The organism is Sulfitobacter sp. 1A13496 (genome assembly GCF_043557225.1).
GTDB lineage: Bacteria > Pseudomonadota > Alphaproteobacteria > Rhodobacterales > Rhodobacteraceae > Sulfitobacter > Sulfitobacter faviae.
Genome location: NZ_JBIFFP010000001.1, coordinates 113,100 through 166,987 on the forward strand (window position 1 = coordinate 113,100; position 53,888 = coordinate 166,987).

At 63.8% G+C, this 53,888-nt stretch carries 57 protein-coding genes and 1 pseudogene (2 of these 58 cut by a window edge); 38 read left to right on the plus strand and 20 right to left on the minus strand.

Annotated elements, in window-relative coordinates; translation table 11 throughout:
• The 3 genes from ACGYLX_RS00550 to ACGYLX_RS00560 all read left to right on the plus strand — a co-directional run.
• On the plus strand, positions 1-640 hold the 3' portion of the coding sequence (locus ACGYLX_RS00550) for an ABC transporter substrate-binding protein (RefSeq protein ID WP_394446739.1). It extends 170 nt beyond the left edge of the window; 640 of the gene's 810 nt are visible here — the last part of the coding sequence; its start codon lies off the left edge, out of view; the stop codon is at positions 638-640.
• Positions 641-720: 80 nt separating this feature from the next.
• Complete coding sequence (locus ACGYLX_RS00555) at positions 721-1,392, plus strand: amino acid ABC transporter permease (protein WP_067265504.1); 672 nt, start codon at positions 721-723, stop codon at positions 1,390-1,392.
• 73 nt (positions 1,393-1,465) lie between these two features.
• Positions 1,466-2,605 carry an aminotransferase class V-fold PLP-dependent enzyme gene (locus ACGYLX_RS00560; protein ID WP_394446741.1) on the plus strand — a complete coding sequence of 380 codons (1,140 nt, stop codon included), beginning with the start codon at positions 1,466-1,468 and terminating at the stop codon, positions 2,603-2,605.
• A 25-nt stretch (positions 2,606-2,630) separates the two neighbouring features.
• On the opposite strand, the gene ACGYLX_RS00565 is transcribed toward ACGYLX_RS00560, so the two are convergent.
• Complete coding sequence (locus tag ACGYLX_RS00565; RefSeq protein WP_394446743.1) at positions 2,631-4,220, minus strand: ATP-binding protein; 1,590 nt, start codon at positions 4,218-4,220, stop codon at positions 2,631-2,633.
• Positions 4,221-4,469: 249 nt separating this feature from the next.
• On the opposite strand from ACGYLX_RS00565, the gene ACGYLX_RS00570 reads away from it, so the two are divergent.
• Positions 4,470-5,324: a fumarylacetoacetate hydrolase family protein gene (locus ACGYLX_RS00570; RefSeq protein ID WP_394446745.1), complete on the plus strand. Its 855-nt coding sequence runs from the start codon at positions 4,470-4,472 to the stop codon at positions 5,322-5,324.
• A gap of 31 nt (positions 5,325-5,355) precedes the next feature.
• On the opposite strand, the gene ACGYLX_RS00575 is transcribed toward ACGYLX_RS00570, so the two are convergent.
• From ACGYLX_RS00575 to ACGYLX_RS00585, 3 genes and pseudogenes are all read right to left on the minus strand, one after another.
• A complete protein-coding gene (locus ACGYLX_RS00575) occupies positions 5,356-6,567 on the minus strand; it encodes a PAS domain-containing sensor histidine kinase (protein WP_394448062.1) in 1,212 nt (403 codons plus the stop codon).
• Positions 6,568-6,792: 225 nt separating this feature from the next.
• Positions 6,793-7,428, minus strand: a pseudogene (locus ACGYLX_RS00580) (CHASE domain-containing protein); the annotation flags it as partial.
• Between the two features lie 162 nt (positions 7,429-7,590).
• On the minus strand, positions 7,591-8,454 hold the full coding sequence (locus tag ACGYLX_RS00585; protein ID WP_394446747.1) for an alpha/beta fold hydrolase: 864 nt from the start codon (positions 8,452-8,454) through the stop codon (positions 7,591-7,593).
• A gap of 233 nt (positions 8,455-8,687) precedes the next feature.
• On the opposite strand from ACGYLX_RS00585, the gene ACGYLX_RS00590 reads away from it, so the two are divergent.
• Positions 8,688-9,293, plus strand: a complete 606-nt coding sequence (locus ACGYLX_RS00590; RefSeq protein ID WP_394446749.1) for a LuxR C-terminal-related transcriptional regulator — start codon at positions 8,688-8,690, stop codon at positions 9,291-9,293.
• Positions 9,294-9,306: 13 nt separating this feature from the next.
• Here ACGYLX_RS00590 and ACGYLX_RS00595 read toward each other — a convergent pair whose 3' ends face one another.
• Entirely contained in the window at positions 9,307-9,531 is a 225-nt protein-coding gene (locus tag ACGYLX_RS00595; protein WP_394446751.1) for a hypothetical protein, read from the minus strand.
• A gap of 286 nt (positions 9,532-9,817) precedes the next feature.
• Between ACGYLX_RS00595 and ACGYLX_RS00600 the strand changes: the two genes are divergently transcribed.
• Together ACGYLX_RS00600 and ACGYLX_RS00605 are read left to right on the plus strand one after the other, a co-directional pair.
• A complete protein-coding gene (locus ACGYLX_RS00600) occupies positions 9,818-12,334 on the plus strand; it encodes a PAS domain-containing protein (protein WP_394446753.1) in 2,517 nt (838 codons plus the stop codon).
• A 1-nt stretch (position 12,335) separates the two neighbouring features.
• Complete coding sequence (locus ACGYLX_RS00605) at positions 12,336-12,974, plus strand: response regulator transcription factor (protein WP_067265519.1); 639 nt, start codon at positions 12,336-12,338, stop codon at positions 12,972-12,974.
• 105 nt (positions 12,975-13,079) lie between these two features.
• Here the strand turns inward: ACGYLX_RS00605 and ACGYLX_RS00610 are convergent, their stop codons facing one another.
• Entirely contained in the window at positions 13,080-14,201 is a 1,122-nt protein-coding gene (locus ACGYLX_RS00610; protein WP_067265521.1) for a Do family serine endopeptidase, read from the minus strand.
• Between the two features lie 162 nt (positions 14,202-14,363).
• Here ACGYLX_RS00610 and ACGYLX_RS00615 point away from each other — a divergent pair, with 162 nt between their 5' ends.
• The 6 genes from ACGYLX_RS00615 (at position 14,364) to ACGYLX_RS00640 (ending at position 20,117) form a co-directional block, all read left to right on the plus strand.
• A complete protein-coding gene (locus ACGYLX_RS00615) occupies positions 14,364-15,035 on the plus strand; it encodes a response regulator (protein WP_394432367.1) in 672 nt (223 codons plus the stop codon).
• Positions 15,032-16,381 carry a sensor histidine kinase gene (locus ACGYLX_RS00620; protein ID WP_394446755.1) on the plus strand — a complete coding sequence of 450 codons (1,350 nt, stop codon included), beginning with the start codon at positions 15,032-15,034 and terminating at the stop codon, positions 16,379-16,381. Before ACGYLX_RS00615 ends, ACGYLX_RS00620 begins: the two co-directional genes overlap by 4 nt.
• 90 nt (positions 16,382-16,471) lie before the next feature.
• Entirely contained in the window at positions 16,472-17,950 is a 1,479-nt protein-coding gene (locus tag ACGYLX_RS00625; protein WP_394446757.1) for a cytochrome ubiquinol oxidase subunit I, read from the plus strand.
• Between the two features lies 1 nt (position 17,951).
• Entirely contained in the window at positions 17,952-18,959 is a 1,008-nt protein-coding gene (cydB, locus tag ACGYLX_RS00630; RefSeq protein WP_209218325.1) for a cytochrome d ubiquinol oxidase subunit II, read from the plus strand.
• Positions 18,959-19,069: a DUF2474 family protein gene (locus ACGYLX_RS00635; RefSeq protein ID WP_136720396.1), complete on the plus strand. Its 111-nt coding sequence runs from the start codon at positions 18,959-18,961 to the stop codon at positions 19,067-19,069. The genes cydB and ACGYLX_RS00635 overlap by 1 nt, the downstream gene beginning before the upstream one ends.
• An 82-nt stretch (positions 19,070-19,151) precedes the next feature.
• Positions 19,152-20,117, plus strand: coding sequence for an NADPH:quinone oxidoreductase family protein (locus tag ACGYLX_RS00640; protein ID WP_394446759.1), 966 nt, complete (start codon positions 19,152-19,154; stop codon positions 20,115-20,117).
• Here the strand turns inward: ACGYLX_RS00640 and ACGYLX_RS00645 are convergent.
• On the minus strand, positions 20,114-21,094 hold the full coding sequence (locus ACGYLX_RS00645; protein ID WP_394446760.1) for a DMT family transporter: 981 nt from the start codon (positions 21,092-21,094) through the stop codon (positions 20,114-20,116). The genes ACGYLX_RS00640 and ACGYLX_RS00645 overlap by 4 nt on opposite strands.
• Positions 21,095-21,197: 103 nt before the next feature.
• Between ACGYLX_RS00645 and ACGYLX_RS00650 the strand changes: the two genes are divergently transcribed.
• The 10 genes from ACGYLX_RS00650 (at position 21,198) to ACGYLX_RS00695 (ending at position 29,843) form a co-directional block, all read left to right on the plus strand.
• Entirely contained in the window at positions 21,198-21,719 is a 522-nt protein-coding gene (locus ACGYLX_RS00650; RefSeq protein ID WP_394446761.1) for a CoxG family protein, read from the plus strand.
• A 63-nt stretch (positions 21,720-21,782) separates the two neighbouring features.
• Positions 21,783-22,712 (plus strand): ABC transporter ATP-binding protein, encoded by a 930-nt coding sequence (locus ACGYLX_RS00655; RefSeq protein WP_394446763.1) that lies wholly within the window; start codon positions 21,783-21,785, stop codon positions 22,710-22,712.
• On the plus strand, positions 22,709-23,470 hold the full coding sequence (locus ACGYLX_RS00660) for an ABC transporter permease (protein ID WP_067265544.1): 762 nt from the start codon (positions 22,709-22,711) through the stop codon (positions 23,468-23,470). The genes ACGYLX_RS00655 and ACGYLX_RS00660 overlap by 4 nt, the downstream gene beginning before the upstream one ends.
• Before the next feature lie 59 nt (positions 23,471-23,529).
• A complete protein-coding gene (locus ACGYLX_RS00665) occupies positions 23,530-24,327 on the plus strand; it encodes a S49 family peptidase (RefSeq protein WP_394446764.1) in 798 nt (265 codons plus the stop codon).
• Positions 24,328-24,494: 167 nt separating this feature from the next.
• Positions 24,495-25,454, plus strand: coding sequence for a calcium/sodium antiporter (locus tag ACGYLX_RS00670; protein WP_394446766.1), 960 nt, complete (start codon positions 24,495-24,497; stop codon positions 25,452-25,454).
• Between the two features lie 12 nt (positions 25,455-25,466).
• Complete coding sequence (locus ACGYLX_RS00675) at positions 25,467-26,246, plus strand: SDR family oxidoreductase (RefSeq protein ID WP_394446768.1); 780 nt, start codon at positions 25,467-25,469, stop codon at positions 26,244-26,246.
• A gap of 285 nt (positions 26,247-26,531) precedes the next feature.
• Positions 26,532-28,400, plus strand: a complete 1,869-nt coding sequence (uvrC, locus tag ACGYLX_RS00680) for an excinuclease ABC subunit UvrC (RefSeq protein ID WP_394446770.1) — start codon at positions 26,532-26,534, stop codon at positions 28,398-28,400.
• An 85-nt stretch (positions 28,401-28,485) separates the two neighbouring features.
• Positions 28,486-29,151 carry a CDP-diacylglycerol--glycerol-3-phosphate 3-phosphatidyltransferase gene (gene pgsA, locus ACGYLX_RS00685; RefSeq protein ID WP_067265553.1) on the plus strand — a complete coding sequence of 222 codons (666 nt, stop codon included), beginning with the start codon at positions 28,486-28,488 and terminating at the stop codon, positions 29,149-29,151.
• Positions 29,151-29,396 (plus strand): molybdopterin converting factor subunit 1, encoded by a 246-nt coding sequence (moaD, locus tag ACGYLX_RS00690; protein ID WP_394411590.1) that lies wholly within the window; start codon positions 29,151-29,153, stop codon positions 29,394-29,396. Before pgsA ends, moaD begins: the two co-directional genes overlap by 1 nt.
• Before the next feature lie 3 nt (positions 29,397-29,399).
• Positions 29,400-29,843, plus strand: a complete 444-nt coding sequence (locus ACGYLX_RS00695; protein WP_394446772.1) for a molybdenum cofactor biosynthesis protein MoaE — start codon at positions 29,400-29,402, stop codon at positions 29,841-29,843.
• Between the two features lie 9 nt (positions 29,844-29,852).
• On the opposite strand, the gene ACGYLX_RS00700 is transcribed toward ACGYLX_RS00695, so the two are convergent.
• From ACGYLX_RS00700 to ubiA, 4 genes are read right to left on the minus strand one after another with little or no spacing between them, the layout of a single operon-like run.
• On the minus strand, positions 29,853-30,248 hold the full coding sequence (locus ACGYLX_RS00700) for a VOC family protein (RefSeq protein WP_394446774.1): 396 nt from the start codon (positions 30,246-30,248) through the stop codon (positions 29,853-29,855).
• A 23-nt stretch (positions 30,249-30,271) separates the two neighbouring features.
• Positions 30,272-30,595 carry a hypothetical protein gene (locus tag ACGYLX_RS00705; protein ID WP_007118939.1) on the minus strand — a complete coding sequence of 108 codons (324 nt, stop codon included), beginning with the start codon at positions 30,593-30,595 and terminating at the stop codon, positions 30,272-30,274.
• Complete coding sequence (locus ACGYLX_RS00710; RefSeq protein ID WP_394446776.1) at positions 30,582-32,507, minus strand: OmpA family protein; 1,926 nt, start codon at positions 32,505-32,507, stop codon at positions 30,582-30,584. Before ACGYLX_RS00710 ends, ACGYLX_RS00705 begins: the two co-directional genes overlap by 14 nt.
• 59 nt (positions 32,508-32,566) lie before the next feature.
• Positions 32,567-33,541 carry a 4-hydroxybenzoate octaprenyltransferase gene (ubiA, locus tag ACGYLX_RS00715; RefSeq protein ID WP_394446778.1) on the minus strand — a complete coding sequence of 325 codons (975 nt, stop codon included), beginning with the start codon at positions 33,539-33,541 and terminating at the stop codon, positions 32,567-32,569.
• Between the two features lie 12 nt (positions 33,542-33,553).
• Here ubiA and ACGYLX_RS00720 point away from each other — a divergent pair, with 12 nt between their 5' ends.
• The 3 genes from ACGYLX_RS00720 (at position 33,554) to ACGYLX_RS00730 (ending at position 36,287) form a co-directional block, all read left to right on the plus strand.
• Positions 33,554-34,273 (plus strand): 16S rRNA (uracil(1498)-N(3))-methyltransferase, encoded by a 720-nt coding sequence (locus tag ACGYLX_RS00720; RefSeq protein ID WP_394446780.1) that lies wholly within the window; start codon positions 33,554-33,556, stop codon positions 34,271-34,273.
• A 16-nt stretch (positions 34,274-34,289) separates the two neighbouring features.
• On the plus strand, positions 34,290-34,820 hold the full coding sequence (locus ACGYLX_RS00725) for a hypothetical protein (RefSeq protein WP_067265571.1): 531 nt from the start codon (positions 34,290-34,292) through the stop codon (positions 34,818-34,820).
• A gap of 96 nt (positions 34,821-34,916) precedes the next feature.
• The gene (locus ACGYLX_RS00730) at positions 34,917-36,287 is read left to right on the plus strand and encodes a glutamate--cysteine ligase (protein ID WP_394446782.1); all 1,371 of its coding nucleotides are present in this window, start codon (positions 34,917-34,919) and stop codon (positions 36,285-36,287) included.
• 34 nt (positions 36,288-36,321) lie between these two features.
• On the opposite strand, the gene plsY is transcribed toward ACGYLX_RS00730, so the two are convergent.
• The 4 genes from plsY to ACGYLX_RS00750 form a co-directional block, all read right to left on the minus strand.
• Complete coding sequence (gene plsY / locus ACGYLX_RS00735; protein WP_394446784.1) at positions 36,322-36,930, minus strand: glycerol-3-phosphate 1-O-acyltransferase PlsY; 609 nt, start codon at positions 36,928-36,930, stop codon at positions 36,322-36,324.
• The gene (pyrC, locus tag ACGYLX_RS00740; RefSeq protein ID WP_394401898.1) at positions 36,930-38,210 is read right to left on the minus strand and encodes a dihydroorotase; all 1,281 of its coding nucleotides are present in this window, start codon (positions 38,208-38,210) and stop codon (positions 36,930-36,932) included. Before pyrC ends, plsY begins: the two co-directional genes overlap by 1 nt.
• A 252-nt stretch (positions 38,211-38,462) precedes the next feature.
• Positions 38,463-38,996: a hypothetical protein gene (locus tag ACGYLX_RS00745; protein ID WP_271688208.1), complete on the minus strand. Its 534-nt coding sequence runs from the start codon at positions 38,994-38,996 to the stop codon at positions 38,463-38,465.
• Positions 38,997-39,052: 56 nt separating this feature from the next.
• Entirely contained in the window at positions 39,053-40,000 is a 948-nt protein-coding gene (locus ACGYLX_RS00750; protein ID WP_394446786.1) for an aspartate carbamoyltransferase catalytic subunit, read from the minus strand.
• 109 nt (positions 40,001-40,109) lie between these two features.
• On the opposite strand from ACGYLX_RS00750, the gene ACGYLX_RS00755 reads away from it, so the two are divergent.
• Genes ACGYLX_RS00755 through moaB form a run of 3 tightly spaced genes read left to right on the plus strand, consistent with a single transcriptional unit; the run spans position 40,110 to position 42,020 of the window.
• Positions 40,110-40,874 (plus strand): uracil-DNA glycosylase family protein, encoded by a 765-nt coding sequence (locus ACGYLX_RS00755; protein ID WP_394446788.1) that lies wholly within the window; start codon positions 40,110-40,112, stop codon positions 40,872-40,874.
• The gene (locus ACGYLX_RS00760) at positions 40,867-41,481 is read left to right on the plus strand and encodes a LysE family translocator (RefSeq protein WP_394446789.1); all 615 of its coding nucleotides are present in this window, start codon (positions 40,867-40,869) and stop codon (positions 41,479-41,481) included. The genes ACGYLX_RS00755 and ACGYLX_RS00760 overlap by 8 nt, the downstream gene beginning before the upstream one ends.
• On the plus strand, positions 41,478-42,020 hold the full coding sequence (moaB, locus tag ACGYLX_RS00765; protein WP_120351758.1) for a molybdenum cofactor biosynthesis protein B: 543 nt from the start codon (positions 41,478-41,480) through the stop codon (positions 42,018-42,020). The genes ACGYLX_RS00760 and moaB overlap by 4 nt, the downstream gene beginning before the upstream one ends.
• 9 nt (positions 42,021-42,029) lie before the next feature.
• Here moaB and ACGYLX_RS00770 read toward each other — a convergent pair whose 3' ends face one another.
• Positions 42,030-42,842, minus strand: coding sequence for a protein-disulfide reductase DsbD domain-containing protein (locus tag ACGYLX_RS00770; RefSeq protein ID WP_394446791.1), 813 nt, complete (start codon positions 42,840-42,842; stop codon positions 42,030-42,032).
• Positions 42,843-43,006: 164 nt separating this feature from the next.
• Here ACGYLX_RS00770 and ACGYLX_RS00775 point away from each other — a divergent pair, with 164 nt between their 5' ends.
• Positions 43,007-43,561: a YqgE/AlgH family protein gene (locus tag ACGYLX_RS00775; RefSeq protein WP_394448063.1), complete on the plus strand. Its 555-nt coding sequence runs from the start codon at positions 43,007-43,009 to the stop codon at positions 43,559-43,561.
• Here ACGYLX_RS00775 and ACGYLX_RS00780 read toward each other — a convergent pair.
• Positions 43,558-44,499, minus strand: a complete 942-nt coding sequence (locus ACGYLX_RS00780; protein WP_394446793.1) for an L-threonylcarbamoyladenylate synthase — start codon at positions 44,497-44,499, stop codon at positions 43,558-43,560. The genes ACGYLX_RS00775 and ACGYLX_RS00780 overlap by 4 nt on opposite strands.
• Positions 44,500-44,657: 158 nt before the next feature.
• Between ACGYLX_RS00780 and ACGYLX_RS00785 the strand changes: the two genes are divergently transcribed.
• From ACGYLX_RS00785 to ACGYLX_RS00805, 5 genes are all read left to right on the plus strand, one after another.
• Positions 44,658-46,385 carry an acyl-CoA dehydrogenase gene (locus ACGYLX_RS00785; protein WP_394446795.1) on the plus strand — a complete coding sequence of 576 codons (1,728 nt, stop codon included), beginning with the start codon at positions 44,658-44,660 and terminating at the stop codon, positions 46,383-46,385.
• Positions 46,385-47,461 (plus strand): MBL fold metallo-hydrolase, encoded by a 1,077-nt coding sequence (locus tag ACGYLX_RS00790; RefSeq protein WP_394446797.1) that lies wholly within the window; start codon positions 46,385-46,387, stop codon positions 47,459-47,461. The genes ACGYLX_RS00785 and ACGYLX_RS00790 overlap by 1 nt, the downstream gene beginning before the upstream one ends.
• A 3-nt stretch (positions 47,462-47,464) precedes the next feature.
• Entirely contained in the window at positions 47,465-47,929 is a 465-nt protein-coding gene (locus ACGYLX_RS00795) for a DUF6173 family protein (protein WP_394446799.1), read from the plus strand.
• Between the two features lie 150 nt (positions 47,930-48,079).
• The gene (locus ACGYLX_RS00800) at positions 48,080-48,214 is read left to right on the plus strand and encodes an aa3-type cytochrome c oxidase subunit IV (protein ID WP_394416950.1); all 135 of its coding nucleotides are present in this window, start codon (positions 48,080-48,082) and stop codon (positions 48,212-48,214) included.
• Between the two features lie 33 nt (positions 48,215-48,247).
• Positions 48,248-48,856 carry a hypothetical protein gene (locus ACGYLX_RS00805; RefSeq protein WP_394446801.1) on the plus strand — a complete coding sequence of 203 codons (609 nt, stop codon included), beginning with the start codon at positions 48,248-48,250 and terminating at the stop codon, positions 48,854-48,856.
• A 9-nt stretch (positions 48,857-48,865) separates the two neighbouring features.
• Here ACGYLX_RS00805 and ACGYLX_RS00810 read toward each other — a convergent pair whose 3' ends face one another.
• Complete coding sequence (locus tag ACGYLX_RS00810) at positions 48,866-49,192, minus strand: AzlD domain-containing protein (RefSeq protein ID WP_394448064.1); 327 nt, start codon at positions 49,190-49,192, stop codon at positions 48,866-48,868.
• Positions 49,192-49,914, minus strand: a complete 723-nt coding sequence (locus ACGYLX_RS00815; protein ID WP_394446803.1) for an AzlC family ABC transporter permease — start codon at positions 49,912-49,914, stop codon at positions 49,192-49,194. The genes ACGYLX_RS00810 and ACGYLX_RS00815 overlap by 1 nt, the downstream gene beginning before the upstream one ends.
• Before the next feature lie 49 nt (positions 49,915-49,963).
• On the opposite strand from ACGYLX_RS00815, the gene ACGYLX_RS00820 reads away from it, so the two are divergent.
• The 3 genes from ACGYLX_RS00820 to ACGYLX_RS00830 are packed head-to-tail and all read left to right on the plus strand — an operon-like array spanning position 49,964 to position 53,221.
• Complete coding sequence (locus ACGYLX_RS00820) at positions 49,964-50,854, plus strand: formate dehydrogenase accessory sulfurtransferase FdhD (protein WP_394448065.1); 891 nt, start codon at positions 49,964-49,966, stop codon at positions 50,852-50,854.
• Between the two features lie 4 nt (positions 50,855-50,858).
• Entirely contained in the window at positions 50,859-51,461 is a 603-nt protein-coding gene (mobA, locus tag ACGYLX_RS00825) for a molybdenum cofactor guanylyltransferase MobA (RefSeq protein ID WP_394446805.1), read from the plus strand.
• On the plus strand, positions 51,458-53,221 hold the full coding sequence (locus ACGYLX_RS00830; RefSeq protein WP_394446807.1) for a bifunctional molybdopterin-guanine dinucleotide biosynthesis adaptor protein MobB/molybdopterin molybdotransferase MoeA: 1,764 nt from the start codon (positions 51,458-51,460) through the stop codon (positions 53,219-53,221). Before mobA ends, ACGYLX_RS00830 begins: the two co-directional genes overlap by 4 nt.
• Positions 53,222-53,230: 9 nt before the next feature.
• On the opposite strand, the gene ACGYLX_RS00835 is transcribed toward ACGYLX_RS00830, so the two are convergent.
• On the minus strand, positions 53,231-53,888 hold the 3' portion of the coding sequence (locus tag ACGYLX_RS00835) for a hypothetical protein (protein ID WP_394446809.1). 410 nt of this gene lie beyond the right edge of the window; the window shows 658 of its 1,068 coding nt (coding positions 411-1,068); the start codon falls outside the window, past its right edge; the stop codon is at positions 53,231-53,233.

Here is a 53,888-nt window from a genome sequence, read left to right on the forward strand (position 1 = left end):
CATCAATGAGGTCGCCGCCCGGCTTGGCAAGACGACCGAAATCAGCGGCTACGACTTCCGCGCGCTTTTCGTGGCCACTGCCTCGGGCCGGGTCGATGCGGTGATTTCCTCGCTCACCATCACCGATGAACGGCTTGAGGCGCAGTCTTTCACGCAGCCCTATTTTTCGGGCGCATTGGGGGTCGGGACCAAGACCGACGCCGGGATTGCCGATCTCGACGGGCTGGAGGGCAAACGCATCGGTTCCATAGCCACCTCTTTCCCAGAGAATTGGTTGAAAGAGCGGGAGGATGAGCTCGGCTATAAATCCTATTCCAGCTATGACACCACCGCCAATATGCTGACCGATCTGCGCAGTGGCCGGATTGATGCGGCGGTGAATGATATCGTCAGCCTGCGCTACGCCTTTGCCCAGCCGACGATGCAAGGCTTGCAGGTCGCGGTCGAGATTCCGACGGGCGATAAATTCGCGATCATGATGCCCAAGGGCTCTGAGCATCTGGAGGCGGTCAACGGTGCGATCTCTTCGATGAAAGAGGATGGCACCATGGCGGCCCTCTATGAAAAATGGCTCGGCGTGGCCCCTGCCGAGGGCAGCCTTGCGGTGACCCCGCTGCCGGTGCCCACCTCGGCTGACTGATACCTTTGGGCCGCAGGCGGGGCGCCGCTCCGCCCACGGCCCAAAGTTCGCCCCCTGCGATCAAACTGACGGACTGCGCAATGGAAATCATCGACATCTTCTTCAATCTCGACGTGATGCGCCGCGCTTTCCCGATCTTGATGCGCGGGCTGCTCAACACCATCCTGCTGGGCGCTTCGGCGATTTTCTTTGGTGGTATCCTTGGCGTGCTGGTCTGTCTGGTGCGGCTTTATGCGGCCAAGCCGTTCCGGCTGCTGGCGGTTCTGTATACGGATATTTTCCGCGCCATTCCGGTGCTGGTGGTGCTGATCCTTGTCTACTACGCGCTGCCCTTCGCTGGCATCGTCTTTTCCTCATTCGTGGGGGCGACCATTGCGCTGGCGCTGGTGCTGGCGGCCTATACGGCAGAGGTCGTGCGCGCCGGGATCGAAGCCGTGCCGCGCGGGCAGTTCGAGGCCTGCGATGCGCTTGGCCTGTCTTTCTTTACCACCATGCGCAAGGTAATCCTGCCGCAGGCGTTTCGGATGATGATCCCGCCGCTTGCCTCCTATGCGGTGGCGATCATGAAAGACACTTCGCTCGCTTCGGTCGTGGCGATGGATGATTTGCTGAAACAGGCCACCGACGCGCAGGCGCTTTTCGCCAACCCCACACCGCTGCTGCTGGCCGCGCTGATCTACATCGCGATCCTTTGGCCGATGGTCCGTTTCACCGGCTGGCTAGAGCAGCATTACAAGCGCGGCTACCGCTGAGCCGAAGCGGCCCCGTCCCCCACAAAATTACCGTCCCGCGCGCCTGCGCGGCCAACACCCTACGGAGATTACAATGTCCACAGAAACAGGAACGGGCGACGCCTATCTCCTCTATCACTCCATCGGCCAATACCCCGGCAAACATGCAGATATGCTGGCCGGGCTCACCGATTTCACCGATGCATGGGCCGCGCCCAACGGCGATCAATGGGCCGATGTCTTGCCCAAACGCCAGCAGTTCATTGACCTCTGGGCCGAGTTGATCGGCGCGCCGAAGGGCACCGTCACCACGACAGAGAGCGTCACCACCGGGCTGATGGCCGTCATCGGTGCGCTGCCCGAAGGCACCCTGCGCGGCAAGAAGGTCTTGGTGGCTGAGGATGGTTTCCCCTCTCTGCACTTCCTGCTCACCGGCCTGTCGAAGCGTTTTGGTTTCACGTTGAACACTGTGCCGATCCGGCAAGGGGGGCATTGGGTCGAGGCCGAAGACATCATCGCCCATTGGGATGAGGAGGTGGCGCTGGCCCTGCTCACTTGGGTCAGTTCGACGACCTCGCACCGGTTGGACATCCCACAATTGGTGGCGCATGGCCGCAAGATGGGGTCGCTCATCGGGGTGGATATGACGCAGGCCGTGGGGCTGCTGCCCTATGACGTGACCGCGCCGCGCGTCGATTTCGCCCTGTCGACCAGCCTCAAATGGATGTGCGGCACGCCGGGGGCGGGGATCGTCTATATGGATGCCGATTTGATCCCGCAGTGCCAGCCCGAGATGCGCGGCTGGTTCTCGCAAGGCAATCCGTTCTCATGGGATCTCGACGCTTTCGAATTCGCGCCCGACATTCGGCGGCTCGACAGTGGCACGCCTTCGACCGTTCCTGCGGTGGCGAGCTTGCCAGCGATGAAATGGCGCATGGGGCAAAACACCGAAGCACTGGCCGCGCATAACCGCAAGCTGACCGCGCGGCTACAGGCGGGGCTTGAGGAGATGGGCCTTACCCTTGCCAGCCCGGCGGACCCGGATCAGCGGGGCGGCAGTCTTATGGTGGTTCTGCCCGATCACATCGACGCGGCGGATGTGGTGGCGCAATTGGCGGCGCTGGAGATTTACGTCGACAACCGCAGCCAGACCCTGCGCATGTCGCCGGGGGTGCTGACCACCGCCGCCGGGATCGATCGCACGCTGCACGCGCTTCGGGCTTTTCTGACCTGACCCCCGCCGGGGCCGCGATGCGCCGTCAGGAGGCGGCCATCGCATCCGGCCGCCCTTCGAGCGGGGGGAAATCCACGAAAAATGTCGTGCCTTCGCCCTCGGCGGTTTCAAAGCGGATTTCCCCAAGGTGCTGGTCGACAATGGCTTTGACGATGCTCATTCCCAGCCCGTGCCCCTCTTTGACCCGGTAGCTGGAGCCGCGGGAAAACCGTTCGAAAAGAACCGGTTGCAGTTCCAAAGGCAGGCCGCTGCCGTGGTCTTTGACCCAGAACCCGGTGCCATCCTCTGAAAGACCAAGCTGAACCGTGCCGCCTTCGTCCGAGGCTTTGATCGCGTTGGACAGCAGGTTTGACAACAGCCGCGTGAGCCGGCCTTCGTGCAGCCGCAACAGCGGGGCAGGGGCCTCGGATGGAGGCATTTCCAAGCCAACGCCGCGCTCTTTCGCGTAGGAGGTCAAGGTTTCCGAGGCTTGGGCCAAGAGCGGTGCCAAGGGGCGTTCGGAAAATCCCGATTGATCCGGCCTGCGCAGGGTTTCGACATCCAGAATGTCCCCCACCATCTGATCGATGGCCCGCGCGTTGCGCAGCGCAAGTTGCAGCAGCTTGTGCTTTTGCGGGGGCAGGCCGTCAGGGTTCAACTCAAGCAAACGCAGCGCCCCGGTCAGCGCGGTCAGCGGGGTTTTCATCTCATGGCTGACGGTGGCGATAAGCTGGTCCTTGGCGCGTTCGAACTCGCGCTGCTCACTGACGTCGCGCACCACGCCGAGATAGCCCAGATGCTCACCGCGGTCGGTCTCGACCTTGGCGGTGGCGACTTGGCCTTCGAAGGTCGTGCCATCTGCGCGGCGACAGGCAACGGAAAATCCGCTTTCCTTGCTGGTGGTGCCGGCATTTGACAGCTCTTCGCCGACGCGCTCATAGCTGCCGAGGGTCTCGTAAAGAACCGCCGTTTGCCGCCCCAAAAGCGCGTCGGGGCTGTAGCCGAACAGTGTTTCGACCGCCGGGTTCACCATGGCCACGCGGCGGTTGGGATCGGCCATGATGATGGCCTCGGGCACGGCATCGACCATCGCCTTGAGCAGCCCGCGCTGTTCGCGCAGCGCGCGGCGCTCGGATTGCCGCGAGAGCTCGCTGCTCAGCCAGCGGGCGAGGAATTGAACGAATTGGATCTGCGCCTTGCTGAACGGGGCAGGGCGCGGGGCGGTACCGGAAAAGTTCAACGTCCCAAAGAGCGCATCGCCGATTTTCAGCGGTGCCCCAATGTAGCTTTCCAGCCCAAAGTTCTCATAGCAGGGATGGACCGAAATCTCTTGCTGGCCCGCGTGGTGAAAAGAGGTCACATCGTCGTTGCCAAGCGTATGCAGGCAATAGGTGCCATTGATGTCGAAGGTGCTGCCGGGGGCGGGCGCCCAATCGGGCCCATGGACGTAGACGCATTCATAGACCGGGTGATCCACGCGGGAGACGATGCCAAGTTCGAGGTCAAGCGCCTTTGTGCCCAGTTGCAAAAGCTTGGCGATCTTGTCTTCGACAGAGAGGTCAGGTTCGACAGCAAGCATATAGAGTTGCCGCAGCGGATCGTCGAAATCCGCCAGAGCGTTGTAAAAGTCGTTCATATTTGCCTCTGTCGTGGTCTTTGCATCTGTCTTGGCGAACAGGCAGATGTTTACCCAAGGTATCCCCCTCGGGCACCGCTGCCAATGCCGCAACGGCTAAATTGGGGCAAGAACAAGACTTTTCACCCCGGTAAGCAGACGGATGCCGATTGGCAGAGACAGCGTGCGCCACTTTGCAAAGCGGTGGTCATCGTAAATCGAGCAGCTATGGTACGGCCAACGAGGGTTGCGAAGAGGGGAGATTTGACCATGCGATTGATGCGATACGGGGCGCGGGACGGCGCGAAAACGCCGGTGGTGCTGGATGCGGCAGGGCAGGCGCGGGATGTCAGCGCCCTTGTGCCAGACTTCACGCCCGAGACGATCCCGACGTTGCGCGACGTGTTGGAGGGCGTCGATCTGGAAGGGCTGCCGCTGGCCCAGACCCAAGGCCAACGCATCGCCGCACCGGTCAGCCAGCCGCGCAACATCTGGGGCGTCGGGTTGAACTATTCCGACCATGCGGCGGAGTCGGGCATGGAGGTGCCGCGCGAGCCGATCCTGTTCAACAAGGCCAGCCGCACCTATTGTGGGCCGAACGATCCGCTTCTCTATTCTAAAGAGATGAGCAAACTTGATTGGGAGGTCGAGTTGGGCGTGGTGATCGGGCGCACCACCTTGAACGTCAGCCGCGATCGGGCGCTGGATTATGTGCTGGGCTATTGCGTCGTCAACGACGTGTCCGAGCGCGCGTGGCAGGCCGAGCGGGGCGGGCAATGGGTCAAGGGCAAGAGCTTTCCCAACTTTTGCCCCACAGGGCCAGTGCTCGTGACGGGGGATGAGTTGGGCGATCCGGGCAAGCTGTCGCTTTGGACCGAGGTCAATGGCGAGCGGCTGCAAGACGGCTCTACCGAAAAGATGATCTTCGATGTGGCGACGATTGTCTCCTACATGTCCGAATTCATCCAGTTGGAGCCGGGCGACCTGATCTGCACGGGCACCCCGCCGGGCGTGGGCATGGGGCTGAAACCGCAACGCTATCTCAACCCCGGCGACCGGGTTCGGCTGGGTGTGCAAGGGCTAGGTGAGCAGGAGCAAGTGGTGGAGCACCTGCCCGCGCGGTGAGCCGCGGTGTTGAAGAGCCGAGGTACGGCGCTCAGGCCACCTCGGCCTCCCGCGCTTCGGCGGCGGCGACGGCAATGGCAGGGCGCAGGGGCAGGGTCAGCAAAAAGCTACTGCCCTTGCCCATGATGCTGGTGGCGACAAGGCTGCCGCCATGGGCGGTGGCGATGTCGCGTGAAATCGCAAGGCCCAGCCCGGTGCCGCCAAAGCGCCGGGTGGCGGTGGAATCGACCTGATGGAAGGGTTCGAAAACGCGCTCCAGCTCATCTTCGGGGATGCCGATGCCGGAATCCGTCACGCGGAATTCCACCACCTCCCCCCGAATGCGGCAGGTCAGCGAAATGGTCCCTTCGTCGGAGAATTTCGTCGCATTGCTCAGCAGGTTGATCAACACCTGCTGAATGCGTTTGCCATCCGCCAGCATCACGCCGCTGGCCGATTTCACTTTTAACTCCAGCCCTTTGTCTTCGACCATCGGGCGCAGCTGATCTGCGGTCGGGGTGACGATATCGTCGATCTGCACCGGCTCCATCGCGATGGACAGGCTGCCCGCGTCGATCTTGGCAAAGTCGAGCACCTCGTTGATCAGGGTCAGCAGGTGATTGCCCGACCGCTCGACCGTTTGCATGATGTCGCCCAGTTTGGACATCGTCGCCGACAGCTTGGGGGAGAGCGTTTCGCGGGTCTGGGGATCAGCCTCGATGGCGGTGCATAGATCACGCGCCGCCGGGGTCCGGTCGAAATGCCGCGCAAGGCGGACATGGCCCAGAATGACGGTCAGCGGCGTGCGCAACTCATGGCTCAGCACGCCCATGAAATCGGTCTTGGCCTTGTTCGCGTCCTCGGCGGTCAAAAGCGCCTTCTTCAGGTCGGTCACGTCGATCCGCAGACCCACGACGCTGCCGTCTTCCATCCGCCGGTCCGACGTGCGGATGATGCGGCCATCGGGCATGCGCTGCTCGGTCTCGAAGGCGCCGTTTTCTCGCTTTTCCAGCCAGATGCGGATCCATTCTTCTTCCTTGCCGATGGCATCGGGGACCATGCCGCGGCGAATGCTGTCCCGCACGATCTGTTCATAGGTCGAGCCGGGCTTCACCACGTCGCTATAGCCATGAATCTCGCGGTATTTTTCGTTGCAAAGCACCAAGGTGCCCTTGGCGTCATACATGACGAAACCGTGGTCCAAGGCTTCGACACCGGTGCGCAGCCGTTCTTCGGCAAGTTTGCGGTTGTCGGCCAGACGCATGATGTACCACGCAAAAATCGTAACGCCGAGCGCGCCTTGCAGACGCAACAGCCAGTTCAGCCAGAAGTCCGGGCGGTGCTCTGGCCAGCCGCCTTTGACCGTGGCGGCCAGCTGCCAAGTGCCGAAGGCAAAGCTGAAGTCGAGCTTGATCGGGTCGACCAAGGTTAGTTCGGGGTCGCCGATGATGGTCTGTTCGACCTCTCCCTCTGGCGTCAACTCGCGGATGGCCAGATCGTATTTCTCGGTCAGTTCGGGGATTTGTAACCGGCGGACGAGGGCGTCGTAATCGACCACCATCGAGAGGATGCCCCAAGGCGTGTCCGGCGCGGCATTGGTGCCGGTTGAATCAAAGATCGGATGTCGCAGGATCAGCCCGCGCCCGCCCTGCACCAGATCGACCGGGCCGGTCACCAGCCCCTCACCGCTTTGCAAAGCCTGTTCGACTTTCGGCAATTGCGCCGCGTTCTGGCGGTAGTCCAGCCCCAGCACGCCGCGATTGGCCTCATAGGGGTGGACGATGGTGACAACGAGATCGGGGGCCACGGCGAGGTTGATGACATCCGGGTTCTCGGCCATGAACTCTGCCGCGCGGGCGCTGAATTCGGATTGGGTGATCGTCGGGTTCTCGCTGATGACGGTGGCCAATTCGCGCAGTTTCAGGATCTGCTCGAAGATATCCGCGCGGATCCGTTCGCGGACTTCGATCAGCTCCAAGGTGGTGTCGAGCTCCAGATCCTGCATGTAGGTCTGGTAGGACAGCGTCTCGATCCGATGGCCAAAGCCAAGGACAACGGCGCAGAGCGCGACCAGCACGACAATCCGTTTCGCACGCTGAGACAGCGCATTTCTGATCTTTTCCATGCCGGCTTTGCCCAAAGTGGTCCCTGTCCTCCACGCTCCGGCCTTCTGAGGGCCGGATACGCCCCGGAGGCATTAGACCGCACAGTTCTTTGTTGACGCAAGAAAAATACCCGGATGCATGCAAATGCCGGGGCAGTAGCGTCAATTTTGCATAAATCGCGCCTATGAGGGTGCGGATTGTCCCAGCAATTCAACCAGAACGCGACGCAGCAGGGCAATGTCTTGGGGGTTGGACATGCTGGGGGCATGGCCGCAGCCGGGGAATTCGGTCATTCCGGGCCGGGGGCCGCTTTGCGTCATGCGCTGTGCGGCCTTGGGTTGCAGCAGGTCCGACTGCGCGCCGCGCAGCAGATGGGTGGGCGTGCGGGTCCGTGACCAACGGTCCCATGTCGACAACTCATGCGCCGAGGCGGTGAATTGCACGGTGATGCGCGGATCATAATGCAGGGTCAGCCGTCCATCCCCACGGCGCCGCAGTGACGACCGCGCCATGCGCTGCCAATAGGCATCTGCCGCCGGGCCGAAGGGGGCGTAGGTCTGGCGCAGCCAGGCTTCTCCTTCGGCGAAACTGTCGAAGGCGGGCAGGCTGCCCACATAGGAAAGGATCCGCTGCACCGCCGCCTCGGGCAGTTCGGGGCTGATGTCATTCACCACCAAGGCGCTGACGCGCTGCGCCTCGGGGCTAGAGGCGACATGCATCCCGATCATGCCGCCCAAGGAGGTGCCGAACCACGCGGCGCGGTCGATCTGGAAGTGATCCAAAAGCCCCGTCGCGATCTGCGCGTAATGCTCGACGGAATACTCCACCTCAGGGTCTCGCGCCCAACTCGACCTTCCGCGCCCGATCATGTCGGGGCAGAGCACATGGAAATCCCGCGACAGGGTGGCGGCGGCCTCATCGAAATCGCGCCCGGTGCGGGCCAGACCGTGCAGCATTAGCACTGCAGGTTTCTGGCGATCACCCCATTCGGCGACATGCACCTCATGGCCCATCACGGGCACAAAGTGGAACTGGGGGGCGGTCATTGGCGCGTGCCTTTCCGGATCACCATGGGCATAGCGCGGGTGATGCCACCCGCGCCCTTGCCCCCTGCCAGCCGTACCCGCGCGACCGCGGCCCGCGCGATCATGGCGCGTCCGCCATGCGCTTGCGTGTTAGCATCGCGTCCTCCCTGCACGGGCCAGCGCCGTGTTGCGCCGCCTCCTCCCGTCGACTAGCTTGCGGTTTCAGCATCGGAAATAGAGTTAGACGGAGCAAGATGGTGGAAATACGTACCGACGATTGCTTTGCGCAGGGGCGCTTTGAAGAGCTTGCCTTTGTTCATGCGCCCGTCGGGCTTGTGGTGACCGAGAACCGCTGCATCCGTGATTGCAACAACGCCTTCGCGGCGATGTTCGGCTATGCGCGCGGCGATCTGCGCGACCAGCTTTTCGCCATTCTCTACCCCTCGGATGAAGAGTTCGTAAACATCCGCGACCGCGGCGTGGACCAGCTGCGCAAGACCAATACCTATTGGGACGAGCGCATCATGGCACGGCGCGACGGCAGCCTGTTCTGGTGCCGGGTGCGCGGCCATTCCTTCACCCCCGAACGCCCGCTCGACCGCGCGGTCTGGAGCTTTGCAGACCTCTCTGCCGAGCGGCCCTATCTGCCGCTGACCCGGCGCGAGCGCGAGATCCTGAGCCATCTGGCGGAGGGGTTGACCAGCAAGCAAATCGCGCTCAACCTCGATATCTCGCACCGGACGGTAAAGGTCTATCGTGCGAAATTGCTCAAGAAATTCGGGGTCAGCAATACGTCGGGACTGTTTCATTCGTTGGGCGGGATCGACAGTGACCATGTGGTGTCCAACAGTACGAAGTGAGCGGTCTCGGCGCTTAGCCCGCGTCATTTCGTTCGTCACCCTGTTCGGCGCTTTGTGGGGGCGGGGCCGCGGCAGGCTGCTCTTCACCGTCGGATTTGCCCGATTTCTCAGCGGCTTCGGCCATCGCGTCGGCCTGAGCGTAGAGGCTGTGGATCTCCATCAGATCGGCCTGCGTGGGCGTCTTGCTTTCTGCCTTTGCGTCAGAGGGCTTCGAGGGTGGGGTTTCACTATCTGTCACTGCAAAATCCGCGTTTTGACCATGTATCACACGGCCAATTCCGTGGGGTGAGCACAAGCTACCGGCCTGAAATTGCGCCGCCAATTGGGCAAAGCCCCAGCCGGGTCAGGGTTATCCCCTATAGTCGGGAATAAGCTGCTGAAATTGGGGCAGATATTTTCACGAATTTATGGCGCGCCGTCGTATACCCGTTTTGGGAGGCGGTTTAATCGGCCCTTGTCAGGGTTTCCCCCAATAGACAGGGGAGCCGAAAAAGCCGACCTTTTGAGGGAAAGTAGAGGTGCGCATGAGCTTGGTCGCGGCGTTTACATTGATTACGCTGTGCGGGATCGTCTTGTCCGGCGTGATGATCGCCAAGCAGATCGGCGATGCGATCAACCGTTTCGCCGTGGGGGGCGCTGTTGCGGTCTTGGTGCTTTATGTCGCCGTGGTCTTGGCATCGGCCCCGCGCGGCGGCGCCTATAGCGATCCGATCGAACTGGTCTTTGCGGTGGCGGCGCTTGCGGTGCTGGTGGCGCAGGTCTGGCGCGTGATGCGCAACCGGCGCAAGCTGCAAAACACCGCCAATACCGATGAGACACGGCGCAGATTGCCCGACTTCCTCGACCATTTGCCGGTGCAAGCGGCCTTTCTCACGCCCGATATGACCTATGCTTTTGTCAATGACGCCTATAGCGCGTCCTTCGGCAGGCCCGCGGATGAGATCGTGGGCAAACACCTGTCGCAGATCGTCCCGCCGGACCTGCTGGACGAGATTTCGGACAACCTTGAAAAGGCCTTGGCCGGGCGGCAGGTCACATGGCATTTCGATTTCTCGCGCCCCGTGCTGGACCGCACCCAAGGGGCGGCGGTCTATCAGCCGCTGTCCGACCGGGGGCAGGTGGTGGGCGTTTTGGTCATGATCATGGACCGCTCCGCCGTGCAGGACGCGGTGCATGAGGCAGAGGTCAGCGCGGCGAAACATGCGCTTGCGGCAGAGGTGGCGGGGATCGGCTATCTGGAGTGGGATCAGCAGGGCGCGCTGGTCGATGCCTCGCCCGAGGTGGAAGCGCTTTTGGGTCGCGACGCGCAGAACCTGCGCGAGATGTGGCAGCAGAGGCAGAGTTTCGTGGAGCCGCGCAGTCGTGCAACGATCCGCAACAACCTGCATATGGCGGGCAGCCGCCCGCGCGATGTGGTGGAGAACGTCAAGTTTCTTGCCGCCAGCGGACGCCAGATTGAAGCGCGCGCCTGCATTCGCCGTTTGGACCGGGGCCGTCATGTGCATCTGCTGGCCGCGATCCAAGATGTGACGGATCAGCAGAACGTGCTGACCGAACTGGTGGAAAGCGAAACCCGCTTTCGCGACTTCACCGAAAGCGCGACCGATTGGGTCTGGGAGATGGACGCCGAAGGGCGTTTCACCTTTCTGTCTGGCGGGGGCCGTCAGACCGATGCGGAGACCCCGATCTTCGATCTGGGCAAGACCCTTGCCGAAGCCGATGTGGCGAAAGACCAAGGGGATTACGACCTGTTGAGACAACGCTTCGCCGCGCGAGAAGCCTTTCGCGATCTGCGGTTGGTCCTGCCCTTGGGCAGGGGGCGGACACGGCAAATCGACATGTCGGGCAAACCTTTCTTCGATGCCCAAGCAGAACTGGCAGGCTATCGCGGCACCTGTTTCGACATGACCGAAATCGCCACCGCCGAGACCGAGCGCAAAAGCGCGCTGGAGGCTCTGGCGCTGGCTTTCGAGAATATCTCGACCATGGTGGCGCTTTTCGACAGCAGCGACCGTCTGGTCTATTGCAACGAGGAATACCGCGCGACCTATGCCGGGATGGAGGGCGATATCATCGGGAAACACTTCGATGAACTGCTCGCCCACTTTACCCAGACCGGCAAAATGGCGACGGCCACCGAAGGCAAGAGCCGCTGGAGCGCGCAGCGGCGCGACCGGCGCAACACCCCGGCCAAGTTCTTTCGCGCGCGGACCTCCACGGGCCGTTGGCTGGAAGTGACGGACTATCCCGTGGCCGCGGGCGGGCTGCTCACGATCGCCTCCGACATCACCGAAAAGGTCGAGCGGGAAGAGCGGCTGCACCGGCATGAAACGGCGCTGCAACTGCTCAACCGGCGCGAAACGCTGGGCCAGATGACCGCCGCCATCGCCCATGAATTGAACCAGCCTTTAGCCGCTATTCACAATTTTGCCGCAGGCTGCGTGCTGCGTGCCAAGAACGACCAGCTTGAGAGAGAGGATATGATCGCCGTGCTCAACAATATGCAAAGCCAATCTGAACGGGCCAGCGCCATCCTGCGCTCCATGTCGAACTATCTGCATAGCGACGATGCCGACCGCAATGCGGTCCGCTTTGACGAGATCCTCCGCTCGGTGCAACTGCTGATCCAGCCCGAAAGCTCGGCCACCGGGGTCACCGTGGCCATCAACGATCAATGTGGCGAAGTCGCCCTGCATTGCGCCCGGATCGAGATCGAGCAGCTGTTGATCAACCTCATCAAGAACGGCATCGACGCCTGTCGGGAGGCGGAGCGTGCGGATGCCGAAGTCTCGGTCACCGCGCGCTGCGAAGCCGGGGAGATCGTGATCGACGTGGCCGACGCGGGGCGCGGCTTTGCTCCGGACATGCCCGCGCAGACCGCCTTCAGCGCCTTCCGCTCTACCAAGGACAAGGGGCTTGGCGTGGGGCTGGCGATTTGCGAAACGATCGTTCTGTCCCATGGCGGAACGATCGCTGTGACGAAATCCGATGCCGAGGGCGCCTGCCTGACCGTGCGTCTGCCGTTGGAGGTGCAAGAGTAGAATGTCGCAAGAGGGGATCGTTTACGTCGTCGATGATGACGCCGCGGTGCGGGAGTCTCTGGTGTGGTTGCTGGGCTCCGTTGGGCTGCGCGCCATTCCCTTTGCATCGGCGGCGGCGTTCCTTGACAGCTATGAGGACAGCGGTTGCTGCTGCCTTGTGAGCGATGTGCGGATGCCGGGGATGAGCGGTTTGGAGTTGCAAAAGGCGCTGAACGCGCGGGGGATCAAACTGCCGCTGATCCTGATGACGGCCTTCGGCGATGTCTCTACCGCCGTGACGGCGATGAAGGCGGGGGCAGTGGATTTCATCGAAAAACCCTTTAACAACCAAAACATGCTCGACCTGATCAACGCGGCCCTTCAGTCCGATGCGGCCCGGCGCAAGAGCAAGGCGGCAGAGGTCGAAAACGCGCAGCTTCTGGCCCGGCTCACCCCGCAGGAGCATCGGGTGTTCGAACGTGTGGCGGCAGGGCTGTCGAACCGTGAGATCGGCAGCGAGATGGACATCTCCATCAAGACGGTCGAGGTGCACCGTGCGCGGGTGATGCGCAAGCTTGAGGCGAATTCCGTGGCGGAACTGGTGCGGTTCCATATGCACAATGCGCCATCAGGCGAAGGAGACGGCGGCGAGGGCACATAAAAAGCCCCGGCAGTGCAGGACCACCGGGGCAGGCTGCCCAGCCCCCAGCGAGGGCGAAGGGCTGGGGGCTTCCCGGCGGCATGAGGAGCGCCGGGAAGGCGTGGATCACGCCGGCTTGGGTTCCAGCGCGCCCACGGTCACGTCGAGGGTCTGTTCAGACCCTTTGCGCAGCACGACGACCTCTGCCGCGCTCTCGGGCGTGGTGGTGGCCACCGCACGGGTCAGGTCGCGCAGATCGTCGACTTCCGTGTCACCGAAGGACAGGATGATGTCGCCCTTCTTAAGGCCCGCTTTGGCGGCGGGGCTGTCTTCGGTGATCGCTTCGATCACGGCGCCGCGCGGCTCGTCATAGCCCAGCACATTGGCGACCTCGGGGGTCATGGGCCGGATCTGCACGCCCAGCCAGCCCCGTTCGACCGACCCGTCATCGGCCAGATCGGCGACGATGGTCTGCACCAGATCCGAGGGCACCGAGAAGCCGATGCCAACAGAGCCGCCACCGGGGCTCAGGATCGCGGTGTTCACGCCCACGACCTCGCCGTCGTTGTTGAACAGCGGCCCGCCGGAGTTGCCGCGGTTGATTGCCGCGTCGGTTTGGATAAAGTCATCGAAGGGGCCTGCCTGAATGTCCCGCGACAGGGCCGAGACGATGCCCGAGGTCACAGTGCCGCCAAGGCCAAAGGGGTTGCCCACGGCCACGACCTCATCACCCACGCGCAGGGTTTTCGAGGTGCCGAAGTCCACTTTGGGCAGGTCCACATCCGCAGAGACTTTCAGCAGCGCGATGTCGGTCATCGCGTCGCTGCCCACTACTTCGGCGTCGAACTTACGGCCATCGGCGAGTTTCACGGTCACTGTCTCGGCACCTGCGACGACGTGGTGGTTGGTCACGATCTGGCCGTCCTCGGAGATGATAAAGCCCGAGCCCAGACCCTGACGCGGGGCGGGGGCGGCGCCATCCTGACCGGGCAGCATGTGCTCGAACCGGCGGCGCAGTTCCTCGGGCATGCCGGGGGGCAGCTGTTGCTGGGCCACGGCCTGCTGCTGCTTGCCGGTCACTTCGATGAAGACGACGGCCGGGGAGACGGCCTCGACCAGGTCGGCATAGCCGCCCGGCGGAACCGCAAGCGCGGCCGAGGGGGCCAGCGCCAGCATCGGCGTCGCGGCCATCGCGGCGCTCAGCGCAAGGGCGGCGGCGCGGGGGGCTTTGGAAAGGGTCTTGGTCATTGCATGCTCCTTGCTGTGCATTCGGTCGTTCCGGGAGCCTATCTGGACCTGCGGTTTTACAGTGCCTTGCCGTGCCCTATACAAATTTGTGAGATTGCCGCCTCTGGGCTGCACGGGCGGCGAATTTGGCATAATTCATCGGGAATCCTACATGAGGACACGATGAAACTGCTTGTTGTCGAAGACGATACCACCACCAGCACCTATATCGCGCGTGGCCTGCGCGAGGAGGGGCATGCGGTAGATGTGGTGGCCGATGGCCGCGACGGGTTGGTGCAGGCCACTACCGGGCAATATGACGTGCTGATCCTTGACCGGATGCTGCCTGAGTTGGATGGGCTGGCGCTGCTGAAAACCCTGCGTGGGGCGGGCAATACCACGCCGGTGCTGCTGCTGACGGCCATGGGCGCGGTGGAGGACCGGATCGACGGGCTCAATGCCGGGGCGGATGACTATCTGGTCAAACCCTTCGCCTTCGGAGAGCTCTCGGCGCGGGTCAACGCATTGGCCCGCCGTCCGCAGGCGTTGGAGCAGGAGACGGTCCTGCGCGCGGGCGACCTGACCATGGACCTCATCAGCCGCCGGGTGACGCGGGCGGGCCAAGAGATCGACCTGCTGCCGCGGGAGTTTGCCCTCTTGGAGCATCTCTTGCGCCGCAAGGGCCGGGTGCAGACCCGCACCATGCTGCTGGAGGCGGTCTGGGACATCTCTTTCGACCCGATGACCAATGTGGTCGAGACCCACATCAGCCGCCTGCGGGCCAAGGTGGACCGGCCTTTTGACAGCGAGCTCATCCAGACCGTGCGTGGCGCGGGCTATAGGATCGACGCATGAAGGCGCGGCTGGCGGGGCTCTGGCGGTCGATGCCGCTGCGTCTGGCGCTTTTGCTGGTGCTTTTGTTCACCATCGTCAGCCTGCTCAGCCTCGCGGCCAGCTATGCAGTCACCCAGCGGTCGTTCGAGCAAGCGATCCGCGCCGATCTGGCGCAGGACATGGCGGGCTTTCGCGCCGCGCCCGGTGCCGCCGCCCTCGCGCGGCTGGTCGAGGCGGAATCGCGTGAGACCGACCCGAACCGGCTGATCCTTAGCTACATCGGCCCCAACGGGCGCATTTACGGCAACGGGGCCATCGCGCGCGATAACGAGGGCTATCACATCGTCTCGATCGGCGCGGCGCGGGCGGAGTATCGGGGTGTTTACCTGACCCTGACCGACACGCTCTATGGCGGGCTTTTGACCATCGCCCGCAGCCGGGCCGAGATCACGGCCCTGCGTGAAGTTTTCGTCAATATCTTGCTGGTGAGCCTGCTGCCCACGGTGCTGATCGCGCTGTCGGGCGGGCTGATCCTTGCCCGCCGCTCCAAACGCCATGTGGAGGTGATCCGCGCCACGCTGGACCGGCTGACGACAGGAGATCTGGCCGCAAGGGTCGTGCCGGGGCCGCGCTGGTCGGACGACCTGCTGCGCATCGGTGAGGCGGTGAACCAGATGGCCCGGGCGCAGGAAACCTCTGTCGCGGCGCTGCGGCAGGTCTCTCTCGATATCGCGCATGACCTGAAGACCCCGATTCAGCGTGTCTCGGTTCATCTTGACGATCTGGACCGGGCCGAGGCTGCGGGCGCGGACCCCGCCGAACCGCTGGCCCGTGCCCGGGCCGAGTTGGAGGGCATCGCCGCAATCTTTCAATCGCTTCTGCAATTGGCGCAGGTGGAGCAGGGCGAGGCCCGCGCGCATTTCGCCTCCGTCGACCTCACCGCGCTTTGCCGCACCATGGTCGAGCTTTACGAACCCGCAGCAGGGGAGCAGGGCAAACACCTGCTCTGCGCGCTGCCCGAAACGCCTGTTCATGTCACCGGTGACCGCGCGCTTTTGGGGCAATTGCTGGCCAATCTGATTGAAAACGCCCTGCGCCATTCCGGGGATGCCGAGGCGGTGAAGGTCGCGCTGAAGCAGGCGGCGGGGCAGGTCACGCTCACGGTGGCGGACGGCGGCCCCGGCATTCCGGCTGAGGACCGCGACAAAGTGTTGCAGCGCCTTTACCGGCTGGATCGCAGCCGGGGCACGCCGGGTCATGGGCTGGGTCTGGCGCTGGTCGATGGGGTGGCGAAACTCCATGGGGCAAGGCTGGAGCTTGCCGACAGCGCGCCGGGGCTGCGCGTCGTGGTGACGTTCGACAGCTAGAACGCGGGCCAAGCACTGCGGCAATTTAGCCTGTGCCGCTCCCGCCGCCCGGTCCTATATAGGTCAGGAAACAATACGCGGGGGCTTCATATGCTCGACGGTTACACCGCCGAAATCCTAGCGCGGGTGCAGTTTGCATTCACGGTTTCGTTCCACATCATCTTCCCGGCTTTCTCGATCGGGTTGGCGAGCTTTCTGGCCGTGCTCAACGTGCTCTGGCTGTGGAAACGCGAAGAGACCTATTTGAAGCTCTTCAACTACTGGAAGAAAATCTTTGCGGTGGCCTTTGGCATGGGGGTCGTCTCGGGCATCGTGATGTCCTACCAGATCGGCACCAACTGGTCGGTCTTCTCTGACAAGGCAGGGCCGGTGGTCGGGCCGCTGATGGCCTATGAGGTGCTCTCGGCCTTTTTCCTTGAGGCGGGCTTTCTGGGCATCATGCTTTTTGGCCGCAAACGGGTGGGCGACGGGCTGCATATGTTCGCCACAGCGCTGGTCGCGCTTGGCACGCTGGCCTCGGCCACATGGATCCTTTCGGTGAACTCTTGGATGCAGACGCCTGCGGGCTTTGCCATCAATGACGTGGGCCAATTCGTGCCCGAGGATTGGTGGGCGATCGTCTTCAACCCGTCCTTCCCCTACCGTTTGGTGCATATGGTGCTGGCGGCCTATCTCACCACGGCGCTGGTCGTGGGCGGGGTCGGGGGGCTGCACCTGCTGCGCGACCGTGCGGATGCGGCAGCGCGGCGGATGTTCTCCATGGCGATGTGGATGCTCTTGCTGGTCACACCGCTCCAGATCCTCGCAGGCGATATGCACGGGCTGAACACGCTGGAGCATCAGCCCGCCAAGGTCATGGCGATGGAGGGACATTACGACAGCCACCCCGAGGGCGCGCCGCTGATCCTCTTTGGTATCCCGAACCCCGAGGAAAAGCGCATCGACTACGCGGTAGAAATTCCCAAACTGTCGTCGCTGATCCTCAAGCATGATCTGAACGCGCCGCTCGACGGGCTTGACACGATCCCGGACGCGGATGAGCCGCCGGTGGCCATCGTCTTTTGGTCTTTCCGCATCATGATCGCGCTTGGCTTTGCGATGCTGGGGCTGGGGCTTTGGGCGGCCTTCGCGCGGCTGCGCGGGTGGCTTTACGATGCGCCGATGCTGCACCGTCTGGCGCTGGTGATGGGGCCGACCGGCTTTGTGGCGGTGCTGGCAGGCTGGATCACGACCGAGGTCGGGCGGCAGCCCTTCACCGTCTACGGGCTGCTGCGGACCTCTGACAGCCTTGCCCCGATTGAGGCTCCGGCGGTCGCGACCTCGCTGATCGCCTTCATCGTGGTGTATTTCTTCGTCTTCGGCGCGGGCACTTGGTATATTCTGGCGATGATGCGCAAGCCGGTTGTCGGCCATGTGCTGGAGGATGAACGCGACGACGTTCAGGGGGACGACGCGCAAGACGGGGCGGCGCAGAACGACCCGGCGCGCGGCGAGGGGCCGATCCTTGCTGTCGGCGAAGAGGCGGCGGTCAGAGACAAGACCGCGCATAACAAGGGCGAGGAGAGCTGAGATGTTTGGACTTGAACTTTCGTTCATCTGGGCCGGGATCATCGCCGCAGCGGTGTTGATCTACGTCATCCTCGATGGCTTCGATCTGGGCGTTGGGCTGCTCTTTCCGATGACCAAGGATGAGGGCGAGCGCAATGTGATGATGAACTCGGTTGCGCCGATCTGGGACGGCAATGAGACGTGGCTAGTCTTGGGCGGCGGCGGGCTTTTCGCCGTTTTTCCGCTGGCCTATGCGGTGGTGATGCCCGCGCTTTACATGCCGATCATCCTGATGCTTCTGGGGCTGATCTTCCGCGGCGTGGCGTTTGAGTACCGCTGGCGCACGAAACGCTGGAAACCGCTGTGGGATATGGCATTCTTCGGCGGCTCGCTGGTGGCCTCTTTCTGTCAGGGCATCGCCTTGGGCGCGCTGGTGCAGGGGATCGAGATCGAAGGCCGCGCCTATGCGGGCGGCTGGTGGGATTGGCTCACGCCCTTCTCGATCCTGACCGGTGTGGCGGTGACCACGGGCTATGCGCTCTTGGGCGCGACATGGCTCAACATGAAGCTTGAGGGCCGCATCCAAGCGCATATGCGCCGCCTTGCATGGCCGTTGGCGGTGGCGACACTGGTCTTCATGGGGCTGGTTAGCCTTTGGACGCCCTTCACCGATGCGGTCTATTTCGAACGCTGGTTCGCATGGCCCACCGCGCTCTTCAGCGGCATCGTGCCACTTTTGGTGGCGCTGGCGGCTTTCGGCATGCTGCGCGGGTTGCAACGCCGCGGCGACAAGCAGCCGTTCTTCTGCGCGCTGGCGCTCTTCGTGCTGGGCTTCATCGGCATCGGGATCAGTTTCTACCCCCATATGGTCCCGCCCAGCCTGACCATTGCAGAGGCTGCCGCCCCGGATGAGAGCCTGATGTTCGCGCTGGTCGGCACCTTGGTGCTGCTGCCACTGATCCTGAGCTACACCGCCTATGCCTATTGGGTGTTCCGCGGCAAGATCGACCCCGAGGAGGGCTATCACTGATGCGCCACTGGCTGAAACGCGCGGGCTGGTTCGTGGCGCTTTGGCTGGCCAGCGTCGCCCTGCTGGCCGTGGTGGCCTATGGCATCCGGCTGGTGATCATGCCCGGCTAACGCAGCGGCGCGGGCCACGGGTCTTGCCAAGCGCGCTGGCTTCTGGCCTCTTCGGGCCAAAGCAGCACGAAAGGACAGCCCGATGCGCGCCATGCAAGTCACCGCCTATGACGAACCGCTTACCCTGCAAGAGCTTGAGATGCCCATGCCGGGGCAGGGCGAGGTGCTGGTTCAGGTCGAGACCTGCGGGCTGAACTTTGGCGATCTGTTGATCATCAAAGGCACCTATCAAGAAAAGCCGCCGCTGCCCTTCACGCTGGGGATGGAGATGGCGGGCAGGATCACCGCTCTGGGCGCGGGGGTGGAGCACCTGAAGGTCGGTCAGCGCGTGGCGGCCTATACCGGGTTTGACGGGCTGGCCGAATATGCCGCCATTCCGGCGGCGGTCTGCGTGCCGATCCCCGAAGAGATGACGGCGGTCGACGCGGCGGCCTTTCTCATTGCCTATGGCACCAGCCATGTGGCGCTGGACTATAAGGCGCGGTTGCAGCCGGGCGAGCGGCTGCTGGTCTTGGGCGCGTCGGGCGGCATCGGGCTGACAGCGGTGGAACTGGGCAAGCTGATGGGGGCCGAGGTGATCGCCGTGGCGCGCGGCGAAGATAAGCTCGCCGTCTGTAAAGAGGCGGGCGCCGATCACCTGATTAATTCTGAGACCGACGACATCCGCGCCATCGTCAAGGAATTGGGCGGGGCGGATGTGGTCTATGACCCGGTGGGCGGTGATCAGTTCAAAGCCGCCATGCGCGCCTGCAACCCCGAAGCGCGGCTGATCCCCTTGGGCTTTGCCAGCGGCGAGGTGCCGCAGATCCCGGCCAATATCCTGCTGGTCAAGAACCTCACCGTTTTGGGCTTTTACTGGGGCGGCTATGCCAAGATCAAACCTTCGGTCCTTACCGACAGTTTCGCCGAGCTGATCAAATGGTATGTCGCGGGCAAGCTGAAACCCCATGTCAGCAATGTGATGCCGCTGGAACAGGCGAATGAGGCGCTGGCCCTGCTGCGCGACCGCAAGGCGACGGGCAAAGTGGTGGTGGAGGTGGCGGCTTAAGCCCGCCGCCCGCCCTGCAAACGAGTCACGCGCAGCGCCTTCTGGCGCTCGCGCAGGTAGACGAACAGACCCGAGGCAAGGATCAGCGCGATCCCGACCCAGACCTCCCAGACCGGGAGGTCGCCAAAGATCACGAAACCCCAGAACACCGCCAGCGGCAGGCCGATATATTCGAACGGGGCCACGGTGGCGGCATCCCCCAGCCGGTAGGCTTGGCTGAGGCAATAGCCGATCAGCGCGATGTTCAACCCGATGCCGAGGAAGGTGAGGTAATCCTCCCGCGCGGGCCAAATCCACGCGCGCAGCAGGAACTGGAGCGAGGCGCTGCTGCCCTCATCCACGAACCGCCCATCGCCCGCGATCAGGAAAAACCCCAGCGACACGGCGACAAAGGCGGCTTGGATATAGACCATCAGCGCCGAGGCTTTGGAGTTCACCCCGAGCTTGCGGGTCATCAACTGGTTCAATGCATAGGTCAGCGCCGCCAGCACCGGCAGCAGCAACACCCAGCGGGAGGTTTCGAGCGTCGCGGTACTGGCCCAAGGGCGCATCATGATCACCACGCCGATGAACCCCACGATCACCGCGCCAAGGCGCAGCGGGCCGACCTTTTCACCCAGAAGCGGGATCGACAGCACCGTAATGAAGAGGGGGGCTGCAAAGAACAGCGCCGTTGCCTCGGCCAGCGGCAGAACCGACAGCGCCAGAAAGAAGGACATGTTCGAGATCACGATAAGCAGCCCGCGCAGCAGATGCAGCCCCGGCTGCCGCGTTTTGAGCAGGTGAAGCCCGCCTTCCAGCTTGACCAGCACCAACCCCAGCAGAATCCCGATGGCCGAGCGGGTGAAGACGATCTGATGCAGCGGATAGCCGCCCGACAGACGTTTGATCAGCATGTCATTGACCGAAATCGCGGCGACGCCGAGAAGGATCAGCCCGATCGCCAGTCCGGCGCGGTTATGGGAATTACTTGTCATGGCAAAGACCTATCAGCCCGGCGCGTAAGGTCCAGCGCTTTGACATTGGTTTGCGCAGATTTACCCGCTAGACTGTTGCGATACGCCAAAGGGAGAGCCAGCCATGCAGATGTCCGACACCCGCCAGATCGCCGCCACCCCCGCCGAGGTTTACGCGGCATTGCTGGACCCGGAGATGCTGCAAACCTGCGTACCCGGCGCGCAAGACGTCTCAGGCTCGGCCCAAGAGGGCTATGACGCGACGGTGGTGCAAAAGGTCGGCCCGGTGAAGGCGACGTTCAAGGGGCACGTGAAGCTCTCCGATCTGGTGCCGAACGAAGCGCTGACCATCACCGGCGAGGGCAAGGGCGGTGCCGCCGGTTTCGCCAAGGGCGGGGCCGAGGTGCGGCTGGCCGAAAAGGACGGCGGGACCGAGTTGAGTTATGATGTCGAGGCCAAGGTCGGCGGCAAGCTGGCGCAGCTTGGCAGCCGGATCATCGACGGTTTCGCCAAGAAAATGGCGGATCAGTTCTTCGACAACCTGCAATCCTCGCTCGAAGGTCCGGCAGAGGAGGGCACAGAGGCGTCGGCCACCGAAGAAGACGCGCCTGCCAAAAAGGGCTGGTTCGGCCGCGCCAAGACCTGAAGGCATCTGTTCAGCCGGTGCAAAGCCGGTTAGGTTGCGCGCCTTACCAATGCGGAGACGACCATGCCGACAATCGTGGATATTCAGAACCTGCGTAAATCCTACGCGGGCGGTTTCGAGGCGCTCAAAGGGGTCAACTTGCAGATCGAGAAGGGCGAGATTCTCGCGCTTCTGGGTTCGAACGGGGCGGGGAAGACGACGCTCATTTCGACCATCTGCGGCATCACCACCGCGACCAGCGGCAAGGTGACCGTCGGCGGCCATGACATTCGGGATGATTTCCGCGCGGCCCGTTCCATGATCGGGCTGGTCCCGCAGGAGATCAATCTCGAACCCTTTGAGAAGGTCATCAACACCGTGCGCTTCTCGCGCGGGCTGTTTGGCCGTCCGGCGGATGAGGCGGTGTTGGAGAAAATCCTGCGGCAACTCTCGCTTTGGGACAAGAAAGACAGCCAAATCCGCGAGCTTTCGGGCGGGATGAAACGCCGCGTGCTGATCGCCAAGGCGCTGGCGCATGACCCGAAGGTGCTGTTTCTGGATGAGCCGACCGCAGGCGTCGACGTAGAACTGCGCAAGGATATGTGGGAAATCGTGGCGGGGCTGAAAGCCTCGGGCGTGACAATCATCTTGACCACCCATTACATCGAAGAGGCCGAGGCCATCGCCGACCGGATCGGCGTCATCGCCAAGGGCGAATTGCTGCTGGTCGAAGAGAAACACGCGCTGATGGCGCGCATGGGCAAGAAGCAACTCGAAGTCCAACTGACCGAGCCGATCACCGAAGTGCCACTGGCGCTGCAATCCCCGGACGTGGAGTTGTCCGCCGATGGGCAATCGCTGATCTACACCTATGACACCAATGCCGAGCGGACCGGCATCACCAAGCTGCTCTCCAAGGTCGCGGAAAGCGGTCTGGTGCTGCAAGACGTGGCGACACGGCAAAGCAGCTTGGAAGATATCTTTGTCGACCTGCTCAAGGAGGATGCGGCATGAACTGGACCGCGATCAAAGCCATCTACGCTTTTGAAATGGCGCGTTTCTTTCGCACCATCACGCAGAGCATCATCTCCCCGGTACTCTCGACCTCGCTTTACTTCGTGGTCTTCGGCGCCGCTATCGGCAGCCGCATTGATGAGGTCGAGGGCGTGAGCTACGGCGCCTTCATCGTGCCGGGGCTGATCATGCTCAGCGTCATCACGCAGTCGATCTCCAACGCCTCTTTCGGGATTTATTTCCCGAAGTTCATCGGCACGGTTTACGAGTTGCTTTCGGCGCCGATCAACTTCTTCGAGATCGTCATCGGCTATGTCGGCGCGGCGGCGACCAAGGCGCTCTTTATCGGCACGATCATCCTGATCACGGCCTTCTTCTTTGTCGACATCACGATCCAGCACCCCATCGCCATGGTGGCCTTCCTGATCCTGACCTGCATCAGCTTCGCGCTGATGGGCTTTATCATCGGCATCTGGGCGGGCAATTTCGAGCAGTTGCAACTGGTGCCGCTTCTGATCGTCACGCCATTGGTCTTCCTTGGCGGGTCTTTTTACTCGATCTCGATGCTGCCGCCGGTCTGGCAGGTGATCTCGCATTTCAACCCGGTGGTCTATCTGATCTCGGGCTTTCGCTGGGCGTTTTTCGGCGCGGCGGATGTGCCGATCATCACCAGCCTTGCCGCCATCGCGCTGTTTACGGCGCTTTGCCTCGGCGTGATCTGGTGGATTTTCCGCACCGGCTGGCGTCTGCGGGCCTGAGCCTACGAAACTTGGGCGTCCGCCTTGTTTGCGCGGGGTGGGCGTTCTACATGGAGGGCATGAGAATTCGGCTGCCCTTCCTGAAATCCCCGCCCAGCGTTTCCGTAATCCGGCTTTCCGGCATGATCGGCGCGCAGGGCCGCGCGGTGTTGAACGATGCCACCATGGGTCCGGTCATCGAAAAGGCTTTTGCCAAGGGCAAGCCTGCCGCTGTCGCCTTGGAAATCAACTCCCCCGGTGGCAGCCCGGTGCAATCGTCGTTGATCGGCGCGCGCATCCGGCGGCTGTCCGAGGAAAAGAACATTCCCGTCATCGCCTTCGTCGAAGATGTGGCCGCCTCGGGCGGCTATTGGTTGGCGGCAGCGGCAGATGAGATTTACGCGGACCCAAGCTCGGTCGTCGGCTCCATCGGGGTGATCTCGGCCTCCTTCGGGGTGCATGAGTTCATCCGCGAGCATGGGGTCGAGCGGCGCGTTTATACGGCAGGGCAGAGCAAATCCATGCTCGACCCGTTCCGCCCGGAAAACCCCGAAGATGTCGCCCGGCTGAAGGTGCTTCTCGAAGACATCCATGAGAACTTCATCGACCATGTGAAGACCCGCCGCGCGGGCAAGCTGCCCGAGGGGCAAGACCTGTTTACCGGGGAAATCTGGCTGGCGAAACGCGCTGCCGAACTGGGGTTGATCGACGGGATCGGCCATTTGAAACCGCTGCTGAAAGACCGCTTTGGCGACAAGGTCAGGCTGCGCCGCTATGGCGTGAAACGCGGGCTGTTGTCGCGCTTTGGCGTGCAGATGATGCAGGACGCGGTGCAGGGCATAGAGGAACGCGCGGCCTTCGCGCGGTTTGGACTCTAGCCCATGGTTTTCAAGATCGTCCTGCTATTTCTGGTGGCCATGGGCCTCATGGCTTGGTTTGGAAAAATGCATTGGCTGGGGGGCAAGCGCCTGACCCGGTCTAAATGCCGTGACTGCGGACGTTACCGCATTGGCAAAGGCGATTGTGCCTGTAAGGGAGGGCGTTGATGCTGATGCCATGGCTACTTTCGGGGCTTGGCCTCGTGATCCTGCTGTTTGCGGGGGATGCGCTGGTGAAAGGGGCGGTGAACCTGTCGCTGCGCCTTGGCGTGCCTGCGTTGATCGTTAGCCTGACCATCGTGGCCTTTGGCACTTCGGCGCCGGAGTTGTTGATCTCGGTCAAGGCGATCTTGGACGGGGTGCCGGGGCTGGCGCTTGGCAATGTCGTGGGGTCGAATACGGCCAATATCCTGATGGTACTGGGCATTCCGGCACTATTGGCGACGATGCACACCTCGGAATGCAGCACCCGCAAGACCTATAACCAGATGATCGCGGCTTCGCTCTTGTTCATCGCGCTGGCCTTCCGCGGCGTCTTTGACTGGATCGCCGGGCTGATCCTGCTCGCCGGGCTGGCCTATATGCTTTTCGACGCTTTCCGCGATGCCAAGGACCACCGCCACGCCTGCCGCAGCGGCGCGGCAGAGGATGAGGACGAGCCCGAAGGCGCGGACCCCGATATGGCGGGTTGGCAGATCGCGATGTTCCTGATCCTCGGGCTGATCGGCCTGCCCTTGGGGGCGAGCCTTTTGGTGGATAACGCCACGATCATCGCCCAGACCTATGGGGTAAGTGATACGGTGATCGGCCTGACGCTGGTGGCCGTGGGCACGTCGCTGCCCGAACTTGCGACCACGGTGATGGCGGCGCTGCGCCGTCAGGCGGATGTGGCGCTTGGCAATGTGATCGGCTCCAACATGTTCAACCTGCTGGCGATCATCGGCATTGCGAGCCTTGTCGGTCCGATCTCGGTCGACGAAGCCTTCTTGCGGATCGACCTATGGGTGATGCTGGGTGCGTCGCTTTTGCTGATCCCCTTCGTCTATCTGGGGCGCGATATCACCCGACTTTGGGGCGTGGTGCTCAGCGCGCTTTACGGGCTTTATTTGTTTATCATCCTGATCTGAGGAGGGCGGCAGATGCGGCGGGCATTGGTGACCGGAGCCGGGCAACGTCTGGGCCGCGCCATGGCGCTCTACCTCGGGCAGCGCGGCTTTGATGTGGCGGTGCATTATGCCACCTCGCGTGCCGGGGCTAAGGCGACCGTCGCCGAGATTGCGGCCATGGGCCGTAGTGCTGTGGCTCTGCAAGCCGACCTTCTCGACGACAGCGCAGCCGCGGCGCTTTTGCCCCGCGCGGCCAAGGCGCTCGGCGGGCCGATCACCTGCCTTGTGAACAACGCCTCGATTTTTGAGCAGGACGATATCACCAGCGCCACGCGCGAAAGCTGGGATCGCCATATGGGCAGCAACCTGCGCGCGCCCTTCGTGTTGACGCAGGCGATGGCGGGGCAGGGGCTGACCCCCGATACCGACGCCGGGGGAGAGCCGCGTGCCAGCGGTTTGATCGTCAATATGCTGGACCAGCGGGTGCGCAACCTGACGCCGGAATTCACCACCTATACGATCGCCAAGATGGGCCTTTGGGCGATGACGCGCACCAGTGCGCAGGCGCTGGCCCCCGCGATCCGCGTGAATGGCATCGGGCCCGGCCCGACCCTGCAAGGCCCGCATCAAGACTCCGATGACTTTTCCGCGCAGCGCCGTGGCACGGTTCTGGGCCGCGGCGCGAACCCCGAGGATATCACGGCGGCACTGGGGTATTTCATCGATTCGCCGGGGGTCACGGGGCAGCTTATCTGCACTGATGGCGGAGAGCATTTGCAATGGGAAACAAGCCCTAAATGCCCCCGAAACTGACGCGCATGCGGGAAGTTTTGCACGTCCTTAACCTATGTAACCAAAGTGTTACCGAAACCCTTTTGTTTTCAGAGGCTTGTTTCATGGTAAACAAAAGAATGAACGAAATCAGGATATTATGGGTGCGCCTAAAAAATAGGCAAATCAGCGAACCATGTTAAAAACAAAGAGAAATCCAAGATGCCCAGAAGTTATCGGCAGAGTTATCCACATGTTTGGTGGACATGTTAAAGCTTGCCCCCATTGCCGTCCTATTGCAGCGAAGCACGAGAATCAGCGCCTGAGATGACCACGCCCAACGACAGCCCTCCGCCGCAAGGCCGCAAGGTGATTCAGGCCTATCTGAAGTCGCTCGATTCCTCGCCGGGCGTCTATCGGATGCTCGATTCGGAAAGCCGCGTGCTTTACGTCGGCAAGGCGCGGAACCTGCGGGCGCGGGTGTCGTCCTACGCGCGGCCCACGGGGCATTCGGCGCGCATTTCGCGGATGATCGCCAATACCGCCTCGATGATGTTTCTGACCACCAAGACCGAGACCGAGGCGCTGCTGCTCGAACAGAACCTGATCAAGCAGCTTAAGCCCAAGTTCAACGTGCTGCTGCGCGACGACAAGAGCTTTCCCAATATCCTTGTCACCGCCGATCACGACTACCCGCAGATCAAGAAGCACCGCGGCGCGAAAAAGGAGAAGGGGAGTTACTACGGCCCCTTCGCCAGCGCGGGCGCGGTGAACCGGACGCTGAACCAACTGCAACGGGTGTTCTTGTTGCGGGACTGTTCCAACGCGATGTTCGACAGCCGCACGCGGCCCTGTTTGCAGCATCAGATCAAACGTTGCTCCGCCCCCTGTGTCGGCAAAATCTCGGCCGAGGATTATCGCGAGACTGTGCGCGATGCGGAGCGGTTTCTAAGCGGCAAATCGACGGATATTCAGGGCCGTTTGGCGCGGGACATGGAAGAGGCGTCAGAGGCGATGGAGTTCGAACGCGCCGCCGCCCTGCGCGACCGGATCAAGGCGCTGACGCAGGTTCAGACCGCCCAAGGCATCAACCCGCAGGGGGTGAACGAGGCCGATATCATCGCGCTGCACATGGAAAGCGGTCAGGCCTGCGTGCAGGTCTTCTTTATCCGCGCCAACCAGAACTGGGGCAACCACGACTATTACCCCCGGATCGGGAGCGAGATCGACGCCGCCGAGGTGCTGGAGGCCTTCATCGGCCAGTTTTACGACACCCGCGAGCCGCCCCGGCAGTTGATCCTCAGCAATGAGATTGAGAACCCCGATCTGATGGCCGAGGCGCTCAGCGGCAAGCTGGGCCGTAAGGTCGAACTGCTGGTGCCGAAACGGGGTGAGAAGGCCGAATTGGTCGACGGGGCCCTGCGCAATGCGCGCGAAAGCCTTGCCCGCAAGATGGCCGAGACGGCGACCCAGACCAAGCTCTTGCAGGGGCTGGCCGATGCCTTTGACCTGCCCAAGCCGCCGCAGCGGATCGAGGTTTACGACAACTCGCATATCCAAGGCACCAATGCCGTCGGCGCAATGATCGTGGCGGGGCCGGAAGGCATGATGAAAAACCAGTACCGCAAGTTCAACATCCGCGGCGATGACCTGACCCCGGGCGATGACTTCGGCATGATGAAAGAGGTGCTGCACCGCCGGTTCAAGCGGCTTATCAAAGAAGACCCGGACCGCAGCCGCGGCCTTTGGCCTGATCTGCTGCTGATCGACGGCGGCGCGGGGCAGGTGAGCGCCGTGGCCTCTATCATGGCGCAGCATGGGGTCGAGGATATCCCCATGGTCGGCGTCGCCAAGGGCATTGACCGGGACGCGGGCAAGGAAGAGTTCCACCGCGTCGGCAAGCGCCCCATGGCGCTGCGCCACAACGATCCTGTGCTTTATTTCGTGCAGCGCCTGCGGGATGAGGCGCACCGTTTCGCCATCGGCACCCACCGTGCCAAACGGGCCAAGGGGGTCAGCGCCACGCCGCTCGACGACGTGCCGGGCGTCGGCGCTGCGCGCAAGCGTGCGCTGCTGGCGCATTTCGGTTCGGCCAAGGCGGTAAGCCGCGCGAACCTCAGCGATCTCAAAGCGGTCGAGGGCGTATCGGATGCGCTGGCCGAGACGATCTACGGCTATTTCCATGAAAAAGGGTAGGGCGGGCGGCTCCGTGGTGGCGACGGCCCGCAGGCGGGGCGGTTTCGTCCTTTCAGCCACGAACGGCGCAAGATAGGATAACGTCATGAAATGGAATTTGCCCAATATCCTGACCCTGCTCAGGCTGGTCGCGGCCCCCGGTGTGGCGGTCATGTTTCTCTATTTTACGCGTCCCTATGCCGATTGGTTCGCCCTGCTGCTCTTTGTTGGGGCGGCGGTGACGGATTGGTTCGATGGCTACCTTGCCCGCGCTTGGGCGCAGGAAACCAAACTCGGCGCCATGCTCGACCCGATTGCCGACAAGGCGATGGTCGTGATCGCGCTCATGGTGATCGTCGCCTTCTCAAGCTGGTCGCCATGGCTGGTGCTGCCCGCCACGTTGATCTTGTTTCGCGAGGTCTTTGTCTCGGGCCTGCGGGAGTATCTGGGCGATGTCGCCGGCACGTTGAAGGTGACTCAACTGGCCAAGTGGAAGACGACATTGCAGATGATCGCCATCGCCGTGCTCTTCTCGCAAGGCGTGTTCGAGCATTACCTCGGGATGAGCGTTTTCGGGATGGACCAGCAGATGATCGAAGCGATCCTTGATGGCGAGGTCGAAGATCATCTCGGGCTGGGCTGGAAACTCGCCGGGATGGAATGGGCCGGGCTGCTGGGGCTGGCGCTGTTGTGGGTCGCCGCCGTGCTGACCGCCATCACCGGCTTTGACTATCTGCGCAAGGCGCTGCCGCATCTGAAGGAGCCACGCTAATGGATGTTTTGTATTTCGCATGGGTCCGCGAACGCATCGGCCTGCCCCGCGAACGGGTAGAAAGCACCGCCGCCACGGTGGCCGAATTGGTCGAAGAATTGCGGGGCCGGGAGGAGCGCTACGAAGTGGCCTTTTCCGACCTTTCCGCGCTGCGGGTTGCCGTGGATCAGGAACTGACCGATTTCGACGCCCCGCTGCAAGGCGCGCGCGAGGTGGCCTTCTTCCCCCCAATGACCGGGGGCTGAGCGATGCGCGTTTTGGTGCAGGAAGCGCCCTTCGATCTGGGTGAGGAAGCCGCGCGCTTTGCCAAGGGCGAGGGGCGCAGCGGCGCGGTCGTGACCTTTACAGGCGTGGTGCGCGACAATGATGCGGGCACGCTGAGCGCGATGGAAATCGAACATTACCCCGGGATGACCGAAAAGGCCCTGCGCGAGATTGCCGAGCAGGCGATGGGACGGTTCGATCTGCAAGATGCGCTGGTGATCCACCGCTATGGGCGTCTGGTGCCGGGGGAGCAGATCATGATGGTCGCCACCGCCGCGCGGCACCGCCGGCATGCGTTTGAGGCGGCGGAGTTCCTGATGGATTACCTCAAATCCCGCGCGCCCTTTTGGAAGCGCGAGATCACGGCAGAGGGGGACACTTGGGTCGCCGCGAAAGACGAAGACGAGGCCGCGTTGCAGCGTTGGTGAGCCTTCGGATCAGGCGAAACGCCCGCCTTTTTCGATGACTTCGATCTGGTAGCCATCGGGGTCTGCCACGAAAAAGAACTTCGCCACTGTCTCTCCGGCGGGGCGGAAATCAACGATCTCGCGCGGGGTGGCACCGGCTTTGATCGCGGTATCGCGCGCTGCTTCAAGGTCGTCGACCACGAAGGCCAGATGGCCGTAACCGTCGCCCAGATCGTAAGGGGTCTCGCGGTCCTTGTTGACGGTCAATTCCAGCTCGAAGGCGCCCGTGGCATCGCGCAGGTAGATCAAAGTGAAACTGTCGAAATCCAGACGGTCCGCGATTTTCAGCCCGAACACGTCTTCGTAGAACTTTACCGATGCCGCCTCATCAAAGACACGGATCATGGAGTGGGCGAGATTGGCCATGGCAGGGCTCCGAAGGTCTGGGGTTAGGCTTTCTGACGTTCGATATAGGCGCGCATCTCTTCGGCCTCATGGCGGGCGTCGCGCAGCCCGTCCATCGCGGCGCGCAGCTCGGCTTCCGTCTGGGCAAGCTGGTTGGTCAACTCGGCCTCGCGCTGTTGCAGATAGGTGATCGCCTGATCGCGGGTTTCCTCGGCCTCGTGCAGTTCTTGGCTCATCCGGTCCAGCTGGGCCACATCATCGGCAGCCACGCGGGTAAAGCGGTTCAGCAGCCAATTGGCGAACCACCCCATACAGAAGGCCACGAAAAGAATGATGGCTGTTGCCAGGACAAACTCAGTTCTGCTCATCACCGCTGCCTTCTTCGGTTTCGTCGGATTCCCCGATCTCTTCTGCCGTGGTATCGCCCGTTTCTTCAGCAGATTCCAGCGCTGTTTCGTCCTCGGGGGTCTCGGCCTCGGGCTGGATCAGGCGGAATTCGATGCGGCGGTTGGCTTCGCGGCCCTCTTCGGTCTTGTTGTCTGCGATGGGGTTTTCCTCGCCATAGCCCTTGGCCACGAAGGAGGAGGTCAGCACCCGGCGGGCGCGCAATTCGTTCAGAACCGATTCCGCGCGGCTTTGCGACAGCGACAGGTTCATCGATTCGCGGCCCTGACTGTCGGTGTAGCCCTGAATCTCCAGCCGGATGTCGCCGCAGTTTTTCAGCACCTCGGCGATATCGTCCATCGTCCCAAGCGCGGAGGCGTCGATTGTGGCGCTGCCCGGCTCAAAGGTGATCTTGCCGATCTTCAGGATTTCGCGAATTTCGGCTTCGCATTCTTCCGGTGTCGGCAGGCCCGCGATGGGGTCGAGCTTTTCTTGATAGGTGATGTCGATGCTGTAATCCGCCCCTTCGCCCAGCTTATCGGCCAAGAGCGAGGCGACGGTGGTGTTGGCGTCCTTATTGCCGGTGTTGCCCATCACCTCAAGCCGGTCGGGGGTAACTTTGACAGAGCCATTGGCGAGGGAGGCCATGGCCTCAAGCCCGGTCAGGACGCGGGTGGCCCAATCGCCCGGCAGGGTCTCGTCCAGCCGCGCGGCGGTATAGACGTTGGCCGAGCCGAAATGCGATTTCGCGTAGCTGTCGGCCAGATCGCGCAGCCCCTCGTTTGAGAGCCGCCCGCGCAGCTGCACCTGCCCCTCGGGCGAGAGGGTCGCGGTAAATTCGGGCGGGCCTGCTTCTGGGTCTTCGACCTCGGGCAGTTTCGCGGTCAGGGCAAAGACATCGGGAAGCGCGTTTTCCAATTCGCCCACCACGCGGTCGAATGTGGTGGACTCGGTGCCGGGCGCGGCCAGCAGGGTGATGTCCGCATCGGCGAAAGAGATGCTGCCTTGGCCCAAACGGCCCAGTGCGTCGATGGTCAGCGCCACGGCGCGGCCCCAGTTCGGGCTGGGCACGCCCAGACCGATGGTGCAATCGGCATTCTCAGGCGCGCCGGTGGTGATGCCCGCTTTCAAGATACGGTCGGCGGCGGCTTCGGTATCGGCAGAGCAGGCATCGAAACGCGCGCCTTCCGCGTCGATCTCAAACCGCAGGGTGAAGGGCGTGATCACCGGACGCGGGGCGGCGATATCCAGCCGCAGACGCAGGCTGGGCGGAGCGGCACGTTGCAACTTGCGCTCCATCTGCGCCTTGGCGGCGGCGCTGTCGGCGATGGCGGTGATGGTCACCCGCCCCGCATCGACCGAGGCTTTGGCCCGGGGCAGGTCGGCCATCGCCTGCACGGCAAAGCTCAGCGCGTCTTCCCAGCCTTCGGGGGCGGGATAATCCGCGGATTCCAGAAGATCGGTGACCGAGGCGTCGCCCGCCATGTCGGCAAAGGCGTCGATCACCGCCTCGCGGTCGGTGCTGGTGGGGATCAGACCAATGATCGAGATGCCCGCGTCGTTGCGCAGCACTTCGGCAGAGAAACGCGGCGGGGCGATGCCGGATTGGGCCTCGACCTCCATCTCGTCGATGACGCGGGCGGCGTCGACCACGGTGCCTGCGGTCGACAGGGCGCGAAAGCGCACGGCCTCGGTCGGCGCGATCCCGGCGAGGGTGACCTGCAAGCCATCGGCCTGCACTTCGGCCCATGTCATGCCCTGCGCGTCCAGCGCGTCACGCACGCCGATTTCCGAGGTGTCTTCGATCAGTTGCACCGAAAAGCTCGCCGCCACCAGAGAGACCACCGCTGCGGCTGCAAAGGTCAGGGCGATCGTGAAAATGGCGGAGAGGCGCATGGGCGGACTTCTGATTGTTAAGCTTGCGACTTGATACGCGCGTCCTGCCGGGGGTGCAATCAGGCCAGCAAGCTTGCCGCGAAAAACAACAGCGGGATCATGCCGGTATCGCGGTTGGCCCGGAAGAGCTGCAAAAGCTTGGCATTGTCCTTGGTATCCAACCCGCGCAGCTGCCATGCCATATGCCATCCCATCGCCCAAGGCCCGCCGAGGGCCAGCGCCAGCGCCAGCACCGAGGCTTGGGGCAGCCCGGCATAGATCACGGCAATCCCCATCAGCCCCACCGTGGCCATCAGGAAGCGCCGCAGCCATTTGCCCGAATTCTCGCCAAAGAGCCGCGCGGTGGATTTCACACCGATCAGCGCGTCATCTTCGGCATCCTGATGGGCATAGATCGTGTCATAGAACAGCGTCCAAGCGATGCCCGCGAAGTAGAGCACCACGGCAGGCGCATGCAGCGTGCCTGCATGGGCCGTCCAAGCCAGCATGGCGCCCCAGTTAAAGGCGAGGCCCAGAAAGACCTGCGGCCACCAAGTGAAGCGTTTGGCAAAGGGGTAGACCGCCACCGGCAAAAGCGCCAGCACGCCCATGGCGATGGCCGCTTGGTTGAATGATAGCAGGATCAGCAGCGCCAACAGCATCTGCCCCACCATCCACGCCAGCGCCTGTTTCACCGATACCGCGCCCGAGGGGATGGGCCGCAGCCGGGTGCGGGCGACCTTGCCGTCGATATGCCGGTCGGTGATGTCGTTCCACGTGCAGCCTGCGCCGCGCATCAGGAAAGCGCCGATGCCGCAGCCTGCGAAGATCCACAGATCCTCCCACCGCGGCGACTGGTCGAAGAGGATCGCAAGACTCAGCCCCCACCAGCAGGGCAGCAGCAACAGCCATGTGCCAATTGGCCGATCTGCGCGGCTCAGCCGCAGGTAGGGGCGCAGCCCCGCCGGGGCGCGACGGTCGACCCAATTGTCGGCCACCGCATCGGCAACAGGCGCATCGGGCGTAGCATCTGGCGAAGGCGGCTGGTTGTGCATATATCTGGCCCTATGAACGCGAAAATCAGATTGTATGTAGATCAGCCCTTGGGGCAGGGGCAAACGGTTCCTTTGGCGCGCGAGCAGGCGCATTACCTCTTTGGGGTGATGCGGCTCACGGTCGGGGCCGGGGTGCTTTTGTTCAACGGGCGCGATGGCGAATGGCTGGCCGAGGTCGCCGAGGCGGGCAAGCGCGGCGGGGTGCTGACCTGTGTCGAACAGACCCGGCCTTTACAAATGCCGCCGGATCTATGGCTGCTCTTTGCCCCGATCAAAAAGACCCGCACCGACTTCATCGTCGAAAAAGCGGCTGAGATGGGGGCCGCGCGCATCGTGCCGGTGATGACCGAATTTACCAACGCAGGCCGCGTGCAGCAGCCGCGCCTACAGGCCCATGCGGTCGAGGCGGCAGAGCAATGCGGCGGCACCTATGTGCCGGAAGTGGCCGAGGCCGAGAAGCTGGGGCGGTTGTTGGACCAGTGGGACAGCAGCCGTCAGATCATGTTCTGCGATGAGGCTTTGGCCGGGGAGAGCGGCGCGCTGCCGCCGGATGCGCAGGGGCCATGGGCCATTCTGATCGGTCCCGAAGGCGGCTTTTCCAAGGGCGAGCGCAAACGGCTCCACGGTTTCGATCACGCCCATGCGGTCACGCTCGGCCCGCGCATCCTGCGGGCCGATACGGCGGCCGTGGCGGCGATGACCATGTGGCAGCAGGCTTTGGGAGATTGGTGATGCAAAAGGTGGCCCGATGAGTTTCCTGCGCCAAGGCGCCCGCGACCAGCTTTGGCGCTGGCGCGAAGCGATTGTCGGCGGCGGGCTGATGGGCCTTGGCCTTTGGCTGGTGGCGGGGCCGGGGTTCCTGCTGGCGGTGCCGGGCTATGCGGCGCTGGCGGGCGGTGCCGCGCTGATCTGGCTTGGCGTGCAACGCGCGCGCTTTCGCGGGCAGGGCGATGGCGCGGGCGCGGTGCAGGTCGTCGAAGGGCAGATCACCTACTTTGGCCCGCTGACCGGCGGCACGGTCGCCCTGCGCGAGTTGCAGCGGCTTAGCCTCGACCGGCAGATGTTTCCGGCCCATTGGCGGCTTGAGCCGCGCGATGATGAGACGCCTTTGTTGATCCCGGTGAACGCCGCAGGCTCCGAGGCGCTGTTTGATGCTTTCGCCGCCTTACCGGGGCTGCGCACCGAGAGGATGCTCTTTGAGCTACGCAAGACCCGCCATGACGCCGTTGTGATCTGGGAGCGCGCGCCGCTGCGCCCGGCGCATGTCTTGCTGCATTGACAGCCCCGGCAAATCCGCCCATCCCTGCAAGACGCGACGCCACGTCGACAACTTAGAAGACACCCAAGACGATCCTTCAAAACGGAGCCCTCGCATATGTCCATTCCTCAATCCGGCGGCGGCCCGATCGAACATCACGACCAGATGGCGCAGTATCTGGCGGACGGCTGCAAGCCGCGCGAAGACTGGCGCATCGGCACCGAGCATGAGAAGTTCGGCTATTGCAAGGACACTCTCAAACCGCTCCCCTATAAGGGGGAACGCTCGATCCGGGTGATGCTGGAAGGGCTGCGCGACCGCCACAATTGGTCCCCTGTCGAAGAGGGTGGCAAGCTGATCGGGCTTGAGAAAGACGGGGCCAACATCAGCCTTGAGCCGGGCGGCCAGTTGGAACTCTCGGGCGCCCCGGTCGAGACCATTCACGAGACCTGCGACGAGGTGAATACCCACCTTCGCGAAGTGAAAGACGTGGCCGATGAGATCGGCGTCGGTTTCATCGGTCTGGGGGCCGCGCCCGAATGGTCGCATGAGCAGATGGATCTGATGCCCAAGGGCCGTTACAAGCTGATGGACGGCTATATGCAAAAGGTCGGCACCATGGGCACCACCATGATGCGCCGCACCTGTACCGTTCAGGTCAACCTCGACTTCGCGAGCGAGGCCGACATGGTGCAGAAGATGCGCGTCGCCGTGGCGATGCAGCCCATCGCCAATGCGCTTTTCGCCAATTCGCCCTTCCTCGACGGCAAGCCCAACGGCGTGAAATCCACCCGCGGGCTGGTCTGGCGCCATCTCGATGACGCGCGCACGGGCATGATCCCCTTCGTTTTTGATGAGGGCTTCGGCTTTGAGGCTTGGGTGCAATACGCGCTCGATGTGCCGATGTATTTCGTCTACCGCGACGGCAAGTATATCGACGCGCTCGGCCAGTCCTTCCGCGACTTTTTGAAAGGCGAGTTGCCCGCGCTGCCCGGCGAGAAGCCGACGCTGAGCGATTGGGCCGACCACCTCACCACGCTCTTCCCCGAGGCGCGGGTCAAGAAGTTCATCGAGATGCGCGGCGCCGATGGCGGCCCGTGGCGGCGGCTTTGTGCCCTGCCGGCCTTCTGGGTGGGGTTGATGTATGACCAAAGCGCGCTGGATGGGGCGTGGGATCTGGTCAAAGGCTGGGATGCCGAGACACGGGAAGAATTGCGCATCGCCGCCTCCACCCACGGCCTTCAGGCCGAGGTGGGCGGGCTCAAGATGCATGATCTGGCACGCGAAGCGGTAGCCTTGTCAGAGACGGGGCTGAAAGCTCGCGCGCGTCCCGGTGCCGGTGGGTTGGTCCCGGATGAGACGCATTTTCTCAACGCTCTGCGCGACAGTATCGAGACGGGCCGCGTGCCTGCGGATGATCTGCTGGCGGATTACCACGGGACATGGAACGGCGACCTGAGCCGTATCTACGCCGAATATTCCTACTAAAGGGTAAAGAGGCTGATGCCGCCCTCGGGCGGTGTCAGCCTTTCTGGCCGATCCGCGATTCCGTGCCTGCACGAATCCGGCGGATGTTGTCGCGGTGCCGCCAAAAGATCTGCAGCGTCAGGGCGATGCCCAAGAGCAGCATTTCCCCGTAGCCGAGAAACACCAGCAAAAAGGTCGAGCTTGCCGCCGCCGCCAGTGCGGATAGGGACGAGATGCGCGAGAGTGCCGCCGTCGCCAGCCAGACCGCACAGCAGGCCAGCCCGACCGGCCACGCCAGCGCCAGCATGAGGCCCAGAAAGGTCGCCACACCCTTGCCGCCACGAAAGCCAAGCCAGACCGGGTAGCAATGGCCGATCATCGCGCCAAGCGCCGCCGCCTGCGCCGCATCCTCGCCCGCGAAGGCACGGGCCAGCAGCACTGCCACGGCCCCTTTGGCCCCATCCAGCAATAGCGTCAGCGCTGCGGCCTTTTTGTTGCCAGTGCGCAGCACATTGGTCGCGCCGATGTTACCCGACCCGATGCTGCGCAGATTGCCCAGCCCCATCATCCGGGCCAGCACCATGCCAAACGCGATGGAGCCGATGATATAGCCCGCCAGCGCCCAGAAAAGGATCATTTCGATAGAAGTGTCGATAGGGGGCATCAATTCGCCTCGTAAACGCAGGAACCTGCTACATAAGTTGCCACGACCTTACCCTGCATCCGCATCCCGTCAAAGGGCGTGTTGCGGGATTTCGACCGCAGCGTCGCGCGGTCCAGCACGAAGGGCGCATCGGGGTTGAACAGCACCATATCCGCAGGCGCCCCCACGGCAATCCGCCCGCCCGGCAGGCCGAGGCGTTTGGCTGGGTTCAGCGACAGCGCGCGCCAGAGCGTGGGCAGGTCCATCATCTCGGCATGGACCAGACGCATCGCGGCGGGCAGCAGCGTCTCCAGTCCCACCGCGCCGCTGGCGGCCTCCTCGAAGGGCAGGCGTTTGCTCTCTTCGTCCTGCGGGGTGTGCATGGAGCAGATGATGTCGATCAGGCCGCTCGCCACGGCTTCGACCACGGCAAGGCGGTCTTCCTCATCGCGCAGCGGCGGCTTCACCTTGAAGAAGGTGCGGTAGTCGGCCACGTCGAGCGCGTTCAACGTCAGGTGGTGGATGCCGACACCGGCGGTGATGTCGAGCCCGTTGCGCTTGGCGCGTTCCAGCGCGGGCAGGGCGCGGGCGGTGGTGATTTGGTCGGCGTGGTAGCGCGCGCCGGTCATCTCAATGAGGGCGATGTCGCGGTCCAGCCCCATCCGCTCGGCCATGGGTGAGACGGCAGGCAAGCCGCGCAATGAGGCGAATTTGCCCGAGGTGACGGTCGCCCCCTTGCTCAGCCCCGGATCCTGTGGGTGGGCGATGACCAGCGCGCCGAGGCTGCGGGCATAAGTGAGCGCGCGGGAGAAGACCTTGGTATCCGTCACCACGCGGTCGCAATCGGTGAAGGCAGCGGCGCCTGCGTCCATCAGAAAGCCGATCTCGGTCATCTCGCGCCCCTCGCGGCCCTTGGTGAGCGCGGCCATGGGCACGACGTTCACCGGTGCTGCCTCATTGGCGCGGCGGGTGACGAATTCGAGCGTCTCGGGGCTGTCGATGGCCGGATCGGTGTCGGGGCGCGTGACCATGGTGGTCACCCCGCCCGCCGCCGCGGCAAGGCCCGCAGAGCGGTAGCTTTCCTTGTGCCGCTCGCCCGGTTCGCAAACTTTGACGCCGATGTCGACGATACCGGGGGCGAGGATATGGCCGCCGCAATCGACCAGTTCCGCGCCCTCGGGCGCTGTGGCCCCATCGGCCAGCACCTCGGCAATCACCCCGTTGCGGACCAGAACCGCAGCAGGCTCAAGCGTGCCAGCCTGAGGGTCGAGAAGGCGCAGATTGGTGAAGAACTGGGTCATGGGCGGGCCTTTGGTGCGATAGCGGATGCGCCGCTGTCATGCCCCAAATCGCCCCCCAAACCAAGCGGTCTTTTGGGCGCGGGCGCGGCGCACGCGCCGCTAGCCGCCAATCCAGATCATCAGCCCGACCACGCCAAAGGCCACCAAAAGGGCGACCATGGCGATGCGGCCAGACATTTTCGGATCGTGTTCAGGTTCTTGCATGGGCCAGATGTAGCCCGCCAGCACCAAGGGTGCCAGCGGTTTTCGCGCTTAGGCCAGCAGCCACCAGATGATGAGCAGGATCAGCACGGCCACTGCGACGATCACCATGGTCTTGCCGCCGCCGCCCTTGGCGGGCTCGGAAGGGGCGACGCGGGGGATGCCGGTGTAGGGCTGGGCGGCTTCGGCCTCCATCGCCTGCACCGGCGTGTCGGGGCCGCCTTCGGTATAGGTGCCGATATGGGTCAGCGCCGGGATCGGAGCCAGTTGCAGCGACTGCCCGGCAAAGGCGCGGGAGTAGACGATCATCACCCAACCATCGAGCGCGGCAAGCTTGCTGCGGTCCGTCTCGATCTGGTCGGGGTTCACGCCATTGCCGTCGCGCAGATAGCCCGCAAGCCCCAGTTGATCGAGGTCGGCCACCCGGAAGACCTCTGTATAGGCTGCGTCGATCCGATCGACCCCGAGGGCCGCGGCCTGTGCGGTCTCATCATCGCGCATCGCCCGCGCCTCGGCATCCGAGAGCGAGAGGGCATAGACGCGAACCTTGCCAGCTTCTTGCGGGGCGACTTCTGTATGGGGCATGACGGCTTCCTTTGACTGTTCTCAGGAAAACGCCGCTTGGCCCGTCGGGGTTCCGGTCAGGCCGCGCCGGGTTGGGCGGCGATGTGGTTGCGCGCCAGCAGGTCCATCGCGGCCATGCGCACGGCGACGCCCATCTCGACCTGATCCTGAATGACGGAACGGTTGATGTCGTCGGCCAAAGTGCCGTCAATCTCCACCCCGCGGTTCATCGGGCCGGGGTGCATGACGATGGCGTCGGGGCTGGCATGGGCGAGCTTTTCGGCATCCAGCCCATAGCGGTGGTAATACTCGCGCTCCGACGGGATAAAGCCGCCATCCATCCGCTCTTTCTGAAGCCGCAGCATCATCACCACATCGACACCTTCGAGCCCCTTTTTCATATCGTCGAAGACCTCGACCCCAAACTGGTCGATCTGGCTGGGCATCAGGGTCGGCGGGCCGACAAGGCGGATGCGGTTTTCCATCTTGCCCAGCAAGAGGATGTTCGACCGCGCCACACGGCTATGCGCGATGTCGCCGCAGATGGCGATGCTGAGCCGGTGCAGCCGCCCCTTGGCGCGGCGGATCGTCAGCGCGTCCAAGAGCGCCTGCGTGGGATGCTCATGCCGCCCGTCGCCCGCGTTCAGCACCGCGCAGTTCACCTTTTGGGCCAGCAGGTCCACCGCGCCGGATTGCGGGTGGCGGACGACCAGCAGATCGGGGTGCATGGCATTCAGCGTCATCGCCGTGTCGATCAGCGTCTCACCCTTTTTGATCGAACTGGCCTGCATCGCCATATTCATCACATCCGCGCCAAGACGCTTGCCCGCGATCTCGAAACTCGCCTGCGTGCGGGTGGAGTTCTCAAAGAACATGTTGATCTGCGTCAGCCCGCGCAGCGCGTCGGAATGTTTGTTCGGCAGGCGGTTCCGGTCGGCATAGGTGTCGGCCAAATCCAGAAGGGTGGTAATGTCGGATTGCGAGAGCTGCTCGATGCCAAGCAGGTGGCGATGGGCGAATGACATGGTGGCGATCCCTTCTGCTGTTGCCGCCTTATAGGCGCGGGGGGCTTGGCGCGTAAAGCGCAGCGATAGGGCATTTCGCCCCCCGTCCTCAGGGCGTAAGCTGCGGGTCATGGAATCATTCGATTATCATCAGGCGGCAGAGATGCTGGCGTGGCAGGTCGAGCTTGGCGCGACCGAGGCGATCTGCGATGCGCCGGTCAACCGCTATGAGGTGCCCGCAAGCGCGCCCAAGGCCAGCGCCAAGCTGGCCAAAGGACCGCAGCCCCTGCAAGCGTCAGAGCAGCCCGACCCGGTGGCGCTGGCCCGCCGCGCCGCGCAGTCCGCGCAGACATTGGAAGAGCTGCGCGCCGCGATCCAAGGGTTCGAGCATTGCGAGCTGCACAAGGGCGCGCGCAATCTGGTCTTTGCCGATGGGGTGCCCGGCGCGCCGTTGATGATCTTCGGCGAATCCCCCGACCGCGACGAAGACCGCGCGGGCAAGCCCTTCGTGGGGCGTGCGGGTCAGATGCTCGATCGGATGCTGGCGGCGATCGACATGGGGCGCGACCGCAATGTCTATCTGTCGAACATCCTGCCGTGGCGCACGCCGCAGGGGCGCGACCCAAAGCCAGATGAGATCGCGATGATGCGCCCCTTTGTGCAGCGTCATATCGAATTGGCCAAACCCAAGGTTCTGGTGCTCTTTGGCAATTGGTCTTGTCAGTCGCTTTTGGAGAAACGCAGCATCATGCGCCTGCGCGGCAATTGGACCAAGGCCGCCGATCTTTCTTGCATGCCGATGGTGCATCCCGGCTACCTGCTACGCAATCCCGAGGCCAAGCGCGAGGCTTGGGCCGATCTGCTCAGCGTTCAGGCCAAGCTGCGCGATGGTTGATGCGCTGACCCTTCTGGCCTTCGTGCCCGCCGCCTTAGCGCTGAACCTCACGCCGGGGGCGGATATGATGTTCTGCCTTGGGCAGGGGCTGCGCTCGGGCCCGCGGGCCGCATTGGCGGCGAGCGCGGGGATCTCGGCGGGCGTGCTGGTGCATGTGGCTTTGGCCGGGTTGGGGCTGGGCGCGGTCGTCGCGGCGCTGCCTTGGGCGCTGGACATGATCCGCTGGCTCGGCGTGGCCTATCTGCTCTGGCTTGCGGTGCAAACGCTGCGGCAGGCCGGAAAGCCGCGCGATACGACGCCCGGCATGGGCGGCTGGCGCGCTTTCAACACCGGTTTCGCCGTCAATCTGACGAACCCCAAGGTGATCCTTTTCGTGCTGGCCTTCCTGCCGCAATTCGTTGTGCCCGAGGCCGGGCCGGTCTTGGCGCAGTTCTTGACCTTTGGTGCGGTGCTGGCTCTGGGCGGTTTCGTCATCAACGGCGCGGTCGGGGTCTTTGCCGCTGGGATCGGACGGCGGCTGGCGGGCGGTGGGCGGCTGCTTGGCTGGATCAGCAGCGGTATTTTCGTGGCTTTGGCCACGCGTTTGGCAATGATGGAGCGGACATGAGCAGGATCGACGACAGCCGGGAGTTCATCCCCGTGAGAATCGCGGTGCTGACCGTTTCGGACAGCCGCAGCTTGGCCGAGGACCGCTCGGGCGACGTTTTGGTCGGACGGATCGAGGCGGCGGGCCATGTGCTGGCCGCCCGCGAGATCGTGACCGACGACCGCCCCGCTATCGCGGCGCAACTGCGCGACTGGTGCGCGGACCCTGAGATTGACGTGGTAATCAGCACCGGCGGCACTGGCCTCACGGGGCGCGACGTGACGGTCGAGGCGCACCGCGATGTCTATGAGAAAGAGATTGACGCCTTCGGCACGGTCTTCACCATGATCTCAATGGAGAAGATCGGCACCAGCGCGGTGCAAAGCCGTGCGACGGGCGGCGTGGCGCAGGGGACATATCTATTTGCGCTGCCGGGCAGCCCGGGGGCATGTAAAGACGCATGGGATGGCATCTTGCTCAAACAGTTGGACTACCGCCACATGCCCTGCAACTTCGTCGAGATCATGCCGCGGCTGGACGAGCATCAGCGCCGCAAGTAGCGCGCGGGTTTAACCCGAGGTGCAGCCCGTCACCTCGACCGCGTGGTTCTTGCCAATCACCGTGATCCGAATGGCGGAACGGTCGAGCGCCAGCGCGGTGCCATTCTCGGCGATCATCTCACCGCTGGCGACAAGCGTATTTCCCGACCGCTGGCTCACGGTCTCGCTCATCCACATGTTGGGATTGCCGGGTTCGATTACCACGGTCTCCTTACCCCCGGCAGAGGGCAGGGCCAGCCGGGTTTCGATCTCCAGCCCACGCGCGGTGGGGCGCAGACTACAATGGGCGCTTTTCAGACCAGCTTCGGCCCCGGAATAGGGCCGCGCGGCAAAGGCGGCGGCGATGGCCGGGGTGGGCTTGCTGTCGCGGGTGTCGAGCAGGGCGCGCAGGTGGATGGTCTGCGGCAGGCAGATGTCGCTGCAGACGCCAAGGTCGATGCTGGTGTCTAATGTCACCGGCGCACCGGGGCTGCGCGGGGTGATGGTCAGCGGCAGGATCACCTCGCGGGCATAGCCGATGGAGTTCACCCCGCCTTGGTCAAAGACCTTGGGCGCGGGCCATGTGATCTGCACATCGCGCAGGTTGTCCGAGCCGGACCAGTCGAACTCCGGCGGAATGCCCGCGTCACCGGGGCTGCGCCAATAGGTCTTCCAACCCGGTGCCATGCGCAGCCGGATCGCCGCCACCCGCCGCCCGTCAGGCTGTTGCCAACCAGTGAGCAGATCGCCCCGCAAGGGCGTGCCGACAGCATCCTGCGCCGCGGCGGGCAGGGCGAGGGTGAGACAGGAGAGAAGGGCGGAAAAGAAGCGCGATATGGTCATGCGGACTTGATGCGGTATCCTTTCGCGCCTGCCAAGTCACATTTGCATCATCCATGTTTCGCCGATGCGGCGGACGGTGGGGCGCCTCTCTTGTTTTGTGAGGCGCAAGCGGCCATGTTCAAAGAAAGGTTACCTTCAGGAGGTGGGCGTTGACGGGGCAGACGATGGAACTGACGGGCAAGCTGCTGGTCGCGATGCCGGGCATGGGCGATCCGCGTTTCGCGCATTCGGTGATCTATCTTTCCGCGCATTCCGAACAGGGGGCGATGGGGTTGATCGTCAACAAACCCGCCCCGGAACTGCGCCTGTCGGATGTGCTGGATCAACTGGTCGAAGACACACCGCCGCAGGCCAAATCGCTGGCCGTGCATTTCGGCGGGCCGGTCGAGACGGGGCGCGGCTTTGTGCTGCATTCCGACGAATACCGCTCGGCCATTGAGACGCTGCGCGTGGGCGATGGCATCGCCCTGACCACCACCCGCGACATCCTCGAAGACATCGCGACCGGCAAGGGGCCAGAGCGCGCGCAGTTGATGCTGGGCTATGCGGGCTGGGGGGCGGGGCAGTTGGAGGGCGAGATTGCGCAGAACGGCTGGCTGACCTGCGAGGCCTCGCCAGAGGTGATTTTCGACCTGCCGGATCCCGAGAAATGGGGCGCGGCGCTCAAGACGTTGGGGATCGACCCCTTGGGGCTGTCGGCCTCAGCCGGGCACGCCTAACGCGGTGCTGCGGCGCGGGCCAATCGGTCGTTGATCGCGCGGCCCAGCCCGTGATCGGGGATCGGGGCCACAGCGATGGTCTGACCGGTGGCGTCCAACTGGTGCAGGTGGTCGAACAGTTTCGCCGCCGCCTCGGTCAAATCGCCGGAGGGGGAGAGGTTGAGATCGCAGATCATCTCGCCAAAGCCAAGCAGTACTTCACCCGGTCCCGCCGTCCGCGCATTCAGCCGCACCGCCGCACCGGGCGCGTAATGCGAGGCGAGCTGCCCCGGCGCGATGATCTCGGCCCCATCGACAACCTCCAGCCTTTGGCCAAGCGCGGCCTCGATCGCCTCGCTCGGCAGGCCGCCTGCGCGCAGCAAGGCGGGGCGGGGGCCGGTCAGGCCGATGATCGTGCTTTCCAACCCAACGGGGCAGGCGCCGTCGTCCAGCACCGCTGCGATCTTACCGTCGAGGCCCGCCCGCACATGATCCGCCGTGGTCGCGCTGATCTTGCCCGAGGGGTTGGCCGAGGGCGCGGCGACCGGACCGCCGAGCGCCTGCAAGACCTGCCGCATGGCGGGATGGGCGGGCACGCGCACCGCAAGGCTCGGCAGCCCCGCCGTGACCAGCGACGACAGCCCGCTGTCGGGCTTCAGCGGCAAGACCAGCGTCAGCGCGCCGGGCCAGAAGGCCTGCGCCAGCCGGTCGGCCTGTTCGGTCCAGTCGACATAGCGTTTGGCGGTGTCGATATCCGGCAGATGCACAATCAGCGGGTTGAAACTGGGCCGCCCCTTGGCGGCGTAAATACCCGCCACGGCCTCACCATTACGGGCATCCGCGCCAAGGCCGTAGACCGTCTCTGTCGGCAGGGCGACCAGGGCGCCGTCTTGCAGCAGGCGTGCCGCGCGGGCGATGCCTTGGGGCGTGGCGGTCAGGGTCTCGGTCGGCTGGGTCATCGGGTGTTTCGGCCTGTCGGATCATGCAGCATCCCGTGACGCCGCGTTTGGGTTGCGGGGGGCGGCCGGGCATTTCATGCTGGCGGCAACATAAACCAGCCTTTATCAGGGCCATGTCAGGCTTGCCAGAACAAGCGCGCCTTTCAGGAGGATATGATATGCCGTACCGCGCCGCCGTGGATGACTACCGTTTTCTGATCGAGGACGTGTTGGATTTCGCAACGCTTCGCAGCACCGACCGTTTCGCTGAGGCCAGTGAAGACGTCACCGGCGCGATCCTGTCAGAGGCCGGACGGCTTTGCGATGACGTGCTGGCGCCGCTGCAACGGGGCGGGGATTTGCACCCCGCAAAGCTGGAAAACGGCGTCGTGCGCACCTCTCCGGGGTTTGCCGAAGGTTTCGCCGCGATTGCCGAGGGCGGCTGGATCGGCATGTCGGCGGATCCGGAGTTTGGCGGCATGGGCCTGCCGATGACCCTGACCAGCGCGGTCAACGAGATGATGAGCGGCGCTTGCCTGTCGCTGCAACTCGCCCCCCTGATGAGCCAAGGCCAGATCGAAGCGCTGGAGCACCACGCGAGCGACGCGATCAAGGAATTGTACCTGCCCAAACTGATCTCGGGCGAATGGACCGGCACGATGAACCTGACGGAGCCGCAGGCGGGATCGGACGTAGGCGCGCTGAGCAGCCGGGCCGAAGACAATGGCGACGGGACTTATGCGGTCTCTGGTCAGAAGATCTACATTTCTTGGGGCGACAATGATTTTGCAGGCAATGTCTGCCATCTGGTTCTTGCGCGCCTGCCGGGTGCACCTGCGGGGACCAAGGGGATCAGCCTTTTCCTCGTGCCGAAGTTCATCCCCGATGAGAATGGCGCGCCGGGCCAGCGCAATGGTGTGAATGTGGTCAGCCTTGAGCATAAGATGGGCCTGCATGGTTCGCCCACCGCAGTGATGCAATATGACAAGGCCACCGGCTGGCTGGTGGGCCGCGAAGGCGGCGGTATGGCGGCGATGTTCACCATGATGAACAACGCGCGCCTTGGTGTCGGCGAACAGGGCATCGGTGCAGCCGAAGGGGCCTATCAACTGGCGCTGGACTACGCGCTGGAGCGCAAGCAGGGCCGTTCCCCCGTCGAAGGCGGCACCGGCACCATCGTGGATCACGCCGATGTGCGCCGGATGCTTTTGAGCATGAAGGCCGATATCTTTGCCTCCCGCGCGATTGCGCTGAGCTGTGCCTATGCCAGCGATATGGCGCGCGCCGGGCAGGGGGATGAATGGGGCGCGCGGGCCGCGTTCCTCACCCCGATCACCAAGGCATTCGGCACCGACGTGGGCATCAGCGTCGCCGAGATGGGCGTGCAGGTGCATGGCGGCATGGGCTTTATCGAAGAAACCGGCGCGGCGCAGTTCAGCCGCGATGTGCGCGTGACCGCGATCTACGAGGGCACCAACGGCATTCAAGCGATGGACCTTGTGGGCCGCAAGATGATGGACGGCGGCGAGGCGGCGAACCGGCTCTTGGATGAGATCGAAGCCCATGCCGAATCCGCACGCGGCCCTTTCCCGCGCATGGCCGATGCGGTCTGGCAGGCGAGCGAGACCCTGCGCGAGGCGACCGAGTGGATGACCGCGCAGAAGGACATGAACGCGCGGTTCGCCGGTGCCGTCCCCTATCTGCGCGCCTTCGCCCGCGTGATGGGCGGTCATCTGCATCTGCAAGCCGCCATGGCCGAGAAGGCCGCCGGCGCGGGCGATGCGCGGGCCAAGCTGGCGCGGTTCTATATCCAACGTCTCTTGCCCGAGCATCAGGGCTTGTTGGCCCATGCACAGGCCGGGGCAGAAGACCTCTATGCGCTTGATGTCGAAGATCTGAAAAGCTGATGACAGAGCAGGCCACCCTCTCCACCGCTTCGCCAAAAACCCCCAAGGGGCTGCGCTATCCTTGGGAGGTGCCGCCCACCGAGGGGGAGGCGATTGAGGTGGCGCCGGGGGTGCTTTGGTTCCGCCTGCCGCTGCCGATGAAGCTGGATCACGTCAACGTCTATGCCTTGGACGAGGGCGATAGCTGGACGGTCATCGACACGGGCTTTGCCTCGCGCCGGGCCAAGGAAATTTGGCGCGGGTTGATGGCGGGGCCGCTTGGCGGAAAGCCGATCTCGCGCGTGGTCGTCACCCATCACCACCCCGATCATATCGGCCTTGCCGGGTGGTTGCAGACCGAGTTCGGGGCGGAACTGGTCACCACGCGCACCGCGTGGTTGACCGCGCGGATGTTGACGCTGGATGTCCAAGAGGTGCCGGTCGCCGAAGCCCTTGCGTTCTACCGCAAGGCGGGGATGGCCGCGGCGCTCTATGACAAACGCGCCAGCGAGCGGCCTTTCAATTTCGCCGATGTGGTGGCTCCGCTGCCGCTGGGGTTCACCCGCATCCGGCAGGGCGATGTGATCCGCATGGGCGGGCGCGATTGGGAGGTGCATATCGGCAATGGCCACGCCCCCGAACACGCGACCTTTTGGAGCCGTGACGACAATCTGGTGATCGCGGGGGATCAGATCCTGCCCTCCATCAGCCCCAACATCGGCGTCTACCCGACCGAGCCGATGGCCGACCCCATCGGCGAATGGCTGGAGGCTTGCGAGCGTTTCGTCCCCTTGGCGCGGGAGGATCATCTGGTGCTTGGCGGGCACAAGCTGCCCTTCACCGGCCTGCCGACGCGGCTAAAGCAACTGATTGAGAACCACCACAGCGCCCTGCGCAGGCTTCTGGCCTATATCGACACGCCGAAATCGGCCTCGGAATGTTTCGCGCCGCTGTTTAAGCGCAGCATCGGCGAGGCGGAATATGGCCTCGCGCAGGTTGAAGCCGTCGCCCATCTGAGCCACCTTTACCAAGCCGGAGAGGCCACGCGCAGCTTGCGCGCGGCGGATGGCGCATGGGTGTATCAGCGCAAGGGGTGAGCGATGGGCGATGAGGTGAAAACGGCAGCCGAGGCCTATGAGGCTGCGGCATTACCGCGCATGCATGAGGTGCATACGGGCACCGATCAGCCCAAGTCGGGCGATCAACCCCTGCCCAAATCGGTGACCGACAAGCCGGTGAAACAGAGATCAGCCGCGCAATGGGCCTATGAGCGGGTCGTGCTCTACCTCAAGAATTTCGAGGAAAAGCTCGATAACGATCATGAGGCGGCGATTGGCTTTGCCGGGGGCGATGCCGGGGTGCTGCGGATCGAAGGCATGGGGTATTTCGACCCCGATATCATCACCTTTTACGGCGTCGATCCGGCAGGGGCGCGGGCGCAATTGGTGCAGCATGTGGGGCAGCTAAACGTGATGCTGCGGGCCTTGCCAAAAAAGGTGCCCGATGCCGCCCCGCAACGGATCGGCTTTCGACTGGTTGCCGATCTGGAAGACGACGAAACCTGAGAGACTCTATAACGTGCGGGGAAGTGTAAGATTCCCCTATAGCGCGTAGTTCTGCGCAAAGCTAGTATGGTTTTCTGCGCATCAATCCCCCGTGACAGGGTGATGCGAATAGGTTAATCAGCGCCAACAAATTGTCTTAGGGAGACGAAAATGGCTGAACATGAACACGGCAGCATGAACTACGAAGCGCAGCAAAAGACCTTTGACGGGTTCATGACCTTCGTGACTCGCGGCACCGTTGTCATCCTCGCGATCCTTGTTCTGTTGGCGATCTTTGCCGGTTGATCACGTCCTATCCCTAGGCGCGAGGGTAACGGTTTGAGAACTCTCTTAGTGTCGATTGCGCTTGTTGGCGTTCTGGCTGGCTGTTCGGTGGATCAAAGCCCCGATAGCCCGCCCGACGTTGTGGCGCGTGCAGCCTACCGCGCGCCCGAGCCGCCCTCCCTCACATTGATGACCATGGTGAACAACCGCACCGGCAGCGGCGGCCATAGCGCGCTGATGGTGAATGGCTCGCAGCGGGTGATCTTCGATCCCGCCGGATCGTTCCGCGACGCGCGCATGGCCGAGCGTGGCGATGTGCTCTACGGTGTGACGCCCGCATGGTTGCAGGCCTATAAATCCGCCCATGCCCGCAGCACCTTTCATGTGGTCAGTCAGGAAATTCCCGTCAGCCCCGAAGTGGCCGAGCGTGCGCTTCAGTTGGTGACATCCAACGGCGCGGTGCCCGGTGCCTTTTGCGCCAGCGCCACCAGCGGCATTCTAAGCCAGTTGCCCGGGTTTCAAAGCGTTGGGTCGACCTACTATCCCGTCAAGCTGCAAGAGCGGTTCGAGGCCCTGCCGGGTGTCACCACGACGAAATATTACGAAGACGATGAAGGCGACGTGATCGACGCCCTGCGCGCGGCGCAACTGGCGCAGCAGTAGCGCCCGCGCTTATCCCACCAGATAGAGCATCCCATAAAGCGCCGCGGCCCCCGACAGGATCGCGGCGAGGACGTTCTTGCTCACCAATCCCACCCCCAATGTCACCGCCGCCGCCGTGACGCGCGGCAGGTCGAACTGCCCCCCGGTGGCCGAGGGCCAGATCACCTGCGGTGCCACCAATGCGGGCAGAATCGCCACGGCGGTATAGCGCAGATGCCGCAAAAGCCACGCGGGCATCTGTTTGTTGCCGACCAATCCGGTAAAGACAAAGCGCAGGAAAAAGCTGCCCAGTCCAAGACCGATGATCACGACCCAAAGTGCGGTTCTATCGATCATCATGCCGTGCTCCCCGGTTTGCGCCGTTCCATCCAAGCCTCGACCTGCGCGCCGGTGATCATGCCCGCAAGCCCCGCGATGATCAGCCCAAGCGCATAGGGCACCTCGACGGCGAAAAGGCTCACGACCACCGCCACGACCGCCGCTGCCACATGGGCCAGCGTGCGGAACATCGGCGCGATCATGGCGAGGAAGGTGATCGGAATGGCAAAATCCAGCGCCCAACTGTCAGGCACGCTGGAGCCGACCATCGCCCCGATCAGCGTGAAGATATACCAAAGCGGCACCACCGGCGTCACGGTCCCAAAGAAATAGGCCATCCGCTGCGGCACGGTCATCTGCGGGTCGCGCTCATACTGCGTCATCGCCGCGACATAGGATTGATCCACCGTCATATAGGCCGCCAGCGCCCGCTGCCACAGCGGTGCGCCGCCGATCCACGGGGTGAGAGAGGCCGAATACATCGCCATACGCAGGTTCACCGCCAGCGCAGAGGCCAGGATGATCGCCGTGGGCACGTCTTCTCGCAGCAGTTGCAGCGCCGTGAACTGCGCGGCCCCGGCGATCACCACGATCGAAAAGGTGAGCGTTTCGAACACGTTCAACCCGGCCTCGGTCGCCAATAGGCCAAAGAGCGAGGCAAAGGGGATGATCACCAGCACAAAGGGCAGTGCGTCGACGATCCCTTTGCGATAGGCGGATTTGGTGGTGGTGATGGCCATGGCGAACTCTTAAATATAATGTCAAAGGCTTAGACCTAACCGCAGGGGGATACAATTGGCCCGAGACAATGAACTTAGCAATTATCTGATCGCCCCGGATCCGACTGCTGTTCGGCTGACGCGCAGCGTCTCTGGCGTGGATCACACCGGGGCCGAGGTGGCGATCAATGTGGTCGAAGAGCGGCCCCTGACGATATTCCTCAACCGGCAAGAGATCGTGACCGCCATGACCATTGGCGATTACCCGGCCTATCTGGCGCTTGGGTTTCTGCGCAACCAGGGGATGCTGCGCCCGGATGAAGAGATCACCGGCGTCGATTACGACGAAGAGCTCGAAACCGTCGTCGTCCGCACCAAACGGGCCACCGATTACGAAGATAAGATGCAGCGCAAGACCCGCACCAGCGGCTGCGCCGTGGGCACGGTCTTTGGCGATATGATGGAGGGGCTGGCGGAGGTGAGCTTGCCCGAGACGTCGGTGCGGACATCCGACCTCTATGCGCTGGCGGCCAAGATCAACCGCACGCCGAGCCTCTATCTGGAGGCCGGTGCGATCCACGGCACAGTGCTCTGCCACGGCGACCGCCCGCTGGTCTATATGGAGGACGTGGGCCGGCACAATGCGGTGGACAAGATCGCGGGCTGGATGCTTTCCGAAGGGGTGGGGGCCGAGGATAAGTTGCTTTATACCACCGGGCGGCTGACCTCTGAGATGGTGATCAAGACGGCGATGATGGGCATTCCGGTGTTGGCGTCCCGTTCGGGCTTTACCGCTTGGGGGGTGGAGATCGCCCAACAGGTGAACCTGACCCTGATCGGACGGATGCGCGGGCAGCGCTTTACCTGTCTGGCCGGGGAGGGGCGGCTCATCCGCGATGCGGATCCGGCCAGCGTGGCCGAGGAGCCGCGCAAAAGCGGGCGCAAGGGCGCGAAGGATTGACCACATGAAACAACCACTTGGCGTCATTCTGGCGGGCGGGCAGGCGACCCGTATGGGCGGCGGTGACAAGGGGCTGCTGCCGCTGGGGCAGGGCACGCTCCTGTACTCGGTGATCGACCGGTTGGAGCCGCAGGTCGCGGGGCTGGCGCTCAATGCCAATGGCGATGCGGCGCGGTTTGCCGACCTGGGCCTCCCGGTGCTGGCCGATAGTATCGAAGGCTTCGCCGGGCCGCTGGCGGGGGTGCTCGCCGGGCTGGACTGGGCCGCCGAACAGGGGGCCGAGAGCATCGTGACCGCCGCTGCCGATACGCCTTTCTTCCCCTGCGATCTGGTCCCCCGCTTGCTGCTGGCCGCCGATGGCATGGCCCATCCGCTGGCTCTCGCCGCCACGCCGGATGCCAAACGCGGCACGGCGCGGCATCCGACCTTTGGCCTCTGGCCCGTGGCGCTGCGCGACGATCTGCGCAGCGCTTTGGCGGGCGGGCTGCGCAAGGTGGTGCTCTGGACCGAACAGCACGACGGGCGCGAGGCGCTCTTTCCCGATGAGGCGGCCTTCTTCAACGTGAACACGCCCGAAGATCTGGCGAAAGCAGAGGCGATGGTATGAGGGTTTACGGCGTCGTCGGTTGGAAAAACGCAGGCAAGACCGGGCTGATGGAGCGGCTGGTGGCCGAGATCACGGGCCGTGGGTTCACCGTCTCCACCGTCAAACACGCGCATCACACATTCGACGTGGACCACCCCGGCAAGGACAGCCACCGCCACCGCATCGCCGGCGCACGGGAGGTGCTCTTGGCCTCGGGCGCGCGTTTCGCCCTGATGCATGAGCTGCGCGGGGCAGATGAGCCGCCGCTAGAGGCGCATCTGGCGCGGCTCTCGGCCGTCGATCTGGTGCTGATCGAAGGCTACAAACGCGACGGCCATCCGAAGGTCGAAGCCCATCGGGCCGAGACCGGAAACCCGTTGATCGCGCCGGATGATCCGACGGTGCGGGCACTTGCCAGCGATGTGCCGCTTAAGGTGGATCGGCCCGTTTTCGATCTGAACGACACCGCCGCCATTGCCGATTTCATCCTGCGCGACGTGGGGCTGATCGCCACCCCGGCGGCCGCCGCCACGACCGCGCCGCCGCCCCTGCGCAACGACTGTTTCGCCCTGCCGCCCGGCGTCCATTGGACCCCCGTGAATGAGGCGCTGGACCTGCTGCGCGCGCGGCTTCACGCGGTGACAGAAGCCGAGCCATGGCCCGCCGCCGATGCCGGGGGGCGCATTTTGGCCGAAGATGTCACCGCCATCCGCGCCAATCCGCCGCTGCCCAATACGGCGGTCGATGGCTATGGCTTTGCCGGAGGACGGGGCGAGGGGCTGCATGAGATGCCGCTGGTGCCGGGCCGCGCGGCGGCGGGCGACCGCCCCGGTGCGGTGCCTGCGGGGCAAGCGATCCGCGTGTTGACCGGCGCGGCACTGCCCGAAGGCGTCGATACCGTCATTTTGCAAGAGGATGTGACCGCTGAGGAGGGCGTGCTGCGCTTTCACGGGCCGGTCAAACAGGGGGCCAACACCCGCAAGGCAGGGGAGGATGTGCAGGCGGGCGACGTGATCCTCGCCGCGGGCACGCGCATCGGCCCGGCGGAACTGGCGCTTCTGGCCGCCGCCGGTGTGGCGGAGGTGTCTTTGCGCAAAATGCTCAAGGTCGGTGTGATTTCAACCGGCGATGAATTGGTCGAAATGGGCGATACGGCCCGCGACGGGCAGATTTACGACGCCAACCGCCCGATGCTGCTGCAACTCACCACCGAATTTGGCCATGAGGCGGTGGATCTGGGCCGCGTGGCCGACGACCGCGCCGCGCTGCGCGCGCGGCTTGACGCGGCGGCGGGGCAGGTCGATGTGATCCTCACCAGTGGCGGCGCATCGGCGGGGGATGAAGACCACGTCTCGGCCCTGCTGACCGAAGCGGGGGCGATGCAGCTTTGGCGGATCGCGGTGAAACCGGGGCGGCCTTTGGCGCTTGGGATGTGGCAGGGGGTGCCGGTCTTTGGCCTGCCGGGCAACCCGGTGGCGGCGATGGTTTGTTCGCTGATCTTCGCCCGGCCCGCCATGGCGCTTTTGGCCGGGGGCGGCTGGCAAGAGCCGCAGGGTTTCGACGTGCCCGCCGCATTCGACAAACGCAAAAAGGCCGGGCGGCGGGAATACCTGCGCGCGCGGATGCGCGATGGCCGGGCCGAGGTCTTTGCCTCCGAAGGATCGGGGCGCATCAGCGGGCTCAGTTGGGCCGAAGGGCTGGTCGAACTGGACGAGGCCGCCCGCGACATCGCGCCGGGCGATACCGTCCGTTTCATCCCTTATGGCAGTTTTACCGGCTAGGGCCGCGCGTCAATCGAAGGTGCCCGCGCAGCGGCCCAGCAACATGAAGGCGCGGGCGGTGCGGGTATCGGCCAGCATCGAGATTTCCTCATCCGTGGCCTGTTTTTCGAACTCGGCAAAGGTACGGTCAAAGCGGCGCAGGAAGTGATGCGCGGCGTCGCGGAAGATCGGGTCTTGCCGCATCCGCGCATTGGCCAGCGCCAGCGAGGAGCGATCCCGAATGCCGCCCAATGGCGCGATGGTCCGGCCCCGCGCGCCGCTAGCGAATTGCCGCCAGACTTCGGGGCGCGCGCGGTCGGGGCGCAGGTCGTCCATATAGATGCCGTCTTGGCTTAGCAGAGTCAGCACATCCTGCGCGGCCTGTACAAGCTGCGCGGCGGACCGGTCTTTCAATGCGCGGCGCAGGGCGTCGAAACCGGCCTGATCCTCCGCCGTCTCGGGGAAGTTGAGGGCGCGGGTGAAATCCTCGGCAGAAAGCGGCTGCGCGCTGTCGCCCGCCTGCGTGCCAAGCGCCAGCGTCGGCTGCTCTTCTGCGGCGGGCGGTGTCGGCGCGGGGGCCGGATCGACGGGGCGCGATGGTGCATCGCGGCCCTGAAGTCCGGCCAGCGCAATCTCGGTCTTACGGACGCTGGCGGCGAGTTCATCAAGCTTGCGTGCAATGCTGCCC

What these genes read in the sequence shown, in the direction of transcription:
- ACGYLX_RS00800 (WP_394416950.1), top strand. Translation starts at nt 48,080, where the DNA reads ATGGCTGAACATGAACACGGCAGCATGAACTACGAAGCGCAGCAAAAG.
- ACGYLX_RS00815 (WP_394446803.1), bottom strand. Translation starts at nt 49,914, where the DNA reads ATGGCCATCACCACCACCAAATCCGCCTATCGCAAAGGGATCGTCGAC.
- mobA (WP_394446805.1), top strand. Translation starts at nt 50,859, where the DNA reads ATGAAACAACCACTTGGCGTCATTCTGGCGGGCGGGCAGGCGACCCGT.
- ACGYLX_RS00620 (WP_394446755.1), top strand. Translation starts at nt 15,032, where the DNA reads ATGAAGGCGCGGCTGGCGGGGCTCTGGCGGTCGATGCCGCTGCGTCTG.
- ACGYLX_RS00830 (WP_394446807.1), top strand. Translation starts at nt 51,458, where the DNA reads ATGAGGGTTTACGGCGTCGTCGGTTGGAAAAACGCAGGCAAGACCGGG.
- ACGYLX_RS00585 (WP_394446747.1), bottom strand. Translation starts at nt 8,454, where the DNA reads ATGACCGCCCCCCAGTTCCACTTTGTGCCCGTGATGGGCCATGAGGTG.
- uvrC (WP_394446770.1), top strand. Translation starts at nt 26,532, where the DNA reads ATGACCACGCCCAACGACAGCCCTCCGCCGCAAGGCCGCAAGGTGATT.
- ACGYLX_RS00570 (WP_394446745.1), top strand. Translation starts at nt 4,470, where the DNA reads ATGCGATTGATGCGATACGGGGCGCGGGACGGCGCGAAAACGCCGGTG.
- pyrC (WP_394401898.1), bottom strand. Translation starts at nt 38,210, where the DNA reads ATGACCCAGTTCTTCACCAATCTGCGCCTTCTCGACCCTCAGGCTGGC.
- cydB (WP_209218325.1), top strand. Translation starts at nt 17,952, where the DNA reads ATGTTTGGACTTGAACTTTCGTTCATCTGGGCCGGGATCATCGCCGCA.
- ACGYLX_RS00615 (WP_394432367.1), top strand. Translation starts at nt 14,364, where the DNA reads ATGAAACTGCTTGTTGTCGAAGACGATACCACCACCAGCACCTATATC.
- ACGYLX_RS00710 (WP_394446776.1), bottom strand. Translation starts at nt 32,507, where the DNA reads ATGCGCCTCTCCGCCATTTTCACGATCGCCCTGACCTTTGCAGCCGCA.
- ACGYLX_RS00745 (WP_271688208.1), bottom strand. Translation starts at nt 38,996, where the DNA reads ATGCCCCATACAGAAGTCGCCCCGCAAGAAGCTGGCAAGGTTCGCGTC.
- ACGYLX_RS00770 (WP_394446791.1), bottom strand. Translation starts at nt 42,842, where the DNA reads ATGACCATATCGCGCTTCTTTTCCGCCCTTCTCTCCTGTCTCACCCTC.
- ACGYLX_RS00730 (WP_394446782.1), top strand. Translation starts at nt 34,917, where the DNA reads ATGTCCATTCCTCAATCCGGCGGCGGCCCGATCGAACATCACGACCAG.
- moaD (WP_394411590.1), top strand. Translation starts at nt 29,151, where the DNA reads ATGGATGTTTTGTATTTCGCATGGGTCCGCGAACGCATCGGCCTGCCC.
- ACGYLX_RS00645 (WP_394446760.1), bottom strand. Translation starts at nt 21,094, where the DNA reads ATGACAAGTAATTCCCATAACCGCGCCGGACTGGCGATCGGGCTGATC.
- ACGYLX_RS00785 (WP_394446795.1), top strand. Translation starts at nt 44,658, where the DNA reads ATGCCGTACCGCGCCGCCGTGGATGACTACCGTTTTCTGATCGAGGAC.
- moaB (WP_120351758.1), top strand. Translation starts at nt 41,478, where the DNA reads ATGAGCAGGATCGACGACAGCCGGGAGTTCATCCCCGTGAGAATCGCG.
- ACGYLX_RS00705 (WP_007118939.1), bottom strand. Translation starts at nt 30,595, where the DNA reads ATGAGCAGAACTGAGTTTGTCCTGGCAACAGCCATCATTCTTTTCGTG.
- ACGYLX_RS00790 (WP_394446797.1), top strand. Translation starts at nt 46,385, where the DNA reads ATGACAGAGCAGGCCACCCTCTCCACCGCTTCGCCAAAAACCCCCAAG.
- ACGYLX_RS00675 (WP_394446768.1), top strand. Translation starts at nt 25,467, where the DNA reads ATGCGGCGGGCATTGGTGACCGGAGCCGGGCAACGTCTGGGCCGCGCC.
- ACGYLX_RS00760 (WP_394446789.1), top strand. Translation starts at nt 40,867, where the DNA reads ATGGTTGATGCGCTGACCCTTCTGGCCTTCGTGCCCGCCGCCTTAGCG.
- ACGYLX_RS00660 (WP_067265544.1), top strand. Translation starts at nt 22,709, where the DNA reads ATGAACTGGACCGCGATCAAAGCCATCTACGCTTTTGAAATGGCGCGT.
- plsY (WP_394446784.1), bottom strand. Translation starts at nt 36,930, where the DNA reads ATGCCCCCTATCGACACTTCTATCGAAATGATCCTTTTCTGGGCGCTG.
- ACGYLX_RS00750 (WP_394446786.1), bottom strand. Translation starts at nt 40,000, where the DNA reads ATGTCATTCGCCCATCGCCACCTGCTTGGCATCGAGCAGCTCTCGCAA.
- ACGYLX_RS00665 (WP_394446764.1), top strand. Translation starts at nt 23,530, where the DNA reads ATGAGAATTCGGCTGCCCTTCCTGAAATCCCCGCCCAGCGTTTCCGTA.
- ACGYLX_RS00775 (WP_394448063.1), top strand. Translation starts at nt 43,007, where the DNA reads ATGGAACTGACGGGCAAGCTGCTGGTCGCGATGCCGGGCATGGGCGAT.
- ACGYLX_RS00720 (WP_394446780.1), top strand. Translation starts at nt 33,554, where the DNA reads ATGAACGCGAAAATCAGATTGTATGTAGATCAGCCCTTGGGGCAGGGG.
- ACGYLX_RS00640 (WP_394446759.1), top strand. Translation starts at nt 19,152, where the DNA reads ATGCGCGCCATGCAAGTCACCGCCTATGACGAACCGCTTACCCTGCAA.
- ACGYLX_RS00780 (WP_394446793.1), bottom strand. Translation starts at nt 44,499, where the DNA reads ATGACCCAGCCGACCGAGACCCTGACCGCCACGCCCCAAGGCATCGCC.
- ACGYLX_RS00810 (WP_394448064.1), bottom strand. Translation starts at nt 49,192, where the DNA reads ATGATCGATAGAACCGCACTTTGGGTCGTGATCATCGGTCTTGGACTG.
- ACGYLX_RS00610 (WP_067265521.1), bottom strand. Translation starts at nt 14,201, where the DNA reads ATGACCAAGACCCTTTCCAAAGCCCCCCGCGCCGCCGCCCTTGCGCTG.
- ubiA (WP_394446778.1), bottom strand. Translation starts at nt 33,541, where the DNA reads ATGCACAACCAGCCGCCTTCGCCAGATGCTACGCCCGATGCGCCTGTT.
- ACGYLX_RS00655 (WP_394446763.1), top strand. Translation starts at nt 21,783, where the DNA reads ATGCCGACAATCGTGGATATTCAGAACCTGCGTAAATCCTACGCGGGC.
- ACGYLX_RS00555 (WP_067265504.1), top strand. Translation starts at nt 721, where the DNA reads ATGGAAATCATCGACATCTTCTTCAATCTCGACGTGATGCGCCGCGCT.
- pgsA (WP_067265553.1), top strand. Translation starts at nt 28,486, where the DNA reads ATGAAATGGAATTTGCCCAATATCCTGACCCTGCTCAGGCTGGTCGCG.
- ACGYLX_RS00565 (WP_394446743.1), bottom strand. Translation starts at nt 4,220, where the DNA reads ATGAACGACTTTTACAACGCTCTGGCGGATTTCGACGATCCGCTGCGG.
- ACGYLX_RS00590 (WP_394446749.1), top strand. Translation starts at nt 8,688, where the DNA reads ATGGTGGAAATACGTACCGACGATTGCTTTGCGCAGGGGCGCTTTGAA.
- ACGYLX_RS00725 (WP_067265571.1), top strand. Translation starts at nt 34,290, where the DNA reads ATGAGTTTCCTGCGCCAAGGCGCCCGCGACCAGCTTTGGCGCTGGCGC.
- ACGYLX_RS00575 (WP_394448062.1), bottom strand. Translation starts at nt 6,567, where the DNA reads ATGCGTCTGGCCGACAACCGCAAACTTGCCGAAGAACGGCTGCGCACC.
- ACGYLX_RS00625 (WP_394446757.1), top strand. Translation starts at nt 16,472, where the DNA reads ATGCTCGACGGTTACACCGCCGAAATCCTAGCGCGGGTGCAGTTTGCA.
- ACGYLX_RS00795 (WP_394446799.1), top strand. Translation starts at nt 47,465, where the DNA reads ATGGGCGATGAGGTGAAAACGGCAGCCGAGGCCTATGAGGCTGCGGCA.
- ACGYLX_RS00670 (WP_394446766.1), top strand. Translation starts at nt 24,495, where the DNA reads ATGCTGATGCCATGGCTACTTTCGGGGCTTGGCCTCGTGATCCTGCTG.
- ACGYLX_RS00560 (WP_394446741.1), top strand. Translation starts at nt 1,466, where the DNA reads ATGTCCACAGAAACAGGAACGGGCGACGCCTATCTCCTCTATCACTCC.
- ACGYLX_RS00755 (WP_394446788.1), top strand. Translation starts at nt 40,110, where the DNA reads ATGGAATCATTCGATTATCATCAGGCGGCAGAGATGCTGGCGTGGCAG.
- ACGYLX_RS00695 (WP_394446772.1), top strand. Translation starts at nt 29,400, where the DNA reads ATGCGCGTTTTGGTGCAGGAAGCGCCCTTCGATCTGGGTGAGGAAGCC.
- ACGYLX_RS00605 (WP_067265519.1), top strand. Translation starts at nt 12,336, where the DNA reads ATGTCGCAAGAGGGGATCGTTTACGTCGTCGATGATGACGCCGCGGTG.
- ACGYLX_RS00635 (WP_136720396.1), top strand. Translation starts at nt 18,959, where the DNA reads ATGCGCCACTGGCTGAAACGCGCGGGCTGGTTCGTGGCGCTTTGGCTG.
- ACGYLX_RS00650 (WP_394446761.1), top strand. Translation starts at nt 21,198, where the DNA reads ATGCAGATGTCCGACACCCGCCAGATCGCCGCCACCCCCGCCGAGGTT.
- ACGYLX_RS00700 (WP_394446774.1), bottom strand. Translation starts at nt 30,248, where the DNA reads ATGGCCAATCTCGCCCACTCCATGATCCGTGTCTTTGATGAGGCGGCA.
- ACGYLX_RS00600 (WP_394446753.1), top strand. Translation starts at nt 9,818, where the DNA reads ATGAGCTTGGTCGCGGCGTTTACATTGATTACGCTGTGCGGGATCGTC.